This is a genomic window from Mycobacteriales bacterium (genome assembly GCA_036497565.1).
Taxonomy (GTDB): Bacteria; Actinomycetota; Actinomycetes; order Mycobacteriales; family QHCD01; genus DASXJE01.
The window spans coordinates 1-41,327 of record DASXJE010000105.1 but is presented as its reverse complement, the minus strand read 5'-3'; the positions used below and the strand labels follow the sequence as shown (position 1 = coordinate 41,327).

At 71.6% G+C, this 41,327-nt stretch carries 43 protein-coding genes and 3 tRNA genes; 25 read left to right on the top strand and 21 right to left on the bottom strand.

Annotated features, from left to right (window positions below):
* The first annotated feature begins 126 nt into the window (after positions 1-126).
* Both VGH85_09225 and VGH85_09220 read left to right on the top strand, forming a co-directional pair.
* Positions 127-1,074, top strand: a complete 948-nt coding sequence (locus VGH85_09225; protein ID HEY2173974.1) for an aminoglycoside phosphotransferase family protein — start codon at positions 127-129, stop codon at positions 1,072-1,074.
* A 274-nt stretch (positions 1,075-1,348) separates the two neighbouring features.
* Entirely contained in the window at positions 1,349-1,708 is a 360-nt protein-coding gene (locus tag VGH85_09220) for a tyrosine-type recombinase/integrase (GenBank protein ID HEY2173973.1), read from the top strand.
* Between the two features lie 22 nt (positions 1,709-1,730).
* Here VGH85_09220 and VGH85_09215 read toward each other — a convergent pair.
* The 3 genes from VGH85_09215 to orn form a co-directional block, all read right to left on the bottom strand.
* Positions 1,731-1,803, bottom strand: a tRNA-Lys gene (locus VGH85_09215).
* A gap of 62 nt (positions 1,804-1,865) precedes the next feature.
* Positions 1,866-1,941: transfer RNA gene (locus tag VGH85_09210), tRNA-His, on the bottom strand.
* A 44-nt stretch (positions 1,942-1,985) separates the two neighbouring features.
* Positions 1,986-2,591, bottom strand: coding sequence for an oligoribonuclease (gene orn / locus VGH85_09205; protein HEY2173972.1), 606 nt, complete (start codon positions 2,589-2,591; stop codon positions 1,986-1,988).
* Between the two features lie 94 nt (positions 2,592-2,685).
* On the opposite strand from orn, the gene VGH85_09200 reads away from it, so the two are divergent.
* From VGH85_09200 to VGH85_09180, 5 genes are all read left to right on the top strand, one after another.
* Complete coding sequence (locus VGH85_09200) at positions 2,686-3,081, top strand: metalloregulator ArsR/SmtB family transcription factor (GenBank protein ID HEY2173971.1); 396 nt, start codon at positions 2,686-2,688, stop codon at positions 3,079-3,081.
* Entirely contained in the window at positions 3,078-4,157 is a 1,080-nt protein-coding gene (locus tag VGH85_09195) for a cation diffusion facilitator family transporter (protein ID HEY2173970.1), read from the top strand. The genes VGH85_09200 and VGH85_09195 overlap by 4 nt, the downstream gene beginning before the upstream one ends.
* A 57-nt stretch (positions 4,158-4,214) precedes the next feature.
* Entirely contained in the window at positions 4,215-4,976 is a 762-nt protein-coding gene (locus VGH85_09190; protein HEY2173969.1) for a 3-hydroxyacyl-CoA dehydrogenase, read from the top strand.
* The gene (locus tag VGH85_09185) at positions 4,973-6,064 is read left to right on the top strand and encodes an acyl-CoA dehydrogenase family protein (GenBank protein ID HEY2173968.1); all 1,092 of its coding nucleotides are present in this window, start codon (positions 4,973-4,975) and stop codon (positions 6,062-6,064) included. Before VGH85_09190 ends, VGH85_09185 begins: the two co-directional genes overlap by 4 nt.
* Positions 6,065-6,125: 61 nt before the next feature.
* The gene (locus tag VGH85_09180; protein ID HEY2173967.1) at positions 6,126-6,368 is read left to right on the top strand and encodes a DUF2630 family protein; all 243 of its coding nucleotides are present in this window, start codon (positions 6,126-6,128) and stop codon (positions 6,366-6,368) included.
* Positions 6,369-6,375: 7 nt separating this feature from the next.
* Here VGH85_09180 and VGH85_09175 read toward each other — a convergent pair whose 3' ends face one another.
* Positions 6,376-6,894, bottom strand: a complete 519-nt coding sequence (locus tag VGH85_09175; protein ID HEY2173966.1) for a flavin reductase family protein — start codon at positions 6,892-6,894, stop codon at positions 6,376-6,378.
* A 10-nt stretch (positions 6,895-6,904) separates the two neighbouring features.
* The gene (locus tag VGH85_09170; GenBank protein ID HEY2173965.1) at positions 6,905-7,507 is read right to left on the bottom strand and encodes a TetR/AcrR family transcriptional regulator; all 603 of its coding nucleotides are present in this window, start codon (positions 7,505-7,507) and stop codon (positions 6,905-6,907) included.
* A 45-nt stretch (positions 7,508-7,552) separates the two neighbouring features.
* Between VGH85_09170 and VGH85_09165 the strand changes: the two genes are divergently transcribed.
* Genes VGH85_09165 through VGH85_09150 form a run of 4 tightly spaced genes read left to right on the top strand, consistent with a single transcriptional unit; the run spans position 7,553 to position 13,539 of the window.
* Positions 7,553-9,166, top strand: coding sequence for a carboxyl transferase domain-containing protein (locus tag VGH85_09165; GenBank protein HEY2173964.1), 1,614 nt, complete (start codon positions 7,553-7,555; stop codon positions 9,164-9,166).
* A gap of 46 nt (positions 9,167-9,212) precedes the next feature.
* Positions 9,213-11,204, top strand: coding sequence for a biotin carboxylase N-terminal domain-containing protein (locus tag VGH85_09160; GenBank protein ID HEY2173963.1), 1,992 nt, complete (start codon positions 9,213-9,215; stop codon positions 11,202-11,204).
* Positions 11,204-12,148 carry a hydroxymethylglutaryl-CoA lyase gene (locus VGH85_09155; GenBank protein HEY2173962.1) on the top strand — a complete coding sequence of 315 codons (945 nt, stop codon included), beginning with the start codon at positions 11,204-11,206 and terminating at the stop codon, positions 12,146-12,148. The genes VGH85_09160 and VGH85_09155 overlap by 1 nt, the downstream gene beginning before the upstream one ends.
* Complete coding sequence (locus VGH85_09150) at positions 12,145-13,539, top strand: FAD-dependent oxidoreductase (protein HEY2173961.1); 1,395 nt, start codon at positions 12,145-12,147, stop codon at positions 13,537-13,539. The genes VGH85_09155 and VGH85_09150 overlap by 4 nt, the downstream gene beginning before the upstream one ends.
* Before the next feature lie 233 nt (positions 13,540-13,772).
* On the opposite strand, the gene VGH85_09145 is transcribed toward VGH85_09150, so the two are convergent.
* The gene (locus VGH85_09145) at positions 13,773-14,555 is read right to left on the bottom strand and encodes a hypothetical protein (GenBank protein ID HEY2173960.1); all 783 of its coding nucleotides are present in this window, start codon (positions 14,553-14,555) and stop codon (positions 13,773-13,775) included.
* Between the two features lie 53 nt (positions 14,556-14,608).
* On the opposite strand from VGH85_09145, the gene VGH85_09140 reads away from it, so the two are divergent.
* Positions 14,609-15,064, top strand: a complete 456-nt coding sequence (locus tag VGH85_09140) for a cupin domain-containing protein (GenBank protein HEY2173959.1) — start codon at positions 14,609-14,611, stop codon at positions 15,062-15,064.
* A gap of 98 nt (positions 15,065-15,162) precedes the next feature.
* On the opposite strand, the gene VGH85_09135 is transcribed toward VGH85_09140, so the two are convergent.
* Positions 15,163-15,235, bottom strand: a tRNA-Arg gene (locus tag VGH85_09135).
* 91 nt (positions 15,236-15,326) lie between these two features.
* Complete coding sequence (locus VGH85_09130) at positions 15,327-15,605, bottom strand: GlsB/YeaQ/YmgE family stress response membrane protein (protein HEY2173958.1); 279 nt, start codon at positions 15,603-15,605, stop codon at positions 15,327-15,329.
* A 244-nt stretch (positions 15,606-15,849) separates the two neighbouring features.
* On the opposite strand from VGH85_09130, the gene ettA reads away from it, so the two are divergent.
* Both ettA and VGH85_09120 read left to right on the top strand, forming a co-directional pair.
* A complete protein-coding gene (gene ettA / locus VGH85_09125; protein HEY2173957.1) occupies positions 15,850-17,520 on the top strand; it encodes an energy-dependent translational throttle protein EttA in 1,671 nt (556 codons plus the stop codon).
* A 2-nt stretch (positions 17,521-17,522) separates the two neighbouring features.
* Complete coding sequence (locus VGH85_09120; protein ID HEY2173956.1) at positions 17,523-17,936, top strand: thioesterase family protein; 414 nt, start codon at positions 17,523-17,525, stop codon at positions 17,934-17,936.
* Between the two features lie 4 nt (positions 17,937-17,940).
* Here VGH85_09120 and VGH85_09115 read toward each other — a convergent pair whose 3' ends face one another.
* The 3 genes from VGH85_09115 to VGH85_09105 all read right to left on the bottom strand — a co-directional run bounded on the left by VGH85_09115 (position 17,941) and on the right by VGH85_09105 (position 20,786).
* Positions 17,941-18,351, bottom strand: coding sequence for a globin (locus tag VGH85_09115; GenBank protein HEY2173955.1), 411 nt, complete (start codon positions 18,349-18,351; stop codon positions 17,941-17,943).
* A gap of 20 nt (positions 18,352-18,371) precedes the next feature.
* On the bottom strand, positions 18,372-19,700 hold the full coding sequence (locus VGH85_09110; GenBank protein HEY2173954.1) for an MFS transporter: 1,329 nt from the start codon (positions 19,698-19,700) through the stop codon (positions 18,372-18,374).
* Between the two features lie 102 nt (positions 19,701-19,802).
* Positions 19,803-20,786: a mechanosensitive ion channel family protein gene (locus VGH85_09105; GenBank protein ID HEY2173953.1), complete on the bottom strand. Its 984-nt coding sequence runs from the start codon at positions 20,784-20,786 to the stop codon at positions 19,803-19,805.
* 108 nt (positions 20,787-20,894) lie between these two features.
* On the opposite strand from VGH85_09105, the gene VGH85_09100 reads away from it, so the two are divergent.
* Positions 20,895-21,419 carry an HNH endonuclease gene (locus tag VGH85_09100; protein HEY2173952.1) on the top strand — a complete coding sequence of 175 codons (525 nt, stop codon included), beginning with the start codon at positions 20,895-20,897 and terminating at the stop codon, positions 21,417-21,419.
* A 16-nt stretch (positions 21,420-21,435) separates the two neighbouring features.
* Here VGH85_09100 and kynU read toward each other — a convergent pair whose 3' ends face one another.
* A complete protein-coding gene (gene kynU, locus VGH85_09095; protein HEY2173951.1) occupies positions 21,436-22,689 on the bottom strand; it encodes a kynureninase in 1,254 nt (417 codons plus the stop codon).
* A 41-nt stretch (positions 22,690-22,730) separates the two neighbouring features.
* On the opposite strand from kynU, the gene VGH85_09090 reads away from it, so the two are divergent.
* From VGH85_09090 to VGH85_09080, 3 genes are read left to right on the top strand one after another with little or no spacing between them, the layout of a single operon-like run.
* On the top strand, positions 22,731-24,149 hold the full coding sequence (locus VGH85_09090) for an amidase (GenBank protein ID HEY2173950.1): 1,419 nt from the start codon (positions 22,731-22,733) through the stop codon (positions 24,147-24,149).
* A 26-nt stretch (positions 24,150-24,175) separates the two neighbouring features.
* Complete coding sequence (locus tag VGH85_09085) at positions 24,176-24,532, top strand: hypothetical protein (protein ID HEY2173949.1); 357 nt, start codon at positions 24,176-24,178, stop codon at positions 24,530-24,532.
* Positions 24,522-24,947, top strand: a complete 426-nt coding sequence (locus VGH85_09080; GenBank protein ID HEY2173948.1) for a DUF5130 family protein — start codon at positions 24,522-24,524, stop codon at positions 24,945-24,947. Before VGH85_09085 ends, VGH85_09080 begins: the two co-directional genes overlap by 11 nt.
* 114 nt (positions 24,948-25,061) lie before the next feature.
* On the opposite strand, the gene pepN is transcribed toward VGH85_09080, so the two are convergent.
* Positions 25,062-27,605 carry an aminopeptidase N gene (pepN, locus tag VGH85_09075; protein ID HEY2173947.1) on the bottom strand — a complete coding sequence of 848 codons (2,544 nt, stop codon included), beginning with the start codon at positions 27,603-27,605 and terminating at the stop codon, positions 25,062-25,064.
* A 166-nt stretch (positions 27,606-27,771) separates the two neighbouring features.
* On the opposite strand from pepN, the gene VGH85_09070 reads away from it, so the two are divergent.
* Together VGH85_09070 and VGH85_09065 are read left to right on the top strand one after the other, a co-directional pair.
* A complete protein-coding gene (locus VGH85_09070) occupies positions 27,772-28,383 on the top strand; it encodes a DsbA family protein (protein HEY2173946.1) in 612 nt (203 codons plus the stop codon).
* A 181-nt stretch (positions 28,384-28,564) separates the two neighbouring features.
* The gene (locus VGH85_09065; protein HEY2173945.1) at positions 28,565-30,004 is read left to right on the top strand and encodes an aldehyde dehydrogenase family protein; all 1,440 of its coding nucleotides are present in this window, start codon (positions 28,565-28,567) and stop codon (positions 30,002-30,004) included.
* Between the two features lie 13 nt (positions 30,005-30,017).
* Here the strand turns inward: VGH85_09065 and VGH85_09060 are convergent, their stop codons facing one another.
* A complete protein-coding gene (locus VGH85_09060; protein HEY2173944.1) occupies positions 30,018-30,854 on the bottom strand; it encodes an MBL fold metallo-hydrolase in 837 nt (278 codons plus the stop codon).
* Between the two features lie 79 nt (positions 30,855-30,933).
* Here VGH85_09060 and VGH85_09055 point away from each other — a divergent pair, with 79 nt between their 5' ends.
* A complete protein-coding gene (locus tag VGH85_09055) occupies positions 30,934-31,401 on the top strand; it encodes a ribose-5-phosphate isomerase (protein HEY2173943.1) in 468 nt (155 codons plus the stop codon).
* Here the strand turns inward: VGH85_09055 and VGH85_09050 are convergent.
* Together VGH85_09050 and VGH85_09045 are read right to left on the bottom strand one after the other, a co-directional pair.
* A complete protein-coding gene (locus VGH85_09050) occupies positions 31,365-31,790 on the bottom strand; it encodes a hypothetical protein (GenBank protein HEY2173942.1) in 426 nt (141 codons plus the stop codon). The two genes, VGH85_09055 and VGH85_09050, sit on opposite strands and share 37 nt — an antisense overlap.
* 2 nt (positions 31,791-31,792) lie before the next feature.
* On the bottom strand, positions 31,793-33,028 hold the full coding sequence (locus tag VGH85_09045) for a GNAT family N-acetyltransferase (GenBank protein HEY2173941.1): 1,236 nt from the start codon (positions 33,026-33,028) through the stop codon (positions 31,793-31,795).
* Positions 33,029-33,189: 161 nt separating this feature from the next.
* On the opposite strand from VGH85_09045, the gene VGH85_09040 reads away from it, so the two are divergent.
* The 3 genes from VGH85_09040 (at position 33,190) to VGH85_09030 (ending at position 35,304) form a co-directional block, all read left to right on the top strand.
* A complete protein-coding gene (locus VGH85_09040) occupies positions 33,190-33,501 on the top strand; it encodes a hypothetical protein (protein HEY2173940.1) in 312 nt (103 codons plus the stop codon).
* A 94-nt stretch (positions 33,502-33,595) separates the two neighbouring features.
* The gene (locus tag VGH85_09035; GenBank protein HEY2173939.1) at positions 33,596-34,975 is read left to right on the top strand and encodes a DUF4331 domain-containing protein; all 1,380 of its coding nucleotides are present in this window, start codon (positions 33,596-33,598) and stop codon (positions 34,973-34,975) included.
* A 23-nt stretch (positions 34,976-34,998) separates the two neighbouring features.
* Positions 34,999-35,304, top strand: coding sequence for a hypothetical protein (locus VGH85_09030; GenBank protein ID HEY2173938.1), 306 nt, complete (start codon positions 34,999-35,001; stop codon positions 35,302-35,304).
* A gap of 10 nt (positions 35,305-35,314) precedes the next feature.
* Here the strand turns inward: VGH85_09030 and VGH85_09025 are convergent, their stop codons facing one another.
* From VGH85_09025 to VGH85_09005, 5 genes are all read right to left on the bottom strand, one after another.
* Positions 35,315-36,946, bottom strand: a complete 1,632-nt coding sequence (locus tag VGH85_09025; GenBank protein ID HEY2173937.1) for an acyltransferase — start codon at positions 36,944-36,946, stop codon at positions 35,315-35,317.
* Positions 36,947-36,994: 48 nt separating this feature from the next.
* The gene (locus VGH85_09020; protein HEY2173936.1) at positions 36,995-37,684 is read right to left on the bottom strand and encodes a glutamine amidotransferase; all 690 of its coding nucleotides are present in this window, start codon (positions 37,682-37,684) and stop codon (positions 36,995-36,997) included.
* On the bottom strand, positions 37,674-38,897 hold the full coding sequence (locus tag VGH85_09015; protein ID HEY2173935.1) for a MurT ligase domain-containing protein: 1,224 nt from the start codon (positions 38,895-38,897) through the stop codon (positions 37,674-37,676). The genes VGH85_09020 and VGH85_09015 overlap by 11 nt, the downstream gene beginning before the upstream one ends.
* Before the next feature lie 78 nt (positions 38,898-38,975).
* Positions 38,976-40,364 (bottom strand): HAMP domain-containing sensor histidine kinase, encoded by a 1,389-nt coding sequence (locus VGH85_09010; GenBank protein HEY2173934.1) that lies wholly within the window; start codon positions 40,362-40,364, stop codon positions 38,976-38,978.
* The gene (locus VGH85_09005; protein ID HEY2173933.1) at positions 40,324-41,034 is read right to left on the bottom strand and encodes a response regulator transcription factor; all 711 of its coding nucleotides are present in this window, start codon (positions 41,032-41,034) and stop codon (positions 40,324-40,326) included. The genes VGH85_09010 and VGH85_09005 overlap by 41 nt, the downstream gene beginning before the upstream one ends.
* 107 nt (positions 41,035-41,141) lie before the next feature.
* Here VGH85_09005 and VGH85_09000 point away from each other — a divergent pair.
* Positions 41,142-41,327, top strand: a 186-nt coding sequence (locus tag VGH85_09000; GenBank protein HEY2173932.1) for a C4-dicarboxylate transporter DctA, incomplete at its 3' end; no start/stop codon positions are given.

Sequence of the window (41,327 nt, the reverse complement as noted above, 5' to 3'; positions counted from 1 at the left end):
CGGCGGAGCCGCCGCCCTTGACGGAGTGAAGAGAATCCTCACCAAGCCGCTGCGTAGGAGCCCACAGAGGTGACGCTGCCGACTTCGCCTTTATGAGGATCAAGACGCCGCCAGAAGGGAGCTCACATGCCCACCGACGAGGCACACACAGGCAAGATGCCGAATGACCAGGTTCTGCGCTGGGCGGCCGAGGCGGTTGGCGGGACGAGCGTCGTTTCGTCCGAGGGCCTGACCCGCGGCGAGCACCGCCCTTCGGGCACGTTCCGCCTGGGAATCGAAGGACCGGCGGCCCGGACCAGGGACGTGATCTTGAAGGTCCCTGTCCGGGGATGGATCGCCGCCGCGTGGGTGATCACGAACGCACGCGCGCTTCAGCTGGCCGAGACTCATGGCCTGGCCGCGCCGCGGCTGATCGCTGCGGATCTCGACGGGAAGGCGAGCGGAACCGTCGCCACCCTGGAGACCTTCCTGCCCGGCAGCGCCGGTCTCTCGCCGACGGTTTCGGTCGCCCGGCTCCGCGAAGCGGGAGCGGCCCTTGCCAGGGTCCACGCCTTCAGGCTGGTTCCGCAGGCCCACCTGCCATACCGGCCCCGGCCGTGCGCCGTCGACGACCGCGCCGATGAACGCTGGCGGGGCCTGATGCCGACCACACCTTTGCTGCAGCAGGCCGACGAGCGGGTCAGGTCGCACGGGATGCCGGCAGTCGCGTCGGTGTTCGTGCATGGTGACGCCTGGGGCGGCAACATGCTGTGGGAGAGTGACCGTTGCGTTGCGCTGATCGACTGGAATACAGCCGGGGCTGGTAATCCGGGCGTCGATCTCGGCAGCCTGCGGATGCAGATGACCCTTCAGTACGGCCAGGGCGCGCCGTCCCATGTGTTGGAGGGCTGGGAGCGGCAGGCGGGCCGGGAGGCAGTCGGCGTGCCCTACTGGGATGCCGTGGCCGCGCTGAACACGCCGACAGTGATGGACGGTTGGGCGGGATTCGCCGACGACGGTAGCCTCCTGGGCGCCGCTGCCGTCACCGAAAGGCGCGACGCTTTCCTTCGCACCGCTCTCAGTCAGTGGTCATAAAGTGGTCGCGCGTGCCGAAATCGACGCTGCTCTCCACTTGGGGGGCTGTAAGGGTGTTCGAATACTTCGCCGTGCCGCCTAAGGACATCGCAGACCGTGTGGTCTACCCGCCATGCTAGTGGTCCGTCGTATGTATAGCTGAAGTAGATAGGGTGTCAGCATCTCGATGGTGCTGGCAGCCGATCCCTTGACCGCTTCTCCCGAGCAGCGGGAAGAGGCTGCGGGCGCTCCACCTTGACCCCGACCCTCACCCGGCAAACCCCGGCGTCGATTCATGACCGGTGCTCGACTCGACCAGCCGCTGTTCCCGGACGTCAATCGAGGTTTTCGCGATCCGGCCAACGTGCGTCGCGAACTCCGCGGGGCGCGGGGCACCGAGACGCTCGCCTGGATCACCTCACACACCTTCCGCAAGACGGCTGCGACGATCCTCGACGAGGCGGCACTGTCCGCTCGGTTGGTTGCGGACCAGCTCGGTCATAGCCGGCCGTCGATGACGCAGGACGTCTACATGGGCAGGCGTGCAGTTGACTCTCAGGCTGCCTTGGCGTTGGAGGCCGCGTTAAGAGGCATGGCCTCCAACGGCGAAAAGGGTGGCAAATGTGTGGGTCGAGAAGACGGTCGGACACCGTGAGGGTGCCTGACCTTAGGGTTTGTGCGCCGCCAGGGACTCGAACCCCGAACCCGCTGATTAAGAGTCAGCTGCTCTGCCAGTTGAGCTAGCGGCGCGTGCCACAACGGGTCCCGACGATAGCAGTCGCCGGGTGGCCCGTCGGCCACGGTATGACGTTTGGGGTGAGTGACGGGGCTTGAACCCGCGACCCCCGGGACCACAACCCGGTGCTCTACCAGCTGAGCTACACCCACCATGAGCCACGTGCTGCGGCCCTCGACGATGGTAGCGGAGCGGATCAGCCCGCCTCGCCGACCACCTCACCGGCGACCACCCGGGCCTCCTCGCTGCTCGGCCCGGGCGGCGGGACGAAGACCGCCTGCCGGTAGTAGCGCAGCTCCCGGATGCTCTCGTGGATGTCGGCCAGGGCACGGTGCTGCATGCCCTTCTGCGGCTGGGCGAAGTAGGCCCGCGGATACCAGCGCCGGCACAGCTCCTTGATCGACGAGACGTCAACCATCCGATAGTGGAGGTATCCGTCGAGTTCGGGCATGTCGCGCGCGATGAATCCGCGGTCGGTCCCGATCGAGTTCCCGGCGAGCGGGGCGGTGCCGGGCTCGGGGACGTATTCGCGGACGTAGTCGAGGACCTGCCGCTCGGCGTCCGCGAGGGTGACCGTCGAGGCGCGGACGGCCTCGGTCAGCCCGGATGTGGCGTGCATCTCCGCGACCACCGGGGTCATCGCGTCGAGTACGTCGGCCGGGGCCGAGACCACGATGTCGATCCCCTCACCGAGCACGGTGAGGTCGGAGTCGGTGACGAGGGCAGCGACCTCGATCAGCGCGTCGCGCTTCAGGTCGAGCCCGGTCATTTCGCAGTCGATCCACACCAGCCTGTCGTTCACGGGACGACCCTACCGGCCGGTGCGGTGGCGCCCGGAGAGCCGCGCCTGCGGCGACCACCTCGACAGCGGAGCGTCGGTGCGGGACTATATGCGCATGCGCGCAGATACGCGGGCAGGTGAGGACCCAACCGGGCCGGAGCTGTCCGATGCCGCGGCGGCCGTCGCCGTCGAGTCGTTCCGGATGCTCGCCGACGAGACCCGGCTCCAACTGCTGTGGGCACTCGCCGACGCCGAGCGGTCGGTCGCCGAGCTCTCCCGGATCGTCGACCGACCACCCAGCGCGGTCTCCCAGCACCTGGCCAAGCTGCGGCTCACCCGCCTCGTCGCCACCCGGCGGGACGGCAACCGGATTTTCTACCGACTGGAGAACATGCACGTGCGCCAGTTGTTGGAGGACGCGCTCTCCCACATCGACCACCTCCAGCGGGGGCTGCCCGACCACGGCCCTACGCACGCCTCTTCGACCGACCATCTGCGGCGGCGACGATGACCGGACCCGCAGGTCACGACCACCCGCACGGGCACGACCACGCGCCAGATCACGGCCACCAACACCCGCACGGTCACGAGCACCCGCACGGTCGCCGCGGACTACTGGGCCGGGTCGTCCATGTGCACACCCACGACCCGGCGGAGCGGGTCGACGCGGCGCTGGAAGGCAGTCGGGCCGGCGTACGCGCGGTCGCGGTGAGCCTCGGCGGGCTGGCCGCGACGGCCGCACTGCAGGCCACGGTGGTGGTGCTCTCCGGATCGGTCGCGGTGCTCGCGGACACGGTGCACAACCTGGCCGATGCGCTGACCGCGCTTCCGCTGTGGGTGGCATTCACGATCGGGCGGCGCCCGGCCAACCGCCGCTACGGATACGGCTACGGGCGCGCCGAGGACCTCGCCGGTGTCGTCGTGGTCGCGATGATCGCCGCCTCCTCGGTTCTCGCCGGCTACGAGGCGATCAGTCGGCTCAGCAATCCCCGCCCCATCCATCACCTCTGGCTGGTGGCCATCGCCGGTCTGATCGGGTGCATCGGCAACGAACTGGTCGCGGTCTACCGCATCCGGGTCGGTCGCCGGATCGGCTCGGTGGCGCTGCTCGCCGACGGCCTGCACGCCCGCACCGACGGGCTGGCCAGCCTCGCCGTCGTCGTCGGCGCGGTCGGCGTCGCCGCCGGCTTCCCGCTCGCCGACCCCGTAGTCGGCCTGATCATCACGGTGGCGATCCTGTTCGTCCTGCGTACGGCGGTCCGCGACGTGTACCGGAGGTTGATGGACGCCGTCGACCCCGAACTGGTCGACGCGGCCGAGCATGCGTTGGCCGGGGTCCCGGGCGTGCAACGGTGCGACGAGCTGCGGTTGCGGTGGATCGGGCACACCGTGCGGGCCGAGGCGTCGCTCGTGGTCGACTGCGGCCTGTCGCTCATCACGGCGCACGCCATCGCCGAGGACGCCCGCCACGAACTGCTGCACGCCGTACCGAAGCTGACCGACGCGATCATCCACGTCAACCCGTGCGAACACGGGGACCGCACTCATCACGACGCGACCGCGCACCACTTCTCCTCGGCGGGCTGAACGGATAAAGACCCGCACTACGCTGACCGCAGTCATCGCCGATCGAGGAGCTGTCGCATGCAGACGCAAGGAATCGTCGCGCTGATCACCGGAGGCGCGTCGGGGCTGGGCCATGCCACCGCCGCCCGACTGGTCGCGGCCGGCGCGTCGGTCACCCTCGTCGACCTGCCGGGTTCGCCCGGGGACGATGCCGCGGCGGCGTTGGGGGAGCGGGCGGTCTTCGCGCCCGCCGACGTCCGCGACGAGAGCCAGGTCGCCGCCGCCCTCGACATGGCTCAGGAACTCGGCGACCTCCGGGTCGTCGTCAACTGCGCGGGCGTCGCGACTCCGGGCCGCATGCTCGGCCGGCAGGGACCGCTGCCGCTCGAGGAGTTCCGTCGGGTGCTGGACATCAACCTCGTCGGGACCTTCAACGTGATGCGGCTGGCCGCCGAGCGGATCGCGGCGTACGAGCCGGTGGGGGAGGAGCGCGGGGTCATCGTCTGCACCGCCTCGGTGGCGGCTTACGACGGGCAGATCGGCCAGGCGGCCTACGCTGCGTCGAAAGGCGGGGTCGTCGGCCTGACCATCACGGCCGCGCGGGACCTGTCCAGCCGGCAGATCCGGGTTATGTCGATCGCGCCGGGCATCTTCGACACCCCGATGATGGCGGGCCTGCCGGAGGAGGCACGCGAGTCGCTCGGGCAGCAGGTGCCCCACCCCAGCAGGCTGGGACGCCCTGAGGAGTACGCCGCCCTGGTCGCCCACATCGTCGACAACCCGATGCTCAACGGCGAGGTCATCCGCCTCGACGGCGCGATCCGGATGGCGCCCCGCTGACCGGCGCCACCGACCCGGCGGCCGCCGGGGATGCGGGCGACGCACACCCCTCGGTACAAGTCGCGCGGGATCTGGCCGATCGCGTGCTCGCCCCGCAGGCCGCGCAGGTCGACCGTGCGGGCATCCCGCCGTCGCACATCGCCGCGATCAAGGCGTCCGGCCTGCTCGGGATGGGCGCGCCGGTCGAGGTCGGCGGCACCGCGGCCCCCCCGCCGGTGATCCGGCTGGTCTCCGAGATCCTGGCGGCGGCCGACGCCACCACCTGGTTCGTGCAGGTCCAGCACCACTCGCCGCTGGCGACCGCGGTCCGTGGCGAGGGAGCGGCGCGCCAGCGGCTGCTGCGCCCGCTCGCCGACGGGACGCTGCTCGCCGGGGTGGCCTTCTCCCAACTGCGCTCCTACCCCCGCGTACAGGTCGCCGCCACCCCCGTCGACGGAGGCTGGCAGTTCGACGGCACCGCCCCGTGGTGCACGGGATGGGGGCTCAACGACGTCCTGATGCTCGCCGGTACCACTCCCGACGCCGAGGTCGTCTTCTGTTTCATCGACGCCCGCGAGCAACCGGGGCTGCGGGCGTCGGCGCCGATGCGTCTCGCGGCGCTCGAGGCGAGTCGCACCGTGCGGCTGCACCTCGACGGGCTGCGGGTCGGCGCCGACGCAATGATCCACCGGACCACGATGGCGGACTGGTCCGCGGCCGACCGGCGTACGACGGTGAACGTCAATCCGGCGGTCTTCGGAATCGCCGGGGCCGCGCTCGACCTGCTCGAGCGCGCCGCCACCGAGGATGCCACCCGGCTGGCGGGCGTCCTGCGCTCCCGGCTGCAGACCGCCCGCCGCGACGCCTACGCCCTGCTGGACGGGGTGCCGGCCGAGGAGCGCCTCGCCGATCGGCTCGCGGCCCGGCTCGAGGCGATGGACGTGATGCAGACCGCGACGAGCGCCGCCGTCATCGCCGGCGGCGGCCGAGCCATGGCGGCGACCGCACCCGCGCAGCGGCTGGCCCGGGAGGCGATGTTTCTGCTCGTCCAGGCGCAGACGGCCGACCTCCGCGGGGCGCAACTCCGCCATCTGGCCGACCAATCGTGATGGCAGTGGTCGGGGTAGGGGCGATCGTGACAAGGTGGATGACGAAGCACTAGGAGGCAACGTGGACGACACGCAGATCACCCACACGATCGGTGAGCTGGTCGCCGAGGAGCACCAGCTGCGGAGCAAGTCGGTCGGCTCCGGAGGCGACGAGCAGACCCGGGCACGGCTCAGCCAGGTCGAGACCCAGCTCGACCAGTGCTGGGATCTGCTCCGCCAGCGTCGCGCCCGCGAGCAGTACGGCGAAAACCCGGACGACGCCAAGGCCCGGCCGATCGACGAGGTCGAGTCCTACCAGCAGTAGGACGACGTCAACCGGCGCGACCGGGGCCGGCGAGACCGCGATATCGGCTGCGGAAGTGGATCAAAGGCGGCCGGTCCGGATCCCGGTAGTCGACCTGCAGCACGCGACCGATCAGCACCGTGTGGTCGCCCGCAGGCACCCGGTCATGCGTCTGGCACTCCAGTGCGGTGAGCCCGTCGTCGACGATGAGCGCGCCGGAGAGTTCGCCGCGGTGGTGACCGAGATCGGTCAGCAGATGCCGTGCGCTCGGCCGTCCGGCGACGGCGAACCGGCTCGCGACGTGCTCCTGGTCGCGGGCCAGCACCGAGACGGCCCACCGCTCGCGCGCGGCGAGCACCTCGTCGACGTAGGACGCCGAATTGATCGCGACCAGGACGAGTGGCGGCTCCAGCGACACCGAGGCGAAAGCGGTCGTCGTGATCCCGACGTCGTCGTCGTCATCGCGCACGGCGACCACGGCGACGCCGCTGGCGAACTCGGCGAGCGCCGAGGTGAACTCCGCCGCGGTCGTGGCGTGCTCGACCATGCCGATCCCTTCACCCGCGTGCCGTTGCCCGACCGCTCTGCACGCTACGCGCGTCGGCGGACGCGGTCGCGAACGCCGCCAGCGCCATCTCCCTGAGCAGGTCGGCCATCGCCGCACCGTCGACCCCGAGTGCGCTGTGCGGGGTCGAGTTGAGCAGCCCGAAGACGGCGTGCGCGGCGGCCCGCAGCCGACCGCGATCGCAGCCGGGATGGGCGGCGGCGAGTACGCCGACCCAGACCTCGACGTAGCGGCGCTGCAACCGGCGGACCCGGCGCCGATCCGGGTCACTGCAGTTGGCGAGGTCGCGGTCCTGGACCGTGATGAGCTCCGGGTTGCCGAGCGCGAACTCGATGTGCCAGCGCACCAAGGTGTCCAGCGCGTCGTCCGGCGTGGCAGCGGCCCGGACGCGTTCCCGCCCGACGCTCAGCAGCCGGTCGCTGACCCGCACCAGCATCTCCGCCAGCATGGCGTCCTTGCTGGGGAAGTGCCGGTACAGCGCCGGGCCCGACAGTCCGACCGCCGCGCCGATGTCGTCGACGCCGACACCGTGGAATCCGCGCCCGGCGAAGAGCCGGGCGGCCTCCGCGAGGATCTCGTCGCGCCGACTCGACATGCCACCATGCTAGACGACGATGTTAACGATTGTTAACATCACAACGTGGACGCACCGGTCTTGGCCAGCAAGGCGGATTCCTCCAGCGAGGCCTTCGCCCGCAACGCCGCCGCGCACCGAGCGCTCGCCGTCGAGCTGTCGGAGAAGCTCGCGGCCGCGGCGCAAGGCGGCTCAGAGCGGGCTCGAAAGCGCCACATCGACCGCGGCAAACTCCTGCCCCGCGACCGGATCGATGCGCTGGTCGACCCGGCCTCGCCGTTCCTGGAGCTCTCGCCCCTGGCGGCCGACGGGATGTACGACGGAGAGGCGCCGAGCGCTGGCATCATCACGGGGGTCGGACGGGTCGCCGGCCGCGAGGTCGTGATCGTCGCGAACGACGCCACCGTCAAGGGCGGCACTTACTACCCGCTCACCGTGAAGAAGCACCTCCGGGCGCAGGAGGTCGCGCTGCACAACCGGCTGCCGTGCATCTATCTCGTCGACTCGGGCGGCGCCTTCCTGCCGATGCAGGACGACGTGTTCCCCGACCGCGAGCACTTCGGGCGCATCTTCTACAACCAGGCGACGATGTCCCGGGCGGGCATCGCCCAGATCGCCGCCGTGCTGGGGTCGTGCACCGCCGGCGGTGCCTATGTTCCGGCGATGAGCGACGAGGCGGTGATCGTCCGCAACCAGGGCACGATCTTTCTCGGCGGACCGCCGTTGGTGAAGGCCGCGACCGGTGAGGTGGTCAGCGCCGAAGACCTGGGCGGCGGCGAGCTGCACTCGCGTATCTCGGGCGTCACCGACCATCTCGCCGACGACGACGCGCACGCCCTGCAGATCGTCCGGTCGGTCGTCGGCACCCTCGGCCCGCGGGCGCCGAAGCCGTGGCAGTGCAGGCCGACCGAGGAGCCTGCGGTCGATCCGGCGCAGCTCTACGGTGTGGTGCCGGCTGATCCGCGCACGCCGTACGACGTCCGGGAGGTCATCGCCCGCATCGTCGACGGGAGCCGCTTTCACGAGTTCAAGGCGCTCTACGGGTCGACCCTCGTCACGGGTTTCGCCCACATTCACGGCCATCCGGTCGGGATCGTGGCCAACAACGGGATCCTCTTCAGCGAATCGGCGATGAAAGGTGCGCACTTCATCGAGCTGTGCGACCAACGCCAGATTCCCCTGGTCTTTCTGCAGAACATCACCGGTTTCATGGTCGGGCGCGACTACGAGGCCGGCGGAATCGCCAAGCACGGCGCCAAGATGGTCACCGCCGTCGCGTGCGCGCGGGTCCCGAAGCTGACCGTCGTCGTGGGTGGTTCCTTCGGCGCCGGCAACTACTCGATGTGCGGGCGGGCATATTCGCCGCGGTTCCTGTGGATGTGGCCCAACGCCCGCATCTCGGTGATGGGCGGCGAGCAAGCGGCTTCGGTGCTGGCAACGGTACGTCGGGAGCAGATCGAGGCGAGCGGCGACGAATGGCCGGCGGAGGCCGAGGCGCGATTCGTCGCACCGATCCGGGAACAGTACGAGCACCAGGGCAATCCCTACTACGCCACCGCCCGGCTGTGGGACGACGGGGTCATCGACCCGGCCGACACCCGCACCGTGCTCGGTCTTGCGCTCTCGGCGTGCGCCAACGCGCCGCTCGCGCCGGTCGGCTACGGCGTGTTCCGGATGTAGATTGCGGCGGTCCGACCGGACCGCCCACGACGGCAGGGGATGACACGTGTTCGACACCGTGCTGGTCGCCAACCGCGGCGAGATCGCGGTGCGGATCATGCGCACCCTCCGCGGGCTCGGTGTGCGATCGGTTGCGGTCTACAGCGATGCCGACGCCGATGCCCGTCACGTCGCCGAGGCCGATATCGCCGTACGGATCGGCCCGGCGGGCGCCTCACGCAGCTATCTCGACATCGAGAAGATTCTCGAGGCCGCGAAACGCACTGCGGCGCAGGCGATCCATCCCGGATACGGCTTCCTCGCCGAGAACGCCGACTTCGCCCGTGCCTGCGAGGCCGCCGGAGTCGTCTTCGTCGGGCCGCCGGCGACCGCGATCGCGGCCATGGGCGACAAGATCCGGGCCAAGGCGCTCGTCGCCGCGGCCGGCGTACCCGTCGTACCCGGGCTCGGCGCGGCCGGCATGACCGACGCGGAGGTCGCCGCCGCAGCACGCGAAGTCGGATTCCCGGTGCTGCTCAAGCCGTCCGCCGGCGGCGGCGGCAAGGGGATGCGCCTCGTCCGCAGTCCGGACGAGAGCGCCACCGCGATCGCCTCGGCGCGGCGCGAGGCGCAGGGGTCCTTCGGCGACGACACCCTGCTGGTCGAGCGATTCATCGAACGGCCGCGGCACATCGAGATCCAGATCATGGCCGACGGGCGCGGCCACGTGCTGCACCTCGGGGAGCGCGAATGCAGCCTGCAGCGGCGGCACCAGAAGATCGTCGAGGAGGCGCCCTCGACGCTGATCACCCCGTCCCGGCGCGCCGCGATGGGGCTGTCGGCCGTCGAAGCGGCCCGCGCCGTCGGCTACACCGGCGCCGGCACCGTGGAGTTCATCGTCGGTGCCGAGCGACCCGACGACTTCTACTTCATGGAGATGAACACTCGGCTGCAGGTCGAGCACCCGGTCACCGAGCTCGTCACCGGCCTCGACCTCGTCGAGCTGCAACTGCGGGTGGCCGCGGGAGAGCCCCTGCCCCTGGCACAGGACGACGTGCGGGTGAGCGGTCACGCGATCGAGGCCCGCCTCTACGCCGAAGACCCCGCGCACGGCTTCCTCCCGTCCGCCGGCCGGCTCCTGCGGGTGCGGGAGGCCGCCGGTCCGCACGTGCGCATCGACTCGGGCATCGACTCGGGCATGACGGTCGGCACCGACTACGACCCGATGCTCGCCAAGATCGTGGCCTGGGCTCCGGACCGCAGAGTCGCGCTGCAGCGACTGGACCGCGCCCTGTCCGACACGGTGGTGCTCGGGGTGCAGACCAACGCCGCTTTTCTGCGCGCGCTGCTCGCTGATGACGACGTCGTCGCGGGCCGGCTCGACACCGAGCTGGTGGAGCGCCGCATCGACGACCTCGTCGAAGATCGGTACGACGACCGGGTGCTCGTCGCGGCCGCTCTGGTCCGGCTGGCCGCGATGCAGCCGACCGGTCCGGTCCTCGACCCGTTCGACGCCACCAGCGGCTGGCGGCTCGGATCACCGGCCTGGGCGAGCTGGGCGATGCGGGTCGGCGGGCACCCGCCCGTCGAGGTGCGAGTGCGCGGCACAACGGACGACGCGCAGGTGGCGGTCGGCGACGGGCCGGTCGAACCGGCCCGGGCGGTCGCCTCCGCCGGCGGACTCACCCTGACCTATCGCGACGACACCACGTCCTTCGCCTTCGCCGAGGACGGCGAGACGACCTGGCTCGCGCGGGAGGGCGCGACCTGGCTGATCCGCGAACAGGAACGCCTGGCCGCCGCCCGCCACGACGACGGGGGCGCGGTGTCCGGGTCGGTGCTCGCGCCGATGCCCGGGACCGTCACCGTCGTCCACGCCGCCGTGGGCGATCGGGTCGCCCTCGGCCAGCCGCTGCTGGCCGTGGAGGCGATGAAGATGGAGCACGCGCTCACCGCGCCGATCGCCGGCGTACTCACCGAACTGTCGGCGAACGCGGGACAATCGGTGGTCATGGACCAGGTACTTGCCGTGGTCACTCCGCCCGGGGAAGGTCAGTGATGCCGGCCTTCCCCGAGATCGCGCTCGCCGGCCTCCCCGATCGGGTGACCATCTACGAGGTCGGCCCGCGCGACGGCCTGCAGAACGAGGCGCGCGTCGTCCTGGTCGAGGACAAGGCCCGGTTCATCGCCGCGCTCGTCGCGGCCGGGCTGCGCGTCGTGGAGGCGACCAGCTTCGTGCGGCCGGAATGGGTGCCGCAGCTCGCCGACGCGGAGCAGCTCGTCGACCTGCTCGACCCTGCCGACGGCGTACGCCATCCGGTGCTTGTCCCCAACGAGCGCGGACTGCAACGGGCGCTCGACCACGGCGTCGGCGAGGTCGCGATATTCGGCAGCGCCACCGAGTCCTTCGCGCGGCGCAACCTCAACCGCACCGTCGACGAGTCGATCGCGATGTTCACCCCGGTGGTGCGGCGTGCGACGGCCGAGGGGGTGCCGGTGCGCGCCTACGTCTCGATGTGTTTCGGCGATCCGTGGGAAGGCGCCGTGCCGATTCCGCAGGTCGTCTCCGTCGGCCGGCGGCTGCTCGACCTCGGTGCCGCCGAGCTCAGCCTCGGCGACACGATCGGTGTCGGGACGCCCGGCCATGTGGCGGCATTGCTGCAGGCGTTCTCCGATGCGGGCGTCGGCGTCGACCGGTTGGCGGTGCACTTCCACGACACCTACGGGCAGGCGCTCGCCAACACCCTCGCGGCGCTGCGCTGCGGGGTGCGCACCGTCGACGCATCGGCCGGTGGCCTCGGCGGCTGCCCCTACGCCGAGAGCGCGACCGGAAACCTCGCGACCGAGGACCTGGTCTGGATGCTCGACGGGCTCGGCATCCACACCGGCGTCGACCTCTCGGCCCTCGTGGAGACCAGCCGCTGGATGGCCGGAATTCTCGGCCGGCCGAGCCCGTCGCGGGTGGTCCAGGCTCTCTCGCCCGCGCCCGGGCCGGCGGAGTGACCGGCGCGCGGGTCAACGGCGAGGTGTCGTTCTGGTACGCCGGCCTCGGCGGGCCGCCGTCGTACCGCCCGGCGCTGCCCGGCGACGTCGCCGCCGACGTCTGCATCGTCGGCGCGGGCTACACCGGCCTGTGGACCGCCTACTACCTCGCGCAGGCCGAGCCGGCGTTGCGGATCGTCGTGGTCGAGCGCGAGTTCGCCGGTTTCGGCGCGTCCGGGCGCAACGGTGGTCAACTCACCGGAGGGCTGGAATACAACCGCGAGAAATACGCGAAGGCCCGCGGGCACGAGGCCGTCGTCGCGATGGAGCGGGCCCTGCGGCAGACCGTGGACGAGGTGATCGCCGTCGCCGCGCGGGAAGGGATCGACGCCGACATCGTCAAGGGCGGAATCCTGCGGGTCGCGACCAATCCGGCGCAGTGGTCGCGGGTCCGGCACGAACAGCGAATCGGTGCGGGCTGGGGGGTCGCGCCGGACGAGGCGGTGCTGCTCGACCGCGACGCGACGCTCCGCCGGGTCCGGGTGGCGGGAGCGCTGGGGTCCCGGTTCCAGCCCGCCGCCGCCCGGATCCAGCCGGCGAAGCTCGCGCGCGGCCTGGCCGAGGCGGTCGAGCGGCTCGGCGTATCGATCTATGAACGCACGGCGGTGACCGAGCTCCGGCCGGCACAGGTCGTCACGGCGACCGGCTCGGTGCGAGCTCCGCTTATCGTCCGGGCCGCCGAGGGGTTCACCCCGCAGCTGCCCGGGCTGCGGCGCAGCTGGCTGCCGATGAACAGCGCCATGATCGTCACCGACCCGTTGCCCGACCGGCTCTGGGACGAGCTCGGCTGGGCCGGATTCGAGACGCTCGGCGATGCCGCCCACGGTTATGTCTACGCCCAACGCACCGCTGACGGCCGGGTCGCCATCGGCGGGCGCGGCGTGCCCTACCGGTTCGGGTCCCGCACCGACAATGCCGGCCGTACTCAGGACGCCACGATCGCCATGCTCGGCGTGATGCTCGGCCGGCTCTTTCCGCCGTTGCGCGGCGCGCCGATCGCCCACGCGTGGTGCGGTGTGCTCGGCGTACCCAGGGACTGGTGCGCGACGGTCGGCCTTGACCGGCGTACCGGCGCGGCATGGGCGGGCGGCTACGTCGGGCTCGGCCTCGCGAGCAGCAACCTGGCCGGTCGGACGCTGCGCGACCTGATCCTCGACCGCGAGACCGCGCTGACGGCCCTGCCGTGGGTCGACCGGACCGTGCGCACCTGGGAGCCCGAACCGCTGCGCTGGCTGGGGGTGCATTCGCTCTACCGCATCTACCGCGCCGCGGACGCGCTGGAGCGACGCCGCCGGAGCGCGCGCACCTCGGGCCTCGCCCGGTTCGCCGACGCGGTGGCCGGCCGGAAGTAGCGACCGAGATGGGTTCGGACGTGGTGTGTGCCACTCTCCGGGCCCTGTTTGCACCGTTCGACGGGTTGATCGGGCGGCTGTAGTAATCTCCCGGGCAGGATCGGCTTCCCCAGACGTATCAGACGTACCAGGGGCACCATCTGCATAACAGTTGAGATGCGTCTGTGGGGGGCTTCGTTGTCCGATCGAGAAATCTCTTCGGTTCCCGACCCGGAAGGTCGCGCGGGGCGAGGTCACGATGAGCAGGGCCCGACGAAGGACCTGTTGGGCCCGCCCGAGTCGGTGCAGGGCAAGCGCCTGGCGAAACTCGTCCGGGAGCGCGGCCCCGTCCCCGCCGCCGGGTCGACGCTCCGCACGATCGCGGGCAGCGGAGCGGTCGTCACGCTGGCCCGGCAGACCTCGATCGGCTGGGAGAAGCTGCGCCGCTCCGACACCGCCCTCGCCGCCACGGTCACCGGGATCAGCGCGGTAGGGATCGTCGTCGCGGCATTCGTCATCGGATCGCCCTCCCCGCAGGCCGACCCGCCGGCCCCCGTGCTCGTGGTGGGTACGGCGACCGCGACGGGGACAGCCGGCGCGACCGCATCCGGGACGTCGTCGGCCGAGGCGACGAGCACGGCGGCCGGCCGTTCTGCCACCGCCACGGGCACCCCGTCGACCAGCGCCCACCAGGTCGGCACCACGACGACGGAGATTCCGCTGTCCACGCTCGTGCCGGGATCCGGGCCGCGCCAGTCGTCGACCTCGGGAACGGGCTCCGAGGCAGGATCCGGCCCGCAGGCGCCGACGGCGACAGCAGGTCCGACGCACCCGGCCGGCTCGTCCGGCGGGACACAGCAGCCGCCGGCCACGCACCCACCGACGTCCTCCCCGCCAAAGACGACGCCATCGACGTCGCCGACGTCCACCACCCCATCGCCGACTGCATCACCGACACCGTCCCCGACCCCGACGGATACGGCGACCCCGCCGGCGACGACGACCGACCCGCCGCCTCCGCCCGCGGCCGCGACCACGCTCCCGCCGGCGACGGCTACGGCGGCCGGCTAGACCGGCGCGACGACTCGCGATGACGAGCCGGCCCACCCTCGCTGAGCAGCTGGATCTGCGGCCGCATCCCGAGGGCGGGTGGTTTCGTGAGACGTGGCGCTCGCCGGTGTCGTTCTCCCCGGCCGGGTACGACGGACCGCGCAGCGCGGCGACCGCGATCTACTACCTCCTGCACCCGGGCGAGGAGTCGCGCTGGCACGTCGTGCGGTCCGACGAGCTGTGGTTCTGGCACGGCGGCGGCCCGCTCGAGCTGCGCCTGGGCGGCACCGGCGACGAGCCGACGACCACTAGCGCGGTCGTTCTCGGTGCCGAGATCGACGCCGGCGGGCAACCCCAGGTCCACATACCCGGCGGGGTCTGGCAAACCGCCCGACCGCTCGGCGAAAGTCCTGTTCTTGTCAGTTGTGTGGTGGCACCCGGCTTCGATTACGCCGACTTCCGGCTCTCGGAGCTTCCGCACTCGCCGGGTTCGTGACGACGGCTTGTGCCGGTCCCGCGGGTGCACCGCGTTGCGAAGGCGGGCGAAGCCCGCGGCACCCTTCGACCGGTCCCGTGGTGTGGGCGGAGGTTCGGCGCGCCCGGCAGGAATCGAACCTGCGACCAAGAGCTTAGAAGGCTCCTGCTCTATCCGCTGAGCTACGGGCGCGGGCGGGCCTGCGACGGCGGACCCGGATCCAGGGTAGCCGCCGGGCCCACTTGTCCTGGGCAGCCGGAGCGGTCTCCGGCGTGCCAGCGACTCAGCGCAGCGCGCGCCGCCGGCCCGAGACCGAGCGGTAGATCAGCAGCGCGATGACCGCTCCGACGATCGAGCCGATCAACCCGGACGGCTGGAAGAATCCGGCGGCCGCGTCCTTGTGGAAGAGCACGTATCCGAGGAAACCGCCGATGAACGAGCCCACGATGCCCAGCAGGATCGTGGCGCCGATGCCCATCGGGTCGCGTCCAGGCACGAGCAGGCGGGCGATCGCGCCGGAAATCAGGCCGACGATGATGAGCGTGATGATCAGGCCGAACATGGGGATCCTCCGGTGGGAAATGTGCCGGAGTCCCGGCAGCGCCAACTCACCATAGGTGCTGCGCGCGGCCGGTGCGTCGATCCCGTCGGTTCACGAGGATTACCCGGTATCTACGGGTCGGACAGGCTGGTACGCGGCGTGAGCACGCGGCCCCGAAGCGTCGTCGGGGCCCGGGATTTTCGCTCGGCGCCGCGTTGTTGACACACTGGACTCACCAGCGACTTTCTCTCGGAGGCATTCACCCGTGGCACAGTTCATCTACTCGATGCGCAAGGTGCGCAAGACGCACGGCGACAAGTTGATCTTGGACGACGTGACGCTGGCGTTCCTGCCCGGGGCGAAGATCGGCGTGGTCGGGCCAAACGGCGCCGGGAAGTCGAGCGTCCTGAAGATCATGGCTGGGCTCGACCACCCGTCGAACGGCGATGCGCTGCTCACCCCTGGCTACTCCGTCGGCATCCTCGAGCAGGAGCCGGCCCTGGACGAGAGCGTCGATGTCCGGGGCAATGTCGAGGAGGGGGTCGCCGAGACCCGCGGCCTGCTCCGCCGGTTCGAAGACGTCAGCGCGCAAATGGGCGACCCGGACGCCGACATGGATGCGCTGCTCGGCGAGCAGGGCGAGCTCATGGACAAGATCGAACACGTCAACGGGTGGGAGCTCGACAGCCAGATCGAGCAGGCCATGGACGCGTTGCGCTGCCCGCCGGGCGATGCCGACGTGTCGGTGCTCTCCGGCGGTGAGCGGCGCCGGGTCGCGCTGTGCCGGCTGCTGCTGCAGCAGCCCGACCTGCTGCTGCTCGACGAGCCCACCAACCACCTCGACGCCGAGAGTGTGCAGTGGCTGGAGCAGCACCTCGCGAAGTACGCCGGCGCCGTCCTCGCCGTGACCCACGACCGGTACTTCCTCGACAACGTCGCGCAGTGGATCCTCGAGGTCGACCGCGGACGGCTCTACCCCTACGAGGGCAACTACTCGACCTACCTCGAGACCAAGGCGGCCCGGCTCAAGGTCGAGGGCCAGAAGGACGCCAAGCGGGCGAAGCGGCTGGCCGACGAGCTCGAATGGGTGCGGCAGAATGCCCGCGGCCGGCAGACCAAGAGCCGGTCGCGGTTGAACCGCTACGAGGAGATGGCCGCCGAGGCGGAGAAGTCCCGCAAGCTCGACTTCGACGAGATCCAGATCCCGGCCGGACCGCGCCTGGGCACGAAGGTCGTCGAGTCCTCCGGCCTGGTCAAGGGATTCGACGACCGGGTGCTGATCGACGACCTGTCCTTCGACCTGCCGCGGGGCGGAATCGTCGGCGTCATCGGACCCAACGGCGCCGGCAAGACCACCCTTTTCAAGATGATCGTCGGTGAGGAGAAGCCCGACGAGGGCGAGATCCGGTTGGGGGAGACGGTCCGGCTCTCCTACGTCGACCAGAACCGTTCCGGGATCGACCCGAAGAAGAACGTCTGGGAGGTCGTCTCCGACGGACTCGACTTCATCAAGGTAGGCAGCGTCGAGATGCCGAGCCGCGCCTACGTCAGCGCGTTCGGCTTCAAGGGCCCGGACCAGCAGAAGCCGGCCGGGATCCTCTCCGGGGGAGAACGCAACCGGCTGAACCTCGCCATGACCCTCAAGCAGGGCGGCAACCTGCTGCTGCTGGACGAGCCGACCAACGACCTCGACGTCGACACCCTGTCGTCGCTGGAGAATGCGCTGCTGGACTTTCCCGGCTGCGCGGTGATCACGGCGCACGACCGGTGGTTCCTCGACCGCGTGGCGACGCACATCCTCGCCTACGAGGGCGACTCGAAGTGGTTCTGGTTCGAGGGCAACTTCGCCGACTACGAGGCCAACAAGGTGAGCCGGCTCGGTCCCGAGGCGGCCCGCCCGCACCGGGCGACCTACCGCAAGCTCACCCGCGACTGACGATGGCCCGGCACCGCTACCTCTGCCCGATGCGGTGGGCGGACATGGATGCCCAGGGCCACGTCAACAACGCGGCGCTGGTCACCTACCTCGAGCAGGCGCGGATCGACCTGTTCTTCGACCGGGCCGGGGCCGCCGGCGTGCCCACGATCGCCCAGGGCGTGGTCGTCGCCCGGCATGAGATCGACTACCGCCGGCCGGTCGTCTACAAGCCCGACCCGCTGCGCATCGACCTGTGGTGCAGCGCGCTGGCCGGGGCGTCGTTCACGGTCGACTACGAGATCTACGACGACGATCTGCTGATCGTCGCCGCGCGGTCGTTGTGCGTGCCCTACGACACGTCGGCGGCGCGGGTACGCAGGCTCAGTCCGGACGAGCGCACATTCCTCGAGGCGTACGTCGAGCCGGCCGCCTGAGCGGTCAGGTCATGCTGTTCTGCAGGCTCAGCGCCGCCCCTTCGAGGTAGCGCCACAGGGCATCGGCGTACGCCGGTTCGAGGTTCAGGGAGTCCAGCGCCGCCCGCATGTGGGCGAGCCAGGCCAGTCGCTCGCGCTCGCCGATGACGAACGGCGCGTGCCGCATGCGCAGTCGCGGGTGCCCGCGCTGCTCCTGGTAGGTGCGCGGGCCACCCCAGTACTGGATGAGGAACATCCGCAGATGCACCTCGGCGGCCGTGAGGTCCTCATCCGGATAGAGCGGCCGCAGGATCGGATCCTCGGCGACGCCGGCGTAGAACCGGGCCACCAGCGCCGTGAACGTCGGCTCACCGCCGACCGCGTCGTAGAAGCTCAACTCGTCGTCGGTGCGCCCGGCCGGCCGGTCATCTGCCATGCCCCGATCCTGCCAGCGCCTCAAACCTCCGCGTCGCGCGGCCAGCGCAGCGCGAGCGCTCCGACGATGCAGGCACCGGCCAGTCCGAACACGGCGATCGACGCGCTGGGGGTGGTCCAGTCGGCGACGATCCCCGCGGCCAGCACCGCGATGCCCTGGGAGGCCATCAGGCCGCCCTGGGCGAGCCCGAATGCCCGCGCCCGGAACTCCGGAGCGACCGCCCGTACGAAGGTGGCGTTGAGCGCGATGTTGAACGACGAGGCGAAACCGGACGCGGCGAGGACGACCAGCACCAGCGCCAGATGTCGGATCGGCAGTACCGCCACCAGCAGGAGCGGCGCGGCGAGAGCCAGCGGCAGGGTCAGGCGGGACCGGGTCTCCGGCGAGCAGAACCGGCCGATGACGATGCTGCCCACGATCACGCCGAGCGGGTTGATGCCGAGCAGCAGGCCGACGGTCCGCGCCCCGCCGCCGAACTGGTGAGCCCACGGGGCGGCCAGGCCTTCCCAGGCGTAGGCGAACGCCGACGCCGCCCACACGATCAGGACGATGGAGCGCAACCGGCGGTTGGTGAAGACCAGCCGTGCACCCGCGGCGGTCTCCCGCCACACCGACGGCGGCTTCGTGTCGCTGCGCTCCGGGGCCGGGCGGGCCCGCACGCCCAGCCAGATCAGCCCCGCGGAGAACAGGAACGACAGTGCGTCGACCGCGAGCGCACCCCGGGCGGTGAGTGCTGCGACGAGGGCGCCGCCGGCGATGAAGCCGACCAGCTGGCCCACCTGATAGGTGGTCGTGGTCACGGCGTTGCCGACGACGTAGGCGTCGCCGTCGAGGATCTCGGGGAAGAGCGCGGACCGCGCCGATTCGAACGGCGGGGTGAACATCGACGCGACGAAGAGGGTCGCCACCAACGCCGCGACCGGCACTCCCGGAAGGGCCATCAGGCCGACGAGCACCATCCGGGACAGGTCGCAGAGGAGGAGGACCCGTCGGCGGGGGAAGCGGTCGGCGAAGGCGGACAGTAGCGGGCCGCCGACCACCCAGGGCAGGTAGGAGATGCCGTAGGTGACCGCCGTCAGCAGCGGCGACGAAGTGTGGACGTAGACCAGGATCGACAGGGCGACCTTCGCCAGCTGGTCACCCAGCAGCGAGAAGACCAACGCGCCATAGAGGAAGCGCCACTCCCGGGGGGCGAAGACCTCCCGGTAGGTGGTACGACGCCGGGCGCGCTCCGGCGGCGGCGGCGCTTCATCGGTGCGCCCGGGCGGCGGGACGTCCACCCGATCGACCGCGACCCGGGGCGACGAGGCAGCAGCGCGCCCCGCGGGTGTGCCATCGCCCCGTTGCATGAGCACATTCTGACCCCGCGGGACGCATCTGGTCTACCGGGGGATGCAGCTAACCGGGGAGTTGCCCGCGGGCATCCGGCGTAACGGACAGGTCGGTCGGGCTCAGGCCTCAGCCGCGCCGGACGGCGACCGGGTCCCGTCGGTGTCGAATCGGGCCCTGATCCGCTGGCGCAGCTCCCGGGCGACGGCGTCCTTGTCGCCGGTGCGGGTCTTGACCACCAGCCGCAATGTCGCGGAGTCGGCGTCGAGGGCCTCGACGCCGAGCACCGTCGGCTCGTCGAGGATGGCCGGGCTCCACTCCTCGTCCGCGGCGACCGCGCGGGCGATCTCGCCGAGCAGCGCCGCGGCGTGATCGAGGTCGACGGAGTTGGGCACCGGCACGTCGAGCACCGCCTGGGCGTAGCCCTGGCTCTTGTTGCCGACCCGGAGAATCTCGCCATTGCGGACATACCAGACGGTTCCGTACAGATCCCGCAGCCGCGTGATGCGCAGGCCGACCTCCTCCACCGTGCCGGAGGCCGACCCGACGTCGACGGCGTCGCCCACGCCGTACTGGTCCTCCAGGATCATGAAGATCCCCGAGATGAAGTCCTTCACCAGGTTCTGCGCCCCGAAGCCGAGTGCCACTCCGACGATCCCGGCGCTGGCGATGATCGGCGCGAGGTCGACGCCCAACTCGCCGAGCACCAGCATCAGGGCGATCGAGAAGACGACGATCGAGACGACGCTGCGCAGGATCGAGCCGATGCTCGCCGCACGCTGGCGCCGGCGTTCGAACATCACGGCCGACCCGGCCACCAGCTTGGTGCCCGCGGCCCGCTGGGCGAGCGGGCGCAGCCGGTCCGGGACGATGCCCTCGGTCGTGGTGCGGGTGAGCCGCCGGATCGCGCGGTGCGCCAGATAGCGGGCTATCAGGGCCACCACGATGATCAACACGATCCGCGACCCGTGCGAGACGATCAGGTGAGCGGAGCTCGCCAGCCAGGCTTGCCCCGTAATGTCATACACGGAATGACAGAAGGTGCCTTTCTGCTGGGTGCAGGACGGCGGCGCGGACAGGACGAGAGCGGCGTACTGGGCGGTCACGACGTCTAGGGTGCCAGGTCCGGTTCGGCCGCCCGGCAGGTGAGGGAGCGGTATGGGCGTGCGTTCCGGGCCCCGGTCGGGTTCACTGTGTGCGGTCGGAGGTGCGCGGTGACCCCTACGTCAGTCACGTTGCTGCTCAACGCGACGTACGAACCGCTCTGCGTCGTGTCCTCCCGGCGCGCCGTCGTTCTCGTCCTCACCGCCAAGGCCGTCCTCGTCGAGGACGGCGACGGGGTCATGCACAGCGTCCGGCAGGCCGTGCCGCTGCCGGCGGTGGTCCGGCTGACCCGCTTCGTCCGCGTCCCCTATCGCGCCACCGTGCCGCTCACCCGCAAGGCGGTCTTCGCCCGGGACGGCGGCCGGTGCGCCTACTGCGACGCCCCGGCGACGAGCCTCGACCACGTGGTGCCCAAGAGCCGCGGCGGGTCGCACAGCTGGGAGAACGTCGTCGCCTCCTGCCGCCGGTGCAACCACACCAAAGGGGACCGGGCCATCGCCGAGCTGGGCTGGCGACTGCGCACTACCCCGCGGGCCCCGACCGGATCGGCCTGGCGGGTGCTGGGCGCCCGCACCCCCGATCCGCGCTGGCAGGCCTACCTCGACCTGACGCTCAGCGAGTCGGCCAGCGCCTGACTCTTCGGCGCGCCCGCTAGGTGACCCGGGCCGGCTCGGCCGGGTAGCCCTCGTGCGCACCGGCGGCGACCAGCTCGCGCAGCCGATCCAGGGCGTCGTACCCGTCGACGAACCGGGTGTAGAGCGGCGCCGGCCCGAGGCGGAGCCGATCAGGCGTCCGGTAGTCGGCGATGACGCCGCGGTCGGCTGCGGCCTGGCAGATCTGCCACGCTGCCGGATGGTGGAGCGTCAGGTGCGCGCCGCGGCGGGCGTCATCGCGGGGCGAGGCCACCCGGAAGCCGAGCGGTGCCAGCCACGCCTCCGCCAGCTCGACGAGAAAGCCGGTGAGCGCCTGCCCCTTGCGGTACAGGGCGTCGACGCCCGCGTCGGCGACCAGGCGGACGCCCTCCTCGACGGCGTAGATCGCCAGCACCGACGGCGTCCCGACGCAGAACCGGTCGATGCCCGGCGCCGGGTCGTACTCGGGCCCCATCGCGAACTGGTCGCGCTGACCGAACCAGCCCCAGATGGGTTGCCGGAGCTGCTCCTGCAGCTCGCGGCGCACGTAGAGGTAGGCCGGGGCACCAGGTCCGGCGCAGAGGTACTTGTAGGTGCAGCCGACCGCCAGGTCCACCTCGGCGTCGGTGAGGGAGACCGGCACCGACCCGGCGGAGTGCGACAGGTCCCACAGTGTCAACGCGCCGGCCCGATGCGCGAGCCGGGTCACGGCGGCGAGGTCGGCGACCGCGCCGGACCGGTAGGACACGTGCGACAGGCTGAGCAGCGCGACGTCGTCGTCGAGCGCCCGGGTAAGCGCCGGTAGGTCGACCCCGTCGTCGGCGTCGGTGTGCACCGGGCGTAGGTCGAGGCCCCGCTCGTGGGCCAGACCGGCGAGCACGTAGCGGTCGGTGGGGAAGTTGTCGTCGTCGGTGACGATCACCCGGCGGTCCGGGCGGGCGTCGACCGCGGCGGCGGCGAGCTTGTAGAGGTTGATGCTGGTGGAGTCGGCGATCACCACCTCTCCCGGGCGTGCCTGCAGCAGCCGGGTGCCGAGCAGGTCGCCGACCCGCCGGGGCAGGTCGACCCAGTCCGACCACGACCGGACCAGGCCGCGGCCCCACTCCTCCCGCGCCGCCCGGGCGAGCCGCTCGGCGGTGCCGACCGGAAGCCGGCCCAGCGAATTGCCGTCGAGATAGAGCAAGTCGGGGTCGGCGATCACCACCTGATCCCGGAAGGCGGCGAGCGGGTCGGCCGCATCGAGTCGCTCGGCGCGGGCGCGGTCGACGGTCACTGAGCCATCGTGCACCACCGGTGGGCGGTAGCGTTCGGTCCGTGACGGAGCTGCACGACCTGAGCGCACTGGAACAGGCCGAGGCCGTACGACGCCGGGAGGTCAGCCCGGTCGATCTCGTCGAGCACTACCTCGAGCGGATCGCCCGACACAACGACGAGCTAGGTGCGTTCGTCACGGTGGCCGCCGACGCCGCCCGGGAACGCGCAGGCGAGGCCGAGCGCGCCGTACTGGCGGGTGACGAGCTGCCGCCGTTGCACGGCGTACCGACGGCGATCAAGGACCTCAACCTCACCGCCGGGATCCGGACGACCTTCGGGTCCCGGCTCTTCGCCGACTTCGTGCCGCCGATCGACGACTACGTCGTCGACAAGCTGCGGCAGGCCGGCACGATCAGCCTCGGGAAGACCAACACGCCGGAATTCGGGCTGTCCTGCTACTCCGAGAACGACGTCGCCCCGCCGGCCCGGCTGCCCTGGGATCCCGCCCTCTCACCCGGCGGGTCGAGCGGGGGCGCGGCCGCGGCGGTGGCCGCCGGCCTGGCGTCGCTGGCGCAGGGCAGTGACGGCGGCGGGTCGATCCGCACCCCGAGCAGCCTGTGCGGGCTGGTCGGCATCAAGGTGTCCCGCGGGCGGGTGAGCAACGGTCCCGTCGGCGGGGACATCACCGGACTGGCCTGGAACGGTCCGATCGCCCGTACCGTCGCCGATGCCGCCGCGCTGCTCGACGCGATGGCCGGTCCGATGCCCGGCGACCCGCACTGGGCGCCGCCGCTGCGGCCGGGCGAGACCTTCCTCGGGCACGCCTCCCGGCCGATCAGCAGCCTGCGGATCGGCCGGTTCGCCGTACCGCCGGTGCCGGATGCGGTGGTCGACCAGGAGTGCCGCGCGGCCTGGGAGGACGCCTCGACGCTGCTCGCCGACGCCGGCCACGACGTCGAGGACATCGAGCCGCCGCTGCCGCCCGACCTGATCCCGATGTTCGAGGTGCTGTGGACGGTCGCCACCCACGGCATCCCGATCGACCCCGACCGGCAGTCGGAGCTGACCCCGCTCACCCGCTGGCTGCGGGAACGCGGCGGCGCCGTGAGCGGTGCCGGTTACGTGCAGGCGCTCGGCGCGCTGCAGGCGGCGTCCCGGCGCGCGATCATCGCGACCGCCGGCTACGACGCGGTGCTCTGCCCGACGGTGGCGATGCGTGCACGCCCGGTCGGCTGGTTCACCGAGACCGGTGACCCGGCCGAGGATTTCGAGCGGCAGAAGCGCTTCACGCCGTTCACCGCGATCTACAACATCACCGGGCAACCGTCGATCAGCGTCCCGCTCTACACCAGCGGCGACGGTCTGCCGGTCGGCGTGATGCTGAGCGGCCGGCCGGCGCAGGAGACGACGTTGATCTCCCTCGCCGCGCAGCTGGAAGCCATGCGGCCGTGGCGGGACCGGCATCCGGCGACGTGGTGACGCCGCCGGTTCGCTAATCTCGCGTGGTGAGCGTCCTCGAGACCGTCCTGGTCTACGTCTGCATCCCGCTTGGGCTGTTCGCGTTGTTCGCCATCGCCGTCTTCGTTCCGGGTGCCGTGCGCAAGCCCCGCTACCGGCCCGGCCAGCAATGGCAGTTCGAGCCGGTCTGGTATTCGCCGCACCCGAAGTCGTTGCCCTACGACATGCAGGACCTGCTCGAGGACGGCGAGACGCTGGCGGAGGTCACCGCTGCCCGCCGGCCCGCGCTGCCACCCGGCACCGGCAAGGCGCCCGAGCACCCAACCACCGGCGTACGCGGCCCGGCGGCCCTGCTCGACGTACCGGAGAGAACCGCCCGCGGAGGTGCGCACGGTGACTGGTAGCGACCTGGTGTCGACCCATGCCGTGCGCGAACCGCACGCCGACGCGGTAAAGCCTGGGCCGTTCACCCCCCGGCAGCTCGCCCGCCTCGACGAGGCGCTCACCATGGCCAGCCGCGAGACGGGCATCTACTTCACGCTCTACGTCGGGACGCTCGAGATCCCGACCCGCGGTCACGCGGAGCGGCTGCATGCACGGCTCGGTGGCATCGCCCCGCGGTCGGTGCTGGTCGCCTTCTCCCCGGGCCAGCGGGTGCTCGAGATCGTCACCGGCATCGAATCCGCGATCAGGCTGCCGGACCGCTCGTGCGCACTCGCGGTGCTGTCGATGACGGCGGCCTTCGGCACCGGCGACCTCACCGGCGGTGTCGTCAACGGCCTGCGGATGCTCTCCGACCAGGCCGGCCACATCGCCTGAGCTCGGCGCCGACCCGCCCGCTCGACTCCCCGCTCCTCCCCATGATCAAGAGGGGATTCCGACACGAAACGCCGTACGAATCCCCTCTTGATCATCTAACCCAGGGGGCGGGCGTCAGGCGGAGGCGGCGTCGCGGGCGCGGGCCCGCAGCGACCGGGCGATGCCGTCCCGCCCCTCGCTGACCAGCCGGCGCAGCGCGGGCGGCTTCGTCTCGTCCGCCAGCCAGGCGTCGGCCGCGTCGACGGTGGACTGCGTGACGGCCGCCGGGAACAGGCCGATGACGACGTACTGCGCGAGCTTGCTGGTACGCCGCTCCCACACCGAGTCGATCGTGTCGAAGTACGCCGCGGCGTAGGGCTCGAGTAGCTCCTCCTGCGCGGGGTGGGTGAAGCCGCGGATGATCGCCGCGGTCATCGCGTTGGGCAGCTCGTCGTCCTCGGTCGCCAGGCGCCACGCCTCGGCCTTCGCCTCGGGGGTGGGCCGCAGCGCCCGGGCGGTCGCGGCGTGCCGCGAACCGGCGGAGGTCGCGTCGCGCTCGGACTCCGCCGCGATGTCGCTGTCGTCGGCCGCGCCGTTGGCGACCAGCCCGTCGAGCAACGCCCAGCGCATCTCGGTGTCGACGCTCAGCCCGGGCACGGTGACCGTGCCGTCGAGAAGGCCACGCACCGTCGCCAGGTGCTCGTCGCTGCGGGCCGCGGCGGCCAGCAGCCGGGCCCAGGCCAGCTGGTGGTCGCTGCCCGGCTCGGCCGCCAACAGTGCCACCCGGGCGTGCTCGGCCAACTGCGCCCAGCCGGTCGGTGCCCAGGCCGGGTCGGCGTAGGAGCCGAGCGTCGCCCGGGCGTGCAGGTGCAGGGACTGGACGACGCCGATGCTCGTCTCGGCATCGATCCCGCGCAGGACCAGCCGCAGGTAGTCGCGGGCAGCCAATTCGGCGTCGCGGGTCATGTCCCACGCGGCCGCCCAGCACAACGCCCGGGGGAGCGAGTCGGTCAGGGCGCCGATGCGGTCGGTGACCGTCTCCAGCGACCGCGGGTCCAGCCGGATCTTGCAGTAGGACAGGTCGTCGTCATTGACCAGCACCAGATCGGGCTGCGCCGTCCCGACCAGCTCGGGCACCGCGGTGCGCTCGCCGGAGACGTCGAGCTCGACGCGGTGCACCCGCTGCAGCGACCCGCCGTCGTACAGCCCGATCGCGAGCCGGTGGTCGCGCAGCACGGGGTGGTCGTCGGGAGCGCTCTGCACGATGTCGAACGACGTGAAGCGACCGTCCGGGCCGACCTCGAACTCGGCGTGCATCGTGTTGACGCCGGCCGTTTCCAGCCACTGCGCCGACCACCGCGACAGATCCCGCCCGGAGCTCTTCTCCAGCGCACCAAGCAGATCGGAGAGCGTCGTGTTGGCGTATTCGTGGTCGCGGAAGTAGTCGGCCATCGCGCTGAGGAACGAATCGGTGCCGACGTAGGCGGCGAGCTGCTTGAGCACGCTGGCGCCCTTGGCATAGGTGATCTGGTCGAAGTTGACCTCGACGGCCTGGACGTCGGGGATGTCCGCGGCGATCGGGTGGGTCGAGGGCAGCTGGTCCTGCCGGTAGGCCGACGTCTTCTCGTGGTTGGCGAACGTCGTCCAGGCGTCCGTCCAGCGCGTCGCCTCGGCCAGGCACAGCGTGCTCACGTAGGTCGCGAACGACTCGTTGAGCCACAGATCGTCCCACCAGCGCATGGTCACCAGATCGCCGAACCACATGTGCGCCATCTCGTGCAGGATCGTCTCGGCGCGCCGCTCGTAGGCCGCGTCGGTCATCTTGGACCGGAAGACGTAGTCCTCGAGGAAGGTGACGCAGCCGGCGTTCTCCATCGCTCCGGCGTTGAACTCCGGGACGAAAAGCTGGTCGTACTTGTCGAAGGCGTAGCGGTAACCGAAGGCCCGGTGGAAGAAGTCGAACCCCTGCCGGGTGACCTCGACGATCGCGTCGACGTCGAGATGCTCGGCCAGCGAGGCGCGGCAGTAGATACCCAGATCGATGCCGTCGTGCTCGGCGGTCGCCTGGTGATAGGGCCCGGCTACAAGCGCGGTGATGTACGGCGAAATGCGCGGCGTCGTCGCGAACCGCACCCGGTCCGCACCGCCGGGAGCCTCCTCGGTGCTGATGGCGCGCCCGTTGGATACGACCTTCCAGTCCGCCGGCGCCGTCACCGTCAGGGTGAAGGTCGCCTTCAGGTCGGGCTGGTCGAAGCAGGCATACATCCGCTTCGCGTCCGCGGTCTCGAACTGGGTGTAGAGGTAGACCGAGCCGTCGACCGGGTCGACGAAGCGGTGCAGGCCTTCACCGGTGTTGGTGTAAAGGAGGTCGGCGTCGACGACGAGGGTGTTGTCGCCCGCCAGATCGGTCAGTGCGATGCCCCGGTCCTGGGCGTAGTCCGACACGTCGACCGGCGCACCGTTGAGGGTGACCTCGTGGAATCCGTCGGCGATCACGTCGATGAAGGTCGACGAGGCAGGCCCGCGGCAGCCGAACTCCACCGTCGTCCGGGACCGGAAAGTCCGCTCCCCGGGCTTCCCGCCCCCGTCGGTGAGATCGAGTTCCACCTCGTAGGACGAGACGTCGAGCAGCGCAGCCCTGGCCTGGGCGTCGACACGGGTCAGGTTGGGCACGGGCACAGCGGGTACTCCCTCAGACGGACACGGTGACCGTTCGGGGGACGGTCGGATGGGTCGTCGTTGCAGTCTGTCACGCGGAGTCGCCGGCGGCACCGCGGGAATGCGGGACGGTCCCGGCGTGCTAATGCGTGAGAGAGTTAGCTGTCCTCAAACAAGGAGGAATGCGGTGAGTGAGCGCACCCCGGTCGATTTCTGGTTCGACCCGGCCTGCCCCTGGGCCTGGATCACGTCCCGATGGGTTCTCGAGGCCGAAAAGGTCCGCGACATCGACGTGACCTTCCACGTGATGTCCCTCGCGGTGCTCAACGAGGATCGCGCGGACCTGTCCGACGAATACCGCGAAGGCCTGAAGAAGGCCTGGGGAGCGGTACGGGTCTGCATGGCGGCGCAGCAGAAGTTCGGCTCGGACGCGCTCCGGCCGCTCTACACCGCCATCGGCACCAAGTTCCACAACGAGAAGGCCGAGCGCACCAAGGAGACCGTGGTCGCCGCGCTCGCCGACGCCGGGCTGCCGGCCGAGCTGGCCGAGGCCTGGGATTCGGTGCAGTACGACGACGAAATCCGCCGCTCCCACAAGGAGGGGATGGATCCGGTCGGCGAAGAGGTCGGGACCCCGGTCATCCACGTCGAGGGCATCGCCTACTTCGGTCCGGTGCTCTCGGTGATCCCGCGCGGCGAGGAGGCCGGCCGGATCTGGGACGGCGCGAAGGCGCTGGCCGGCTACCCGCACTTCTGGGAGCTCAAGCGCACCCGCACGGAGAAGCCCGACTTCAGCTGACCCGACCCCGGACCACCAGCCCCAGCCCCGACCCCGACCCCGACCCCCTTCCATGATCGTGATCGGATCCGTATGGCGTTTCGCGGCTTTTTCCGATCACGATCATGGGGTCGGGCGGGGCGGGGTGGGGGCGGGGCGGTCCTAGGCTGAGCCGACGACGACGTCGAGCCTGGAGGTAGCGGTGGGCGAGCACGAGGTGTCGGTGCAGCATCCCGATTCGCTGTACGTGGGCGGCCGGTGGGTCGCTTCTGGGTCCAGCGAGACGATCGCGGTGATCAACCCCACCACCGAGGCGGTGATCGCCTCGGTGCCGGCCGCCACCACTGCGGACGTCGACGCGGCCGTCGCCGCCGCGCGGGCCGCCTTCCCGGACTGGTCGGGCACCGAGCCCAGCGAACGCGCGACCTACCTCGGCAACCTCGCCGACGCCCTCAAGTCGCGGCAGGAGGAGATCGCCCACACCATCTCGACCGAGATGGGGGCGCCCAGCAAGCTGGCGCTGGCGGTGCAGACCGGGCTGCCACACAGCGTGCTCACGTCGTACGCCGAGTTGCTGCCCGGCATCTCCTTCGAGGAGACCATCGGCAACTCGCTGGTCATCACCGAGCCGGTCGGCGTGGTCGCCGCAATCACGCCGTGGAACTACCCGCTGCACCAGGCCGTGGCCAAGGTCGCCGGCGCACTCGCGGCGGGCTGCACCGTCGTACTCAAGCCGAGTGAGGTCGCCCCGTTCGCGTCCTATCACCTCGCCGAGCTGGCCGACGCCGTCGGCCTGCCACCCGGCGTGCTCAACATCGTCACCGGCACCGGACCCGACGTCGGGGAGTGCCTCGCCGCCCACCCCGGCGTCGACATGGTCTCCTTCACCGGGTCGACCAGGGCCGGGCGCCGGGTGAGCGCGCTCGCCGCCGGGACGGTGAAGCGGGTCGCCCTCGAACTCGGCGGCAAGTCGGCCAACGTGATCCTGCCCGACGCCGACCTGGCCAAGGCCGTGAAGGTCGGTGTGGCCAACTGCTATCTCAACGGCGGCCAGACCTGTACGGCGTGGACCAGGATGCTGGTGCCGGCCGACCGGCACGACGAGATCGTCGACCTGGCTGTCGCCGCGGCCGGTTCCTACCGGGTCGGCGACCCGTTCGACGACGGGGTCCGGATCGGGCCGATGGCCTCGGCGGCCCAACGCGAGCGGGTGCGCGGCTACGTCGCGCGCGGAATCGACGACGGCGCCCGGCTGGCCGCCGGCGGAGCCGAGGCGCCGGAGGGGTTCGATCGCGGCTACTTCGTGCAGCCGACCGTCTTCGCCGGCGTACGCCGGGACATCACGATCGCCCGGGAGGAGATCTTCGGCCCGGTGCTGTCGATCCTCCCGTACGCCGACGAGGACGAGGCCGTCGAGATCGCCAACGACACCGACTACGGCCTGGCGGGCGCGGTCTGGTCGGCCGACCAGGAGCGTGCGGTCGCGGTGGCCCGGCGGATGCGGACCGGGCAGGTCGACGTCAACGGCGGCCGGTTCAACCCGCTGGCGCCGTTCGGCGGCTACAAGCAGTCCGGAAACGGCCGCGAACTCGGCCGCTACGGGCTGCAGGAGTTCTGCGAGGTCAAGTCCCTGCAGCTGTAGGCCGCGAGTCGGCTCAGCCCTCTGCGGCGGTCGTCGCCGGATCGTCGAGCTGGTGGTACGCGCGGGCGACGGCGGTCCGCGCGGCGGCCTCGGGGAACGGCAGCTCGGCCCACACCTCGTCGGCCGGCCGGCTCGCGGCGTGCGCCGCCCGCGCGAACATCGCGCTCTGCTCGAGATCGCCCGCCTGCTGCTCGACGTAGTCGCGGTCGACCACCGCACCGTGCCCGGGAACGAACACCGCGTGGCCCAGCGGGAGCATGCCCGCGACCGTCGCCGGCCAGTTCAGCGGGAACGAGTCGTCGAAGTCCGGCGGTGCGCCCTCCTCGACCAGATCGCCGGTGAAGATCACGTCGGAGTCGGGGATGACGACGACGATGTCCTGGTCGGTGTGCCCGCGGCCGAGAAAGCGCAGCTCCACCGGGCGGCCGCCGATGACCAGATCGGCGAACTCGGACAGCACCCGGTCGGCCGGGTCGATCACGACCTCGGTGAGCTCCGCGGCCAGATGGGCCCGGCCGTCCTGCTCGGCGCGTTGGCGGAGCAGCCGGCGCTGCCGCTCGCCATGCAGGCGCAGCTCGGCGGCGCACCGCTCGTGCGCCCAGATCTCGGCCGGGCGGAAGACGTTGTTGCCGAAGCAGTGATCGAAGTGGCCGTGCGTGTTGACCACGGTCCACGGGTCGGGGGTGATGGTGCGGATCGCCTCGACGAGCTCCCGGGCCTGACCGTGGGTCGCCCGGGTGTCGATCACCAGGCAGCCGCCGTCGCCGACCACGAGCCCGACGTTCACGTCGAAGGACTGATGGCGTCGGACGAAGACGTTGGCCCCGACCTCCCGCCACTGCTCCGGCATGATCACGACGTTACGCGCCCGGGCGTGCCGGAGGCCCCACGTCGCCCACGGTGACGCCGTCTCCTGGGACACTTCGTCAATGCGCGTCTACCTCGGTTCCGACCATGCCGGCTTCGCCCTGAAGTCCCAGCTATTGCAACGGCTTCCGGAGCTCGGCTATGACCCGGTCGACTGCGGTCCGGCGACCTACCGCGACGGCGACGACTACCCGCCGTACTGCCTGGCGACCGCCACCCGGGTGATCGCCGACCCGGGCAGCCTCGGGGTCGTGATCGGGGGGTCGGGCAATGGCGAACAGATCGCGGCCAACAAGGTGGGCGGCATCCGGGCGATCCTGGCGTGGAGTGACGAGACGGCGCGGCTCGGCCGGGAGCACAACGACGCCCATGTCGTGAGCATCGGAGCCCGCATGCAGCCGGACGAGGACGCCATGCGGTACGTCGAGATCTTCCTGGCCACGTCGTTCAGCGGCGAGCCGCGCCACCTGCGGCGGATCGAGCAGGTCGAGGACTACGAGGGGTCGGGCGAGGTTCCCGACCCGGTCTGATCCGGTCCGTTCGCCGGGGGGCCGGGCTGAGCCGGTCCGGTGTCGTCCGGAGCGACGTAGTTGCGGTGCACGATGACCAGGTCTCGTTCGGCAGCGGCGAGGTCGGCGGGCGTCGGCCGGCTCGCGTCGCGGGCCCGCATCGCCGCCGTGACCCCGAGCTGGGTCGGGCCGGCACCCACCAGCCCGCGCAGCCCACGCTCGGTCCGGTCGGCGCCGCGCCGGGCGCGACGGCCCGCTGGGGCGGGGGAGGCGGCCGGTTCCGGCGGCGCTGTCGGGTCCGGCGACGCTGTCGGTTCCGGCGACGCGGTCGCGTCGGGCGGGTGCGGCGCCGGGGTGTCCTGGCGCTTGCGGCTGCGTAGCCGCCGGCGGGCCGTCGGCTCCTCGGCCATCCTCAGAACACCTCCGGGCACCATGGCTCACGGGCCCCGGCGAACGCCTGCGACGCCGCGAGCAGGGCACCGGGACGGCGCTCCCGCACCCGACCGGCGGCGGCCAGCGTCTGCAGGGTCGTGCCGCCGAGGTAGGCGGCACCGAGGTCGACCGCCGCCAGCTCCAGGTCCGGGGCGTCCTTGGTCGGCGTGCAGGCCGCGCCCTGCGGACCGGCCGACAGGCGCAGGCGGCCGCTGTTCCAGGGGCAGAAGTCGTCGGTGACGTCGAGAACGACGTCGACGTCGGTCGCGTAGCGGCGCGCGGACAGCGCCCGGTCGACGTCGACGAGCCGCACCCACAGCCCGGCGCTGACACTGAGCTGCACGGCGTTGGGATCGGTGACGATGTGCTGCAGGGGCTCGTCGACGGGCACGATCCGCTTGACGACGCGGCGGATCAGGTCGAGGTCGAGGATGAACCGCCAGGTCGCGGCGTAGGCCTGCGGCGTGGTCGCGGTGAGCTCCTGCACCTGCACCACGCTCTGGTTGCCGGCGTCGCCCCACTCCTCCTTGATGCGGTAGACGACGTAGCCGGCGACGGCGCCTTCGGCCTGCTCATAGATCGCGCAGCGGAGCGCGGTCGCCCCGCTGCGGGCGTGGCTCGGGTCGTAGAGCCGGTGGTCCCACCAGCGTCCTGGTCGGTCCAGCCAGCCGTTCTGCCCGGTGCGGACGGCGTCGTAGATTGACGCCAGGTGCGGCCGGGCCTCGTCGAGGCTCACCATGCGCATCCGGCCGGCGCCGTCGTCGGCGTCGCGGGGCACGGTCAGGGATTGCGTGTCGCCGGTGAACCGGGCCCGCCGGGCGGCGAGCCCGTAGCCGAACCGCCCGTAGATAGTGCCCTCCGACGCCCACAGGGCGGCCACCGGCTCGCGACCCTCGTCGTGCAGCTCGGTCAGCTGGCGGCGCATCATCGACCGGAGGATGCCCTGCCGGCGGTGGGTCGGGGAGACGGAGACCATGGTGACCGCCGCGACCGGGAGCTCACCGCCCGGCACCGTCATCCGGCGGCTGAATATCGCGGCGGTCGAGACGACCCGCTTGTCGGCGAAGGTCGCCAGGCTCCGGTCGGGCTCGAAGACCCATCGATCGGCCTCGAGGTCGTCGTCGCGCAGGTCACCGCCGAACGTCTGATACATCGAGTGGCCGAACGCCGGGAACTCGTCGGCGTCGATGGGGCGAAGGTCAAGGCTGTCATCCACGCCCCTGTGTCTACCCTGCCGCGCCGACAGCCGCGACAGACTATCGACGAAATTCGGCCACTCGGCGCGCACGGCATGAACCGGTCGGGCGGTTGGCGCGAAGACAGGGTGTGATCCATCCGTCATCGGTACATTCCGTTCGATCCCCTCAGGAGGTCGCGATGGCACACCCCGAACATCCAGACCAGGCCCGACCGGTCACCGGGAGCGGCGACACCACCGATTCGGGCGGGGTGCCGCGCCGTTCGGTGCTGAAGGGCGCCGCTGGCGCCGGACTGGCCGTCGCCGCCGCAGGCGTCGTCATCGACGCCTCTCCGGCAGCCGCGTCCCGACGCGCGCCGTCCGCGCACGAGCCGGTCGTCGCGCACGTCCGCAATGCCCGCACCGGTGAGATCGAGGTCTTCTCCGGCGAGCACCAGGTCACCGTGCACGACCGCGACCTGGCCGCCCGCCTGCTCGAGATCGCCGACTGAACCGACCGCACCGCCGCACGACCGCGCCGCAGCGCCGCACTGATCCCGGCTGCCGCCGCGCACCCTTGTCACTTCCAGCATGTGAGGTTCAGGCATGTCCTCTCACCGTGAAGCACCGGAAATCTCGAAGGACCCGGTCGCCGACAACACCGACGTCTACGCGTTCGTCAGCCCGGACAACCCCGACACCGTCACCCTCATCGCCAACTACATCGGGCTGCAGGGCCCGGCCGGCGGTCCGAACTTCTACGAGTTCGGCGACGACGTCCTGTACTCCATCAACGTCGACAACAACGGCGACGGGAAGTCCGACGTCTCCTACCAGTTCCGCTTCAACACGAAGGTCCGCAACGAGGAGACGTTCCTCTACAACGTCGGACCCATCGCCTCGCTGTCGGACAAGAACTGGAACCGGCGCCAGTTCTACACGCTGACCCGGGTGGACCGGCACGGCCGGCACGTACTCGGCCGGGGCCTGGCCTGCCCGCCCTGCAACATCGGCCCACTGTCGACGCCGAACTACGCCGGCCTGGCGCAGGCGGCCGTGCACAACCTGGCCGGCCACATCAAGGTCTTCGCCGGGCAGCGCGCGGAAGGCTTCTACGTCGACCTCGGCTCGGTGTTCGACCTGCTCGACCTGCGGCCGTTCCAGCAGCTGCACGTGGGCTCCATGCTCGGCGCCGAGCCGGGCGTGAACGCCACGAAGAACCTCAACGTGCACAGCATCGCGATCCAGGTGCCCAAGAGCGACCTGACCGGATGGGGGACACCGACCGATCCCGCCGACCGGCGTTCCGTGGTCGGCGTCTACGCCACCGCCAGCCGGAACCGCGTCACCGTGCGGCACAACGGGCAGGGCGAGAACGTCGACCTCGGGCCGTTCGTGCAGGTCTCCCGGCTGGGCAACCCGCTGTTCAACGAGGTCATCGTGCCGCTCGGCGACAAGGACCGGTGGAACGCGGTGACCCCCGACAAGGACGCGCAGTTCGCCAAGTACGTCGCCCATCCCGAGGTCTCCGGGCTGCTGCCGGGCCTGTATCCGGGTGTCTTCCCCAACCTCGCCAAGCTCAACGCCAGCAAGAAGCCGCGGGCCGACCTGCTCGCGATCCTGCTCACCGGGATCCCGTCCGGGCTGATCGCCGGGTTCCAGAACTTCACCGGCACGCACCAGGCGGATCTGCTCCGGCTGAACATGGCGATCCCGCCCGCGGCGAAGCCCAACATCGACGGGCTGCTGGGCGGCGACCTCGCCGGGTTCCCGAACGGCCGCCGGGTCGCCGACGACGTCGTCGCGATCGAGTTGCGCGCGCTGGCCGGTGCGACGTATCCGCTCGTCGACAAGTCGTTCACGCCGGACGGGGCCGCATCGGTCGTCGACGACGGGGTCACCCCGGCCGACCTCGACATCCCCTACCTGTCGCACTTCCCCTACCTCGGCGTACCCCATAGCGGGTTCCGCACGCCGTCGTCCTGACCGCCGCCGACCGGAGGCCGATCATGACCGAGATCCAGCAGAGTCCCGAGGCCGGCGCGGTGCTCGACATCGGGGGCGACACGGGGGCGTTGCTGCTGCACGTCGACGCCGACCGGGACGAGGAGGAGATCCACGTCAGTCCGCTCACCGACCTGGACCACCGCACGCACACCGTGGTCCGGGCGCATCGCACCCCGAACGACGCGACGGTCCACTCCGCCCTCTTCCCCGCGCTGCAGGCCGGGCGGTACCGCATCGTCGGCGGTGACGACACGATCCTCGAGATCCACGGCGGCGAGGTGACCCAGCACTCGCTGCGCCGCGCCTAGGGGAGCGCGGTCAGCGCGGCCTCGGGGCCGGTTCCGGGCGGTGGACGCCGCGGGGCCGGTACCCGAGCGCCTCGCTGTCCCCGACCAGGTCGGCGAGCAGCCACACGATCGCCAGCCACATCTCGGTGCCCTGCAGGCCCGGCGTACGGGCCGGATCCGAGCCGGACTCGAGAGCGAAGCTGAAGCCGGCGCCGTCCTGCCACCGGGTCAGGACCCGGTCGAGCTGACACCGGGCCCAGGCCTGCACCTCCGCGCGCCGGTGGTCGGTCTGCTTGCCGGCGAGCCACAACGGGTGGACGACGTCGAGGACGTCGCACGCCGTCCCCCGGTGGTCGCCGAAGTAGCGCTCGTCGCGGACGTGGCGCAGCACCGTGTCGATCGCCGTGTCGGGATAGGGGAGCGGCACCCCGAACTGCGCGAACGTCCCCCTGGTGAGCCGGTAGAACCCGTTGACGACCTGCTGCCAGCCGAATCGGTCGGTGGGCCGACCCCACATGCCGTGCCACCGGTCGGCGTTGAGCAGCAGCCAGCCGAGCAGCGTGTCGATGGTGCCGGGGGTCTGGAAGTCGGCCAGGTTGCGGTAGAGACCGGTGGCGAAGCAGTCGATCCAGCCGCCCGCCGACCACACCGTGTCGTGCCACGGCAGTCGCTCGAGCCGCGCCACCAGTGCGTCGGAGTCGATGTCGGAGACCGCGCTGATCGGATGCGGGAACCGCGCGCCGAGCAGGTCGAGCGCATAGCCGACCGCGAGAATGTGGTACGGCGCAGGCCCCTCGGTGACCGAGGGCGGGCCGCCGCCGATCTCGGGGACCAGGCCGGTCGCCGGGTCCTGCATCGACTGCAGGAAAGGCACCAGCGACGACGCCGGCGCCTGCGGGGGTGTCGAGCCGGTGAGCAGATCGGCGATCTCGACGGCGTCGCACCAGGCGCGCACGGTCGGCGCCGCCCCCGGCCGGTCGACGAAGCGGCCGTCGGCACCGTCGTCCTCCCAGCAGCGGGCCAGTACGGCGCCGACGTCGGACCGGGCATGTTCGGCGAAGGCCTCCAGCCGGCCGGTGAGATCGGCGGTCGCCGGGCGCCGGGCGATCCGGCGGTCGCGGATGACCCGGGCCGGGTTGCCGGCCACGACCGCCCACGCCGGGACGTCCTTGGTGACCACCGCCCCGGCGCCGATGACGGCGTGCGACCCGACCGAGACGCCGTCGAGGACCACGGCGTGCGAGCCGATCCAGACGTCGTCGCCGACGACGATGCCGCGGGAGGTGACCGGCTGCTGGTAGACCGGGCGATCCGGCTCGAAGGAGTGGTTGAAGCCGAGCAGCGAGGAGTGCGCGCCGATGCGCACGCCGTCGCCCACCCGGACGTTGCCCCGGGCGGTCGCGTAGGGGTTGAGCGTCGAGTGCGCGCCCATCGTCACCTCGTCGGTGACGTAGGTGTGCGCGGCGAGGTAGGAGTCGTCGCCGACGACGAGCCGGCGGGGGAGGACCCCGGCGTACGGCGAGATGAAGACGCGCTCGCCGAGCTTGACGTCGGCACCCTCGGCCAGCCGGTTCTGCAGCTCCAGCTGCGCCGCCTGCTCCTCCTCGGTGGCGGACTTCCAGAACAGCCACGGACACAGGTCGTATCGGGTGGGGCTCGACATGGCCCCAGCGTTGCGAACCGGGCCACGCATGTCCAGTTCGGTCGGCGGCTATGCCTTGCGGCCGTCCGGGACGTGAAGTGCCGGGAGGGGCGCGCCGGTGACCCACTCGAGCAGCAGGTCGGCGAGCGCGGGGTTGCGCGCGAGGACCGGGCCGTGCAGGTAGCTGCCGAGCACCCGGCGCTGCACCGCACCGTCCACGGCCCGGCCGGCACCGTTTCCGGTGCCCTGGAGGACCGTCCCGAGCGGCCTGGCGTCGCGCCCGAGGGTCGTCGCTCCCTGGTGATTCTCGAAGCCGGTCAACGCATCCGGCAGCAGCGCCGGATCGGGGAGCACGGTGATGTCGCCGACGATGCGCCGCCGCCGGGCGACGGTCGTCACGTCGAGCAGGCCGAGCCCCTCGTAGCGTTCACCCCGGGGGCCGGCGAACCACCGGCCGAGGACCTGCAGCCCGGCGCACACCGCCAACACGACCGCGCCGCGGTCGACCGCGCGGGACAGCGCCGGGTTGCTGCGCAACCTGTCGGCCGCGAGCACCTGGGCCTGGTCCTCGCCGCCGCCGATGACGTAGACATCGCATTCCGCGGGCACCGGGTCGTCGACCCCGATCCGCTCGATCTGCGTGGCGAGGCCACGCCATCGCAGCCGCCGCTCGAGGACCACCGCGTTTCCGTTGTCGCCGTAGGTCCCGAGGATGTCGGGGAAGAGCACCCCGATGCGGACCGCCGAATCAGGCGGCACGATCGAGCGCCCGGGCGGCGTCCCGGAACGCCGTGTAATTCGCGACCAGGACCGCCGGGCCGGGTCGGAGACCGTCCAGTGCGCGCCGCGGATCGGCGACGGTGTGATGGTCGACCTCGGCGTAGAGCAGCCGGGTGGCGACCTCGTCGGCCCGGTCGCCGCAGGCGACCAGGTGCCGGCCGCGTAGCCGTTCGAACGGCACGTCCCACAGCCAGGAGACGTCGCGCCCGTCGGCCTCCCGGCTGTTGACGGCGACCACGACCGGACCGGGCAGGTCGTCGAGCAGGGTCAGCGTCTCGGCGAACCCGGCGGGGTTCTTCGCCAGGAGCAGCCGCACCGCACGCCCACGCCGGTCCACCGTCCGGTAGCGGCCGTTGACCTCCGCGACGTCGCCGATCGCCGCGAGCGCGGCCTCCGCATCGACACCGAGTGCGCACGCGGTGGCCAGGGCCATGACGGCGTTGGCCCGGTTGGCACGACCGGGGAGCGCCAGGTCCAGCGGTAGCCGGCGGTCGTCCGGGGTGAGCACCTTGTCCTCGTCCAGCGCCCACCCGGCGACGGGCCGGCTCAGTCCGCAGGTGCACGACCACGAGCCGTCGTACCACCGGACCGGTTCGGCGCAGCGCGGGCAGATCCGGCCGTCCTGGTCCCAGGGCGCGCCGGCCCCGACCCACAGCGTGCGGGGGGCGTCCCAGGCCGCCGAGGTGACGAGTACGTCGTCGGCATTGGCGACCACGAGGGTGGTCGGTGGCCCGGCGAGGGCCCGCCGCAGCCGTGCCTCGAGCCGGTGCACCTCACCGACCCGGTCGAGTTGGTCCCGGCTCAGGTTGAGCAGGACGACGGCGGCCGGATCGACCGCGTCGACGACCTGCGGCAGGTGCGGCTCGTCCACCTCGAGTACGGCGACCGGCGCCTGCCGGTCACGGCTCAGCGCAGCGACCAGACCGTCGGGCATGTTGGCGCCGGAGCGGTTGGCGGCGACCCGTCCGCCGGTCGCGAACGCCGCGGCCAGCAGGTGGGAGGTCGTGGTCTTGCCGTTGGTGCCCGAGACGAGTACGACGAGCCGGTTGCGGGCGAGCTTGCGCAGTGCGTCGGGATCGATGGCGAGGGTGACCCGCCCGCTGATGATCACTCCGCGGCCGCGGCGGGCCAGCCTCGAGAGTTTCCCCGCGAACGCACCGGCGGCGACGGCGAGGGAGAGCCGTATCTGCATCACACTGTCCAGGCTCGCTCGGGCAAGGTAAGCGCACGGTAAACGGACAGCGAGCGGTCACATCCGGTGCTTCGCCGCTCACCCCTCGTCCGGGCCGTCTCCTGCGGTGTCGTGCGCGCGCAGCAGCAGGGTGAACCGCGGGGGCGTCGCATTGCTCAGCTCCAGCCGGCCTCCTTCCGCCTCGGCCAGGGTGCGCGCGAGCGCCAGGCCGATGCCGTGTCCGGAGTCGGCACGGGTGCGGCGGAGGAAGATCGCCTCGGTGTCGCCGGTGATCCCGCGGCCTTCGTCGCCCACATCGACCGCGACCGCGTTCGCCGCGTCCCGCACCGTGATCCGCACGGTGCCGGCGCCGTGCCGGACGGCGTTGTCGACCAGCACCGCCAGCACCTGGCGGATCGCGGCCGGCGAGGCCTGCGCCGCGGCCACGCCGTCCTCGGCCGACGTCTCGATCGTGCGGCCGGCGGCGGTGAGCAGGGGAGTCGCAGTCCGGCGTACCTCCTGCACGACCGCGGCGACGTCGACGGTCCCGCGGCTGCCCGTGGTGTCGCGGGCCAGCGTGAGCAGGTCGTCGACGGTGCGCGAGACCCGGTCCGCGCCGTCGATGGCCGACCCGATCGCGGGGCGCAACTCGTCGTCGGGGCCGGACAGCGCGGTCTCCAGACCGAGCCGCAGCCCGGTGAGTGGCGTCCGGAGCTGATGCGAGGCGTCGGCGGAGAACGCGCGTTCGCGGGCCACGAGTTCCCCGAGGCGTTGGGCGGTCGTGTTGACCGCGCCGGCGACCGCGTCGATCTCGGGGATCGCCGTCGCCCCGGCGCGGGCACTGAAGTCGCCCTCGCCGAGCCGCTGGGCGGCCGCGGCGACGTCCTCCAGCGGCGCGGCCAGCCGGCGGGCCTGCCGCCGGGCGAGCAGCCAGGTCAGTCCGATGGCCACGCAGCCGAGGCCGAACATCAGCAGCCAGGTGATCGCCGTACGCCGGTTGACCTCGCTGGTCGGGGTGCCGACCCGGATCACGCCGACGACACGTCCGCCGTCGCTGATCGGTACGGCGACCAGCAGCTCGCTGTCGGCCTGCCCGTTGGCGACGGTGCCGCGCAATGCGCTGCGGACCACGGCGTCCGCGCGGGCCGGCCCGGTGCCCCGGGTCCGCTGCCCGGCGTCGTCGTACAACCCGACGGGCGTCGTGCGGGACCCGTGCGGCAGCGCCTGGCGGTTCCGGCCGCGGACGACGTCGGCCGACACGGTGATCGCGGCGCGGTCGGCGAGCCGCTCGAGCTCGTGGCGTTCGTCGTTGCGGTAGTTGTGCGCGGCGGCGATCGCCAGCGGAAGGCCGAACAGTGTCGTGGCCAGCGTGGCCGCCGTCACCGCGAGCAGGACGATCCGGTGCCGCAGGCCGACCTTCCGCCGCGGCGTCAGCCGGCCGGCGCGATCAGCGGCCGGCGGGGTCGTCGAGCCGGTAGCCGAAGCCACGGAGCGTCACAATCGTCGGTGGGCGCGAGCCCGGGTTCTGCTCCGCGGCGGTCGCGAGCCTGCGGCGCAGGGTCGCGACGTGCACGTCGAGCGTCTTGGTCGATCCGGTCCAGTGCGCGTCCCACACGTCGGCCATCAGCGCCTCCCGGCTGACGGCGACCCCGGGTTCCGAGGCGAGCCGGGCGAGCAGGTCGAACTCCTTGGTACGCAACGGGATCGCCGTGCCGTGCAGGGTGCAGCGGCGCGCGGCGGTGTCGATCTGCAGGTCGCCGGTGAGCAGTGTGTCGGACAGGGCGGACATGGTCGGTCCGCGCCGCAGGTGGGCCCGGATCCGGGCGAGCAGTTCCGTCGAGCGGAACGGCTTCGTCAGGTAGTCGTCGGCGCCCGCCTCGAGTCCGACGACGACGTCCATCTCGTCCTGCCGCGCGGTCAGCATGACGACGACGGACGACGACTGCGCGCTGCGCAGCTGTCGGCACACCTCGACGCCGTCGAGGTCGGGCAGGCCGAGATCGAGCAGCACCAGGTCCGGCGGGTCGACGGCGTCGCCGACCGCCGCGACCGCGTCGACCCCGGTCCCAGCGGTCGCGACGCGCCACCCCTGGGCGCGCAGCACCGCGGCCAGGGCGTCGCGTACCGCGGCCATGTCCTCGACGAGCAGCACCTTCATCAGCTCAAAGGTTCCTCAAGTTCCGCGGCCGTGGTCTGGGCCACGTCGTTCACGTCTTCCTAACCTCACCGCACTCGATGAGACCTGCGCCACCCGAGGAGACACCGATGTCGACGATCGCCGACGCCCCGCCCGAGACGCCCCCGCCGAGCGGTCACCGCGGCGGGATCCTCAAGCAGCTGTGGTTCTGGGTGCTGGTGGCGATCGTCGCGGGCATCGTCGTCGGGCTGGCCGCCCCGGGCTTCGCCAAGGAGCTCAAGTGGCTCGCCGACGCGTTCATCCAGCTCATCAAG

What these genes read in the sequence shown, in the direction of transcription:
- VGH85_09025 (HEY2173937.1), bottom strand. Translation starts at nt 36,946, where the DNA reads ATGTCGAGCCCCACCCGATACGACCTGTGTCCGTGGCTGTTCTGGAAG.
- VGH85_09155 (HEY2173962.1), top strand. Translation starts at nt 11,204, where the DNA reads ATGCCGGCCTTCCCCGAGATCGCGCTCGCCGGCCTCCCCGATCGGGTG.
- VGH85_09040 (HEY2173940.1), top strand. Translation starts at nt 33,190, where the DNA reads ATGGCACACCCCGAACATCCAGACCAGGCCCGACCGGTCACCGGGAGC.
- VGH85_09170 (HEY2173965.1), bottom strand. Translation starts at nt 7,507, where the DNA reads ATGTCGAGTCGGCGCGACGAGATCCTCGCGGAGGCCGCCCGGCTCTTC.
- VGH85_09175 (HEY2173966.1), bottom strand. Translation starts at nt 6,894, where the DNA reads ATGGTCGAGCACGCCACGACCGCGGCGGAGTTCACCTCGGCGCTCGCC.
- VGH85_09005 (HEY2173933.1), bottom strand. Translation starts at nt 41,034, where the DNA reads ATGAAGGTGCTGCTCGTCGAGGACATGGCCGCGGTACGCGACGCCCTG.
- VGH85_09220 (HEY2173973.1), top strand. Translation starts at nt 1,349, where the DNA reads ATGACCGGTGCTCGACTCGACCAGCCGCTGTTCCCGGACGTCAATCGA.
- VGH85_09140 (HEY2173959.1), top strand. Translation starts at nt 14,609, where the DNA reads ATGACGAGCCGGCCCACCCTCGCTGAGCAGCTGGATCTGCGGCCGCAT.
- VGH85_09190 (HEY2173969.1), top strand. Translation starts at nt 4,215, where the DNA reads ATGCAGACGCAAGGAATCGTCGCGCTGATCACCGGAGGCGCGTCGGGG.
- VGH85_09050 (HEY2173942.1), bottom strand. Translation starts at nt 31,790, where the DNA reads ATGGCCGAGGAGCCGACGGCCCGCCGGCGGCTACGCAGCCGCAAGCGC.
- VGH85_09115 (HEY2173955.1), bottom strand. Translation starts at nt 18,351, where the DNA reads ATGGCAGATGACCGGCCGGCCGGGCGCACCGACGACGAGTTGAGCTTC.
- VGH85_09195 (HEY2173970.1), top strand. Translation starts at nt 3,078, where the DNA reads ATGACCGGACCCGCAGGTCACGACCACCCGCACGGGCACGACCACGCG.
- VGH85_09200 (HEY2173971.1), top strand. Translation starts at nt 2,686, where the DNA reads ATGCGCGCAGATACGCGGGCAGGTGAGGACCCAACCGGGCCGGAGCTG.
- VGH85_09055 (HEY2173943.1), top strand. Translation starts at nt 30,934, where the DNA reads ATGCGCGTCTACCTCGGTTCCGACCATGCCGGCTTCGCCCTGAAGTCC.
- VGH85_09225 (HEY2173974.1), top strand. Translation starts at nt 127, where the DNA reads ATGCCCACCGACGAGGCACACACAGGCAAGATGCCGAATGACCAGGTT.
- VGH85_09030 (HEY2173938.1), top strand. Translation starts at nt 34,999, where the DNA reads ATGACCGAGATCCAGCAGAGTCCCGAGGCCGGCGCGGTGCTCGACATC.
- VGH85_09110 (HEY2173954.1), bottom strand. Translation starts at nt 19,700, where the DNA reads ATGCAACGGGGCGATGGCACACCCGCGGGGCGCGCTGCTGCCTCGTCG.
- VGH85_09035 (HEY2173939.1), top strand. Translation starts at nt 33,596, where the DNA reads ATGTCCTCTCACCGTGAAGCACCGGAAATCTCGAAGGACCCGGTCGCC.
- VGH85_09060 (HEY2173944.1), bottom strand. Translation starts at nt 30,854, where the DNA reads ATGCCGGAGCAGTGGCGGGAGGTCGGGGCCAACGTCTTCGTCCGACGC.
- VGH85_09130 (HEY2173958.1), bottom strand. Translation starts at nt 15,605, where the DNA reads ATGTTCGGCCTGATCATCACGCTCATCATCGTCGGCCTGATTTCCGGC.
- VGH85_09120 (HEY2173956.1), top strand. Translation starts at nt 17,523, where the DNA reads ATGGCCCGGCACCGCTACCTCTGCCCGATGCGGTGGGCGGACATGGAT.
- VGH85_09015 (HEY2173935.1), bottom strand. Translation starts at nt 38,897, where the DNA reads ATGCAGATACGGCTCTCCCTCGCCGTCGCCGCCGGTGCGTTCGCGGGG.